The sequence below is a fragment of the Kribbella pratensis genome (assembly GCF_004365355.1).
GTDB lineage: Bacteria > Actinomycetota > Actinomycetes > Propionibacteriales > Kribbellaceae > Kribbella.
The window spans coordinates 1,230,359-1,284,809 of the sequence record NZ_SODP01000002.1 but is presented as its reverse complement, the minus strand read 5'-3'; the positions used below and the strand labels follow the sequence as shown (position 1 = coordinate 1,284,809).

Annotated in this window: 61 protein-coding genes and 2 pseudogenes (1 of these 63 only partly in view); 30 read left to right on the top strand and 33 right to left on the bottom strand. The window is 65.5% G+C overall.

What is annotated here, in order from left to right:
• Positions 1-375 precede the first annotated feature (375 nt).
• On the top strand, positions 376-1,215 hold the full coding sequence (locus EV653_RS22890; protein WP_134105753.1) for a hypothetical protein: 840 nt from the start codon (positions 376-378) through the stop codon (positions 1,213-1,215).
• A 710-nt stretch (positions 1,216-1,925) separates the two neighbouring features.
• Positions 1,926-3,737: an SIR2 family protein gene (locus EV653_RS22885; RefSeq protein ID WP_134105752.1), complete on the top strand. Its 1,812-nt coding sequence runs from the start codon at positions 1,926-1,928 to the stop codon at positions 3,735-3,737.
• On the opposite strand, the pseudogene EV653_RS22880 reads toward EV653_RS22885, so the two are convergent.
• Positions 3,734-4,328: pseudogene (locus EV653_RS22880) on the bottom strand (integrase core domain-containing protein). The gene EV653_RS22885 and the pseudogene EV653_RS22880 sit on opposite strands and share 4 nt — an antisense overlap.
• Positions 4,329-5,332: 1,004 nt before the next feature.
• Positions 5,333-5,587: a hypothetical protein gene (locus tag EV653_RS22875; protein ID WP_134105751.1), complete on the bottom strand. Its 255-nt coding sequence runs from the start codon at positions 5,585-5,587 to the stop codon at positions 5,333-5,335.
• A 604-nt stretch (positions 5,588-6,191) separates the two neighbouring features.
• Between EV653_RS22875 and EV653_RS22870 the strand changes: the two genes are divergently transcribed.
• From EV653_RS22870 to EV653_RS22855, 4 genes are read left to right on the top strand one after another with little or no spacing between them, the layout of a single operon-like run.
• Positions 6,192-8,630 carry a type I restriction-modification system subunit M gene (locus tag EV653_RS22870; protein WP_134105750.1) on the top strand — a complete coding sequence of 813 codons (2,439 nt, stop codon included), beginning with the start codon at positions 6,192-6,194 and terminating at the stop codon, positions 8,628-8,630.
• A 41-nt stretch (positions 8,631-8,671) separates the two neighbouring features.
• On the top strand, positions 8,672-9,805 hold the full coding sequence (locus EV653_RS22865; protein WP_166679516.1) for a restriction endonuclease subunit S: 1,134 nt from the start codon (positions 8,672-8,674) through the stop codon (positions 9,803-9,805).
• A complete protein-coding gene (locus EV653_RS22860; protein ID WP_134105748.1) occupies positions 9,802-12,888 on the top strand; it encodes a type I restriction endonuclease subunit R in 3,087 nt (1,028 codons plus the stop codon). The genes EV653_RS22865 and EV653_RS22860 overlap by 4 nt, the downstream gene beginning before the upstream one ends.
• The gene (locus tag EV653_RS22855; RefSeq protein ID WP_134105747.1) at positions 12,875-13,600 is read left to right on the top strand and encodes a M48 family metallopeptidase; all 726 of its coding nucleotides are present in this window, start codon (positions 12,875-12,877) and stop codon (positions 13,598-13,600) included. Before EV653_RS22860 ends, EV653_RS22855 begins: the two co-directional genes overlap by 14 nt.
• Positions 13,601-14,503: 903 nt before the next feature.
• Here EV653_RS22855 and EV653_RS22845 read toward each other — a convergent pair.
• Complete coding sequence (locus tag EV653_RS22845; RefSeq protein WP_134105745.1) at positions 14,504-15,712, bottom strand: IS481 family transposase; 1,209 nt, start codon at positions 15,710-15,712, stop codon at positions 14,504-14,506.
• 134 nt (positions 15,713-15,846) lie between these two features.
• Positions 15,847-16,059, bottom strand: a complete 213-nt coding sequence (locus tag EV653_RS41755; RefSeq protein ID WP_202871870.1) for a hypothetical protein — start codon at positions 16,057-16,059, stop codon at positions 15,847-15,849.
• Positions 16,060-16,063: 4 nt separating this feature from the next.
• Between EV653_RS41755 and EV653_RS41750 the strand changes: the two genes are divergently transcribed.
• Positions 16,064-16,276: a hypothetical protein gene (locus EV653_RS41750; protein ID WP_202871869.1), complete on the top strand. Its 213-nt coding sequence runs from the start codon at positions 16,064-16,066 to the stop codon at positions 16,274-16,276.
• Here the strand turns inward: EV653_RS41750 and EV653_RS42740 are convergent.
• The 3 genes and pseudogenes from EV653_RS42740 to EV653_RS22835 form a co-directional block, all read right to left on the bottom strand.
• Positions 16,229-16,432: pseudogene (locus tag EV653_RS42740) on the bottom strand (IS481 family transposase); the annotation flags it as partial. The gene EV653_RS41750 and the pseudogene EV653_RS42740 sit on opposite strands and share 48 nt — an antisense overlap.
• Entirely contained in the window at positions 16,360-17,055 is a 696-nt protein-coding gene (locus EV653_RS41745; RefSeq protein ID WP_202871789.1) for a helix-turn-helix domain-containing protein, read from the bottom strand. The pseudogene EV653_RS42740 and the gene EV653_RS41745, both read right to left, overlap by 73 nt.
• 237 nt (positions 17,056-17,292) lie before the next feature.
• A complete protein-coding gene (locus EV653_RS22835; protein ID WP_134105744.1) occupies positions 17,293-17,844 on the bottom strand; it encodes a CGNR zinc finger domain-containing protein in 552 nt (183 codons plus the stop codon).
• A 65-nt stretch (positions 17,845-17,909) separates the two neighbouring features.
• Here EV653_RS22835 and EV653_RS22830 point away from each other — a divergent pair, with 65 nt between their 5' ends.
• From EV653_RS22830 to EV653_RS22820, 3 genes are all read left to right on the top strand, one after another.
• A complete protein-coding gene (locus EV653_RS22830) occupies positions 17,910-19,328 on the top strand; it encodes an MFS transporter (RefSeq protein WP_134105743.1) in 1,419 nt (472 codons plus the stop codon).
• Between the two features lie 304 nt (positions 19,329-19,632).
• Entirely contained in the window at positions 19,633-19,938 is a 306-nt protein-coding gene (locus EV653_RS22825) for a hypothetical protein (protein ID WP_134105742.1), read from the top strand.
• Positions 19,935-20,213: a hypothetical protein gene (locus tag EV653_RS22820; RefSeq protein WP_134105741.1), complete on the top strand. Its 279-nt coding sequence runs from the start codon at positions 19,935-19,937 to the stop codon at positions 20,211-20,213. Before EV653_RS22825 ends, EV653_RS22820 begins: the two co-directional genes overlap by 4 nt.
• A gap of 86 nt (positions 20,214-20,299) precedes the next feature.
• On the opposite strand, the gene gvpJ is transcribed toward EV653_RS22820, so the two are convergent.
• Positions 20,300-20,575 (bottom strand): gas vesicle protein GvpJ, encoded by a 276-nt coding sequence (gene gvpJ / locus EV653_RS42865; RefSeq protein WP_238159972.1) that lies wholly within the window; start codon positions 20,573-20,575, stop codon positions 20,300-20,302.
• A gap of 312 nt (positions 20,576-20,887) precedes the next feature.
• On the opposite strand from gvpJ, the gene EV653_RS22810 reads away from it, so the two are divergent.
• On the top strand, positions 20,888-21,748 hold the full coding sequence (locus EV653_RS22810) for a mechanosensitive ion channel family protein (protein WP_134105739.1): 861 nt from the start codon (positions 20,888-20,890) through the stop codon (positions 21,746-21,748).
• On the opposite strand, the gene EV653_RS22805 is transcribed toward EV653_RS22810, so the two are convergent.
• Positions 21,742-22,074, bottom strand: coding sequence for a DUF6401 family natural product biosynthesis protein (locus EV653_RS22805; protein WP_134105738.1), 333 nt, complete (start codon positions 22,072-22,074; stop codon positions 21,742-21,744). The two genes, EV653_RS22810 and EV653_RS22805, sit on opposite strands and share 7 nt — an antisense overlap.
• 196 nt (positions 22,075-22,270) lie before the next feature.
• On the opposite strand from EV653_RS22805, the gene EV653_RS22800 reads away from it, so the two are divergent.
• Together EV653_RS22800 and EV653_RS22795 are read left to right on the top strand one after the other, a co-directional pair.
• Positions 22,271-22,849, top strand: a complete 579-nt coding sequence (locus EV653_RS22800) for an RNA polymerase sigma factor (RefSeq protein ID WP_238159971.1) — start codon at positions 22,271-22,273, stop codon at positions 22,847-22,849.
• On the top strand, positions 22,846-23,676 hold the full coding sequence (locus tag EV653_RS22795; protein WP_134105737.1) for a hypothetical protein: 831 nt from the start codon (positions 22,846-22,848) through the stop codon (positions 23,674-23,676). Before EV653_RS22800 ends, EV653_RS22795 begins: the two co-directional genes overlap by 4 nt.
• Here EV653_RS22795 and EV653_RS22790 read toward each other — a convergent pair.
• Together EV653_RS22790 and EV653_RS22785 are read right to left on the bottom strand one after the other, a co-directional pair.
• Positions 23,665-24,639 carry an aldo/keto reductase gene (locus tag EV653_RS22790; RefSeq protein WP_255510933.1) on the bottom strand — a complete coding sequence of 325 codons (975 nt, stop codon included), beginning with the start codon at positions 24,637-24,639 and terminating at the stop codon, positions 23,665-23,667. The two genes, EV653_RS22795 and EV653_RS22790, sit on opposite strands and share 12 nt — an antisense overlap.
• Positions 24,640-24,671: 32 nt before the next feature.
• On the bottom strand, positions 24,672-25,115 hold the full coding sequence (locus EV653_RS22785; protein WP_134105735.1) for a VOC family protein: 444 nt from the start codon (positions 25,113-25,115) through the stop codon (positions 24,672-24,674).
• A gap of 67 nt (positions 25,116-25,182) precedes the next feature.
• On the opposite strand from EV653_RS22785, the gene EV653_RS22780 reads away from it, so the two are divergent.
• Positions 25,183-25,842, top strand: coding sequence for a TetR/AcrR family transcriptional regulator (locus tag EV653_RS22780; protein ID WP_134105734.1), 660 nt, complete (start codon positions 25,183-25,185; stop codon positions 25,840-25,842).
• 276 nt (positions 25,843-26,118) lie between these two features.
• Entirely contained in the window at positions 26,119-26,478 is a 360-nt protein-coding gene (locus EV653_RS22775; RefSeq protein WP_134105733.1) for a hypothetical protein, read from the top strand.
• Here EV653_RS22775 and EV653_RS22770 read toward each other — a convergent pair.
• Together EV653_RS22770 and EV653_RS22765 are read right to left on the bottom strand one after the other, a co-directional pair.
• Positions 26,438-26,773: a DUF427 domain-containing protein gene (locus EV653_RS22770; RefSeq protein WP_202871788.1), complete on the bottom strand. Its 336-nt coding sequence runs from the start codon at positions 26,771-26,773 to the stop codon at positions 26,438-26,440. The genes EV653_RS22775 and EV653_RS22770 overlap by 41 nt on opposite strands.
• Positions 26,774-26,775: 2 nt before the next feature.
• Entirely contained in the window at positions 26,776-27,693 is a 918-nt protein-coding gene (locus EV653_RS22765; protein WP_134105732.1) for an NADP-dependent oxidoreductase, read from the bottom strand.
• Positions 27,694-27,906: 213 nt separating this feature from the next.
• Between EV653_RS22765 and EV653_RS22760 the strand changes: the two genes are divergently transcribed.
• Entirely contained in the window at positions 27,907-28,542 is a 636-nt protein-coding gene (locus tag EV653_RS22760) for a TetR/AcrR family transcriptional regulator (protein ID WP_202871787.1), read from the top strand.
• A gap of 4 nt (positions 28,543-28,546) precedes the next feature.
• Here EV653_RS22760 and EV653_RS22755 read toward each other — a convergent pair whose 3' ends face one another.
• Positions 28,547-28,978: an LmrA/YxaF family transcription factor gene (locus tag EV653_RS22755; RefSeq protein ID WP_134106677.1), complete on the bottom strand. Its 432-nt coding sequence runs from the start codon at positions 28,976-28,978 to the stop codon at positions 28,547-28,549.
• A gap of 8 nt (positions 28,979-28,986) precedes the next feature.
• Positions 28,987-29,715, bottom strand: a complete 729-nt coding sequence (locus tag EV653_RS22750; protein WP_166679515.1) for a GNAT family N-acetyltransferase — start codon at positions 29,713-29,715, stop codon at positions 28,987-28,989.
• Between the two features lie 213 nt (positions 29,716-29,928).
• Between EV653_RS22750 and EV653_RS22745 the strand changes: the two genes are divergently transcribed.
• Positions 29,929-30,276: a hypothetical protein gene (locus tag EV653_RS22745; protein WP_134105730.1), complete on the top strand. Its 348-nt coding sequence runs from the start codon at positions 29,929-29,931 to the stop codon at positions 30,274-30,276.
• 75 nt (positions 30,277-30,351) lie between these two features.
• The gene (locus EV653_RS22740; protein WP_134106675.1) at positions 30,352-30,792 is read left to right on the top strand and encodes a VOC family protein; all 441 of its coding nucleotides are present in this window, start codon (positions 30,352-30,354) and stop codon (positions 30,790-30,792) included.
• Between the two features lie 4 nt (positions 30,793-30,796).
• On the opposite strand, the gene EV653_RS22735 is transcribed toward EV653_RS22740, so the two are convergent.
• Complete coding sequence (locus EV653_RS22735) at positions 30,797-31,390, bottom strand: TIGR03086 family metal-binding protein (protein WP_134105729.1); 594 nt, start codon at positions 31,388-31,390, stop codon at positions 30,797-30,799.
• A gap of 52 nt (positions 31,391-31,442) precedes the next feature.
• Between EV653_RS22735 and EV653_RS22730 the strand changes: the two genes are divergently transcribed.
• The 4 genes from EV653_RS22730 (at position 31,443) to EV653_RS22715 (ending at position 34,076) form a co-directional block, all read left to right on the top strand.
• Complete coding sequence (locus EV653_RS22730; RefSeq protein WP_134105728.1) at positions 31,443-31,862, top strand: MarR family winged helix-turn-helix transcriptional regulator; 420 nt, start codon at positions 31,443-31,445, stop codon at positions 31,860-31,862.
• 63 nt (positions 31,863-31,925) lie between these two features.
• Complete coding sequence (locus EV653_RS22725; RefSeq protein WP_134105727.1) at positions 31,926-32,774, top strand: hypothetical protein; 849 nt, start codon at positions 31,926-31,928, stop codon at positions 32,772-32,774.
• A 133-nt stretch (positions 32,775-32,907) separates the two neighbouring features.
• Positions 32,908-33,417 (top strand): sigma-70 family RNA polymerase sigma factor, encoded by a 510-nt coding sequence (locus tag EV653_RS22720; protein WP_134105726.1) that lies wholly within the window; start codon positions 32,908-32,910, stop codon positions 33,415-33,417.
• Positions 33,414-34,076, top strand: coding sequence for an anti-sigma factor family protein (locus EV653_RS22715; protein WP_134105725.1), 663 nt, complete (start codon positions 33,414-33,416; stop codon positions 34,074-34,076). Before EV653_RS22720 ends, EV653_RS22715 begins: the two co-directional genes overlap by 4 nt.
• A 389-nt stretch (positions 34,077-34,465) precedes the next feature.
• Here the strand turns inward: EV653_RS22715 and EV653_RS22710 are convergent, their stop codons facing one another.
• Positions 34,466-34,702, bottom strand: coding sequence for a hypothetical protein (locus EV653_RS22710; RefSeq protein WP_134105724.1), 237 nt, complete (start codon positions 34,700-34,702; stop codon positions 34,466-34,468).
• Positions 34,703-34,765: 63 nt separating this feature from the next.
• Positions 34,766-35,443 (bottom strand): ArsR/SmtB family transcription factor, encoded by a 678-nt coding sequence (locus EV653_RS22705; protein WP_134105723.1) that lies wholly within the window; start codon positions 35,441-35,443, stop codon positions 34,766-34,768.
• 67 nt (positions 35,444-35,510) lie between these two features.
• Here EV653_RS22705 and EV653_RS22700 point away from each other — a divergent pair, with 67 nt between their 5' ends.
• Entirely contained in the window at positions 35,511-36,122 is a 612-nt protein-coding gene (locus tag EV653_RS22700; protein ID WP_134105722.1) for a flavin reductase family protein, read from the top strand.
• A gap of 13 nt (positions 36,123-36,135) precedes the next feature.
• Here the strand turns inward: EV653_RS22700 and EV653_RS22695 are convergent, their stop codons facing one another.
• The 5 genes from EV653_RS22695 to EV653_RS22675 are packed head-to-tail and all read right to left on the bottom strand — an operon-like array spanning position 36,136 to position 39,548.
• Positions 36,136-36,921, bottom strand: a complete 786-nt coding sequence (locus tag EV653_RS22695; protein ID WP_134105721.1) for an arylamine N-acetyltransferase family protein — start codon at positions 36,919-36,921, stop codon at positions 36,136-36,138.
• An 18-nt stretch (positions 36,922-36,939) separates the two neighbouring features.
• Positions 36,940-37,341 (bottom strand): VOC family protein, encoded by a 402-nt coding sequence (locus EV653_RS22690; protein WP_134105720.1) that lies wholly within the window; start codon positions 37,339-37,341, stop codon positions 36,940-36,942.
• 11 nt (positions 37,342-37,352) lie between these two features.
• Positions 37,353-37,703 (bottom strand): SgcJ/EcaC family oxidoreductase, encoded by a 351-nt coding sequence (locus EV653_RS22685; protein ID WP_134105719.1) that lies wholly within the window; start codon positions 37,701-37,703, stop codon positions 37,353-37,355.
• Positions 37,700-38,863: a YbfB/YjiJ family MFS transporter gene (locus EV653_RS22680; RefSeq protein WP_134105718.1), complete on the bottom strand. Its 1,164-nt coding sequence runs from the start codon at positions 38,861-38,863 to the stop codon at positions 37,700-37,702. Before EV653_RS22680 ends, EV653_RS22685 begins: the two co-directional genes overlap by 4 nt.
• On the bottom strand, positions 38,838-39,548 hold the full coding sequence (locus tag EV653_RS22675; RefSeq protein ID WP_134105717.1) for an SDR family NAD(P)-dependent oxidoreductase: 711 nt from the start codon (positions 39,546-39,548) through the stop codon (positions 38,838-38,840). Before EV653_RS22675 ends, EV653_RS22680 begins: the two co-directional genes overlap by 26 nt.
• A 106-nt stretch (positions 39,549-39,654) precedes the next feature.
• Between EV653_RS22675 and EV653_RS22670 the strand changes: the two genes are divergently transcribed.
• Complete coding sequence (locus EV653_RS22670; RefSeq protein ID WP_134105716.1) at positions 39,655-40,566, top strand: LysR family transcriptional regulator; 912 nt, start codon at positions 39,655-39,657, stop codon at positions 40,564-40,566.
• On the opposite strand, the gene EV653_RS22665 is transcribed toward EV653_RS22670, so the two are convergent.
• A complete protein-coding gene (locus tag EV653_RS22665) occupies positions 40,554-41,333 on the bottom strand; it encodes a GntR family transcriptional regulator (protein WP_134105715.1) in 780 nt (259 codons plus the stop codon). The two genes, EV653_RS22670 and EV653_RS22665, sit on opposite strands and share 13 nt — an antisense overlap.
• A gap of 151 nt (positions 41,334-41,484) precedes the next feature.
• On the opposite strand from EV653_RS22665, the gene EV653_RS22660 reads away from it, so the two are divergent.
• Positions 41,485-42,501 carry a YeiH family protein gene (locus EV653_RS22660; protein WP_238159968.1) on the top strand — a complete coding sequence of 339 codons (1,017 nt, stop codon included), beginning with the start codon at positions 41,485-41,487 and terminating at the stop codon, positions 42,499-42,501.
• Here EV653_RS22660 and EV653_RS22655 read toward each other — a convergent pair.
• The 3 genes from EV653_RS22655 to EV653_RS22645 form a co-directional block, all read right to left on the bottom strand.
• Positions 42,486-44,294: a glycoside hydrolase family 2 protein gene (locus EV653_RS22655; RefSeq protein WP_134105714.1), complete on the bottom strand. Its 1,809-nt coding sequence runs from the start codon at positions 44,292-44,294 to the stop codon at positions 42,486-42,488. The genes EV653_RS22660 and EV653_RS22655 overlap by 16 nt on opposite strands.
• Positions 44,295-44,574: 280 nt before the next feature.
• Positions 44,575-45,279 (bottom strand): class I SAM-dependent methyltransferase, encoded by a 705-nt coding sequence (locus EV653_RS22650; RefSeq protein WP_134105713.1) that lies wholly within the window; start codon positions 45,277-45,279, stop codon positions 44,575-44,577.
• A gap of 2 nt (positions 45,280-45,281) precedes the next feature.
• Positions 45,282-45,743, bottom strand: a complete 462-nt coding sequence (locus EV653_RS22645; protein WP_134105712.1) for a GNAT family N-acetyltransferase — start codon at positions 45,741-45,743, stop codon at positions 45,282-45,284.
• A gap of 175 nt (positions 45,744-45,918) precedes the next feature.
• Here EV653_RS22645 and EV653_RS22640 point away from each other — a divergent pair, with 175 nt between their 5' ends.
• The 3 genes from EV653_RS22640 to EV653_RS22630 are packed head-to-tail and all read left to right on the top strand — an operon-like array spanning position 45,919 to position 47,751.
• Positions 45,919-46,674 carry a TRM11 family SAM-dependent methyltransferase gene (locus EV653_RS22640; RefSeq protein ID WP_134105711.1) on the top strand — a complete coding sequence of 252 codons (756 nt, stop codon included), beginning with the start codon at positions 45,919-45,921 and terminating at the stop codon, positions 46,672-46,674.
• A 59-nt stretch (positions 46,675-46,733) separates the two neighbouring features.
• The gene (locus EV653_RS22635) at positions 46,734-47,084 is read left to right on the top strand and encodes an ArsR/SmtB family transcription factor (protein WP_202871783.1); all 351 of its coding nucleotides are present in this window, start codon (positions 46,734-46,736) and stop codon (positions 47,082-47,084) included.
• Positions 47,077-47,751 carry a cation diffusion facilitator family transporter gene (locus EV653_RS22630; protein WP_134105710.1) on the top strand — a complete coding sequence of 225 codons (675 nt, stop codon included), beginning with the start codon at positions 47,077-47,079 and terminating at the stop codon, positions 47,749-47,751. The genes EV653_RS22635 and EV653_RS22630 overlap by 8 nt, the downstream gene beginning before the upstream one ends.
• Here the strand turns inward: EV653_RS22630 and EV653_RS22625 are convergent.
• The 4 genes from EV653_RS22625 to EV653_RS22610 are packed head-to-tail and all read right to left on the bottom strand — an operon-like array spanning position 47,719 to position 51,678.
• A complete protein-coding gene (locus tag EV653_RS22625) occupies positions 47,719-48,603 on the bottom strand; it encodes an amidohydrolase family protein (RefSeq protein ID WP_238159967.1) in 885 nt (294 codons plus the stop codon). The genes EV653_RS22630 and EV653_RS22625 overlap by 33 nt on opposite strands.
• A 5-nt stretch (positions 48,604-48,608) precedes the next feature.
• A complete protein-coding gene (locus EV653_RS22620) occupies positions 48,609-49,844 on the bottom strand; it encodes an ATP-grasp domain-containing protein (protein ID WP_134105709.1) in 1,236 nt (411 codons plus the stop codon).
• A 51-nt stretch (positions 49,845-49,895) separates the two neighbouring features.
• Positions 49,896-50,642: an esterase family protein gene (locus EV653_RS22615; RefSeq protein WP_134105708.1), complete on the bottom strand. Its 747-nt coding sequence runs from the start codon at positions 50,640-50,642 to the stop codon at positions 49,896-49,898.
• Positions 50,602-51,678: an alpha/beta hydrolase gene (locus tag EV653_RS22610; protein WP_134105707.1), complete on the bottom strand. Its 1,077-nt coding sequence runs from the start codon at positions 51,676-51,678 to the stop codon at positions 50,602-50,604. The genes EV653_RS22615 and EV653_RS22610 overlap by 41 nt, the downstream gene beginning before the upstream one ends.
• A gap of 43 nt (positions 51,679-51,721) precedes the next feature.
• On the opposite strand from EV653_RS22610, the gene EV653_RS22605 reads away from it, so the two are divergent.
• Positions 51,722-52,087, top strand: a complete 366-nt coding sequence (locus EV653_RS22605; RefSeq protein WP_134105706.1) for an MmcQ/YjbR family DNA-binding protein — start codon at positions 51,722-51,724, stop codon at positions 52,085-52,087.
• Here the strand turns inward: EV653_RS22605 and EV653_RS22600 are convergent.
• Both EV653_RS22600 and EV653_RS22595 read right to left on the bottom strand, forming a co-directional pair.
• A complete protein-coding gene (locus EV653_RS22600) occupies positions 52,084-53,178 on the bottom strand; it encodes a winged helix DNA-binding domain-containing protein (protein WP_134105705.1) in 1,095 nt (364 codons plus the stop codon). The two genes, EV653_RS22605 and EV653_RS22600, sit on opposite strands and share 4 nt — an antisense overlap.
• Positions 53,175-54,341 carry an epoxide hydrolase family protein gene (locus EV653_RS22595; protein ID WP_166679513.1) on the bottom strand — a complete coding sequence of 389 codons (1,167 nt, stop codon included), beginning with the start codon at positions 54,339-54,341 and terminating at the stop codon, positions 53,175-53,177. Before EV653_RS22595 ends, EV653_RS22600 begins: the two co-directional genes overlap by 4 nt.
• A 61-nt stretch (positions 54,342-54,402) precedes the next feature.
• Between EV653_RS22595 and EV653_RS22590 the strand changes: the two genes are divergently transcribed.
• Positions 54,403-54,451: the 5' end (the start) of a helix-turn-helix transcriptional regulator gene (locus tag EV653_RS22590; RefSeq protein ID WP_134105703.1), read on the top strand. The gene runs 932 nt beyond the window's last position; 49 of the gene's 981 nt are visible here — the first part of the coding sequence; the start codon lies at positions 54,403-54,405; its stop codon lies off the right edge, out of view.

The following is a 54,451-nucleotide window of genomic DNA, read 5'->3' as shown; positions in this document are numbered from 1 at the left end:
ATCTGCCGTCGCGGGCTATTCGCCGCCGCATATGCGGCGCATCCACGGCGCCGAGGCACGGCGGCGGGCGATCCCGCCGCACATCCAACAGCGTGTTGTTAAGGCTTGAGCACGGTCTTTGGCAACACTTGAAGGATGGCAGCGTCGGTCGGTCGGTCAGCGCGCCGATCGCCACGCGTTGTTGTAGTCGAGGCGCCAAAGGCGATGCCCGCCGCGCCCATCCCTGCATCGAACTTTTCTGCTGTCGCTGGCCGGATCCTAAATCAACTCAGCGTGACAGCCTGGTTGCCGGCCGCCTTTCTGGTGGGAGATCTGGCGCTCGCCATCGGCTACACCTAGACCAGCGGTTTGCCAAGCGAACGATGGCGGGCAATCATGAGCACGCTTGACACGAAACCGATCGGCGTCATCCTGGCGGTCGTCTTCACATTGGTGCTGGCGACCATCCTCACTCAGCCATTCGAATTCGTCGCGATCCGTCTGTTAGAGGGCTATTGGGGTACATCGTGGCTTGGAGCTGGACTCGCAGCGGTGGGGATTCAAAGACATCAGATGCGTAAGGGGAGACTGATCCGGTTGGGAGGGAAGCTCGACGCTCGGGCCCTGGAGAAGTGCTTGCCGCACATTCACCAGACCTTCATCAACGAGCCTCTTCTGGCAACCGCCATCGAGCGAAAGATCCGCGCGATAGACGACGCAGCGATCGATGCGGACACCCGGCGGCGCGCTGCGGACTACATCAAGGCACAGGCATGGATGGAGGTCGCTCCCGCGAGACTCTTTCATCGGATAACGGCCGTCGACGACGCCGTTCAGAGGTTTCCGGACGACGACCGCATGATGCCGACTCGACTTGGTCTCGTCCTCCGGTCGATGGAAGATCGACTCGGCGCAGGTCAGGCAGGCGCTGACCTCCGAGGCTTCGTAATTCGAAACCTGAGCTCGATCGACTCAGCTACGCTCGCTGAGCATGACCAGTACCGAAGTCGCCTTGACATGTATGCCAGTCTTTGTTTGATCACGTCGGCGCTGTCAGCGGTCAATCTCGCGATCCTCAGATCGGAGGTTGAGGTGAGTAGCCTCGTGCTGATCACCGCAGCGATGCTCGTGTTGTCATGGGCGTGCTACCGCGGCGCCGTGATGACCGCGGAGGGGTACGCAACAGTTCTGACAGGGATAGACAAGCAGATCAACGATCCGGTCGCCCATCCTTGACCTCGGACATATGGCGGCCGTGACACATCTCCGGCCTCCGCAGCTCGTCTGTTCTACCGCACACCTTGCAGCGATAGGTACGGAGGCCGCTTTTCGGCGTCCCTGGTACCTCCCTGCCTGTCATGCACGTTAGTGTCCTCCCGGCCGCCTTGGTCGGGCAATGGTTTGGACAGTCGAGCAGCTCGCCAGCCTGCCTGAAGACCGCAATCGGGGACTCAACTCCGGCGCGGGTGGCGATCACCGGATGGCAGGCTGAGATGGCCAATCGCTAGGACCCTGCCACGGGTGGAGGGGCGTTGACTCGAACTGTCGACCTTCTCATTACGAGAAGGAACGACACCGCCACATCCGGCCTCTACCAGCAACTTTGCCATCATTAAATTCGCACCCCGGCAATACATCCCGCATGAGTTGCCAGCACTTCGCACCACAAGCCGCACCACGAGCTCCGACCCAGGCCGGCTCAGCGCTGTACCCTGCCGGATACCGTCGGCATCTGCAGGCTAGCGCCGCGCCAGTACCCAAAGCAGCTGCAATCAGTCAACCGATTGCTCGGGACGCGTGCTGCACTCGGACAATGCGATCAGGTCGTACTCCGTCGAACCGCCGAGGCCGCAATGGTCATTCGGGCGCGCAACTCTGGCTGGGCCGGAACAACACGACTACTCTGCTAGTCAAATCTTCTCGAAACGCGGTGAGGTCGACAGCGGATGCGTAGACGGACGAGGACCACCGCGCCGGAAGCGCCGGTACCGGGATTGGTCTCCGCTGACGAACTGGCTTCGGGACACGCGCTGTCCACCGAGAATCAGCCCTATCTGAAGCGATTGCTGCGGATCGTTCGTGACGAGACCAAACAGATAACGCTGGTGCTCGGTGCCGGTGTTTCCATCGATTCGGGCCTGCCGAACTGGACCGGCCTGCTCAAGTTCATGCTCGAGCAGATACGCGACGACGAGATGCGACGTCTCGCGACCGCGGACACGTCGACCGATCCTGCCCGGAAGGCGGAGTACATCCAACGTCTGGCTACCTGGAAGTCGAATCGGTCGACGCTCGAGATCGTTCGCGACGGCTTGTACCCCGATGCGGTCGATCCTCAACCGGGTGCGCTTGCGAACGCGCTGGCTCGTTTCGTCGGGACAAAACCTGAGCGCTTCACAGTGCTGACGACGAACTTTGACCGGATTTTCGAAGCGGCACTGGAAGCGAACGCGCGGGTCCGGCATGGCGACCAATCGAAGACGGCCGTTCGGGCGGTCAGCCTCGGATTGAACGACGCGACGTCCGGCGAGGTGAGTCTCGGCTGCGACGAACTCACGTTCAGGGTCACTCACCTGCACGGCATGGTGCAACGAAACAACGATAGGCATCTGGAGCCAGTGATCCTGACCGAGTCGGAGTTTCTGCGCGAGGGTCCGAGGGTGCGGAGCATCATCTCGGAGCGGCTGCGGGTATCGACCGTGATTTTCGTTGGATTGAGCTTGACCGATCCCAATCTAGTTGGACCGCTGTGGGACCTGGCCCACGAAGGGTCGAGTTCGGTAGCCCGCGAACATTTCGTGCTGACGGTGGTCCCCGACATACACCTGGATGACGAGGACGGCCAGTCTCAGGACGCAACTGCCGTCGCCCGGCAGTTCCACGACGTATGCAGGTACGAACTGGAGAAGGCTTCATACCTCGACACGAATCTTCGGTTGCGACCCGTCTTTCTGAAGTCGTTCTCGCAGTTGATCCAATTGGCCAACGACATGGGTCTGGCGTCGGCCGAGCCCAGCCTCTACAGCCGGAGACCGCCGAAGGGAACGAAGCCGATCCGATACGGAACCAGGCTGCACAAGGCCCTCGCGGATGTCTACAAACAGGTCGGGTGCGGACCCCGCGATGAAGTTCCACTCGGTGAGGCTGCCGACGTCCTGAGCCGCCGACTGCGCGACGCGCTGTCGGCGCCCGATGGTCCGATGCCGGCGCTCAAGGAGTTGCGGGCCAGACTCGCGAGACAGGGTAAGGCAATCCCTGGTCTCGACGAGGAACATCTTGGGCTGGGCTTGTGGCTCCGCGTCCGGGGCAAGCAAGGTCAACCTGCGCCATACACGATTCGATTGATGGGCACATCAGTAGGTACGCCCCACGATGCTTGGTCCTTCGATCATCAGGTCGAGGTGAACGGCCGCAGTGATCTCATCGCTGCCAAGTGCCTCTACCGCGGACGCACCGAGGTCGGCGGTGTGAAGCCGACCGACAAATCGTCGCTGTGGAAAGGCATACTTGCGACCCCGCTCACGATCTACGGTGCCGGCGTCGGCGTCTCGGTCAGCGGAAGCGTCAGCGACATGCTCGATCGGGTCACAGTCGGTGTCGCCACCCTCAACACCACCGCGAACGTCGACGAGCACAAGTTGCCTCGGTCACTCATTTCGTGGGCGGACGAGGTTGGCGAGCTGGCGGCGATCGCCGAAGCCGTCAGCGATGTCGTGACAGCGATCATTACCTCGCCATTCAAGCCGAGCGGCGCCTAGTTGTGATGTCCAGGGACGTTGGTTAGTCGGGTGATGGGTGGTTGGCCGCCGATGGCGCTGTGGGGTCGGTGGTGATTGTAGAAGTGGAGCCAGCCGGGCGGGGCTGTTCGGCGTTGGGTTTCTGAGGTGTAGAAGCGGGCGTAGGCCCAGCCGTCGGCCAGAGTGCGGTGGAATCTCTCGATCTTGCCGTTGGTTTGCGGCCGGTAGGGCCGGGTCTTTTGGGTGTGATGCCGAGTTGGGTGCAGGCGTCGTGCCAGGCCCGGCAGCGGACGAGTACGGCGTGCACGGTCGAGGCCGGTAGACCGATCCGGCCGGCGATCTGCACGGGGCCGAGCCAAAACCGCCACCGCAAACGCACGATCCGTCGTACCAGCGCAGGCGACGTTTTGCCGGGCTCCGGCGCGGCCTTGAGCTGCGATCGGCCATCCCGGGCGGGCCTTCGAGCCGGTACCGCTCAGCCCACTTGCGCGCCGTGCGGGGCGCAACCATGAACATCTTCGCCGCGGCAGCACACGTCCAGCCCTCCTCGACGACCAGACGCGCCAGCCGCAACCGGGTCCGTGGAGTCAGGGTCGCGTTAACGTGGGACACGAAGGCCTCCTGGTGAGTGAAGCGGTTCCTAGACAGCTCCACTTCACAACCGGAGGCCTTCACCTGTCAGACCGACTCACCGTCCATGTCCAGGAACAACCTGCCTGGACATCACACCTAGTCCCGCTTCTGTCCGCCCCGCCGGGCGCCGATCGGGTAGGGTTCTTGAACAGCTCGGACCTTCGAGCGTGGCTCGGGGATCGGAACCGACGTGACCGGGCGGCCTTCCTCAATTCGGGTGCCCAGCTTCTCGAAAGCGGTCCGGGTGTTCTTCCTTGGCATGGCGATCCCCCACGATCGACGACTGACCTCTGATCAGAATTACATGCCTGCAACTCTGAGATCCTCCGCAGGTGCGGTGTGTCGACCGAAGAGTAGGCCATCTGGCCACCTCCTCGACATACCGGAACCTCCTGAGGACGGACTATCAATCTTAGCGGCGATTGCGAGCAGCGGTATGAGCTCGGCGTGCCGGGGTGCGCACCGTTCGTATTCGAGCACGAAATCCCCGGGATACCTGCAGCACCGACTCCGGCTGGAGTTTCTTTGCTGGCCAGAGGCTTTGGTCGCGGCGGCGAGGGCGGAGCTGATAGGGCTGCGTGGACCAGGCCAGGAGGGCTAGGAGGTCGGCGCTCAGGGAGGTGCCGTGGCCGCCGTGTCTAACGTGGCGGATCGCTCGCTGACGAAACGTCGAGCCACGGATCAAAGTCTGAGGTTCGCCAAAGGCTGGGGTGCCTGAGCGTGGCCAGAGTGCCAATCCGCTGTCTAGGTTGTCTTCGATGCCTGGACCGGCCACCGTTTCATTGACAGCTCCATTCACACCAGCGGGGACGCCGCCCCTGGACTGCTCTGCGGTAGTAATCGTCAGCGCGCTGCCCGCGAAGCAACCGCACCCGCTCGGCCTTCGGCCTGGGCCGAGCGCATCCGACTGAAGTGGCGCAGCCCCGCCTGCAGGCCTCACCTGCAACCGGAGGCCTTCGGTCCGTAGTTTCTTGTGCTGGCAGCTACGCCTGCTCGACCTCCTCTCTGAGGCCTACCGGCGCGCCCGAGCCGACCGCGTCCAGCGCGTCGGCGTACCGGTTCGCGGCCCGACGGAACGTCTCAACCATCTCCTTATAGTCCGCCGGCACCTTGAGCTCGCTGATCCGGTCTGCCAGCTCGGCGCCACCGCCATGCACTGCATTAAGTGCATCGCTTGCAGCGACGTACTCGTTGAGCGCCTCCGACAGTTCGATCTGCTGCTCGTCGCTCTGCGCCACCCTGTCTCCTCCCGTTGCATGTCACGCCGCTGTGGCGCACAACCGCAGTGTTTCGACAGGCCCAACGGGATTCAAGCGTTTACCAACTACCGATTTCCGCGCGGGACGCACGAAGACTCTGCTCGGTGGGGCTGGGGACCTCAGGCTTGACGCGCGGCCGACGCGCCGGCGGCATCTCGCCTGTGTGTTGGTGGCCCTACCGCCCCCGATTCCGCGTCGATACTCGTCGCTGCGATTGATGCCAGCGGCGCAAAGATCGGAGGGCATGGCTTGGAGCACGACGGAGGACTTCAAGCTTGCCATCCTCACCCCATCTGATATCTCGGCGTGTCCGCAGACGTCGGCGGCGACCGCAGCGTCGTTCACTGTCTCCACTTGGACTGCCGCGAAGGACCGCGCGAGGTTCTAAAGATCGCGACTGACGCCGAATGTCGAACGTGGCGTACGACGGATCACGGAACTATGCTCAGTAGAACCTGAGTCGGTCGAAGTGTAGGCGCAAATGGCTAAACGCGGGCGCGCATATTAGGCCCTTCGGCATAGCTAATGGTAAAATCGCTATGGCTTACATATGAATAGGAAAAATACGACAGGAAGGTAGGCGGTGGCGCTCAAGAAATCGGACCTCTACAGTTCGCTGTGGAAAAGTTGCGACGAGCTGCGCGGCGGAATGGATGCTAGCCAGTACAAGGATTACATCCTGACGCTGCTGTTCGTAAAGTACGTCTCCGATAAAGCTAAGGCCGATTCCGACAGCCTGATCGATGTTCCTAATGGTGGCTCGTTTGAGGACATGCTCGCTGCTAAGGGCGACAAGGAAATCGGAGATCGCCTCAACAAAATCATCGCAAAGCTCGCCGAGGCGAACGGACTCCGCAACGTCATCGACCTGGCCGACTTCAACGATGAGGAGAAGCTCGGCAAGGGTAAGGAGATGCAGGATCGGCTCTCGAAGCTCGTCACGATCTTCAACGACCTCGACTTCCGCGGTTCTCGCGCCGAGGGTGACGACTTGCTTGGCGATGCCTACGAGTACCTGATGCGGCACTTTGCCACCGAGTCGGGCAAGAGCAAGGGCCAGTTCTACACCCCAGCCGAGGTGTCCCGGATCCTCGCCAAGGTTGTCGGTATCAACAAGACCACTCGTCAGGACCAGACGGTCTACGACCCGACGTGTGGATCGGGTTCGCTGCTACTCAAAGTCGCCGCCGAAGCCCCTCGAGGCATCACGATCTACGGCCAGGAGAAGGACAACGCCACCTGGGCCTTGTCGAAGATGAACATGATCCTGCACGGCAGCGAGGATGCTGAGATCGAGAAGGGCGACACGATCACCAGCCCCCAGTTCACCAAGGGCAGCGAACTACGCACATTCGACTTCGCCGTCGCCAATCCTCCCTTCTCGGTCAAGTCATGGAGCAACGGTCTAGAAAACGAGTTCGGACGCTTCGAGTACGGCCGGCCTCCCGAGAAGAACGGCGACTACGCCTTCCTGCTGCACATCCTCAAGTCACTCAAGAGTACAGGTAAAGCAGCCGTCATCCTTCCCCATGGCGTACTGTTCAGGGGGAATGCCGAGGCCACCATCCGGCAGCGCCTGCTCAAGCAAGGCTTCATCAAAGGCATCATCGGACTGCCTGCCAACCTCTTCTACGGCACCGGTATACCGGCCTGCATCGTCGTGCTCGACAAAGAGAACGCCCAGGCTCGGACCGGCGTCTTCATGATCGACGCCTCCAAGGGCCTCATGAAGGATGGCAACAAGAACCGCCTCCGCAGCCAAGACATCCACAAGATCGTTGACGTCTTCAACAAGCAGACCGAGATCGATCGCTACTCACGCATGGTGCCCCTGGCGGAGGTCGCGGACCCGAAGAACGACTACAACCTGAACATTCCCCGCTACATCGACTCCTCCGAACCCGAGGACATCCAGGACCTGCACGCCCACTTGCACGGCGGTATCCCCGACCGCGATCTGGACGCGCTCAGTGGCTACTGGGAGGCCTTCCCTCAGCTGCGGGGCCAATTGTTCAAGGTGAATCGGCCGGACTACAGCGACTTGACGCTGGACGTTAGCGAGGTACAGCAGTCCATCCTCGACTCGCCCGAGTTTCAGAAGTTCGCCGCCGAGGTTCGCGGCCTGACCACCGAGTGGTTCGACGCCCACCGCGATCAGCTCGCGAGCATCGACGCGGATACGCAGCCGAACGAACTCATCGCCAGCATCAGCGATGACCTGCTGGCCAGGTTCAAGCCGGTGCCACTGCTCGACGAGTACGACGTTTATGAGCAGCTTATGACCTACTGGCACGCAATCATGCACGACGACGTCTTTCTTATCATGAACGAAGGCTGGCTAGGCGCGGCCAAACCTCGGCTTACGATCGAAGACAAGGATCGCAAGCTCTCTGAGACACCGGACTTGGTTGTCGGGACCGGCAGAAATTCTCAAAAATACAAGATGGACCTTATCCCACCTGATCTGATCGTGAAGCGCTATTTTGCCGCCGAGCAGAACAAACTTGACCAACTTAGCACGGCCGCCATAGACGCAAGCGGCGCCGTTGAAGAGTATGTCGAGGAGCACGCTGTTGAGGACGGTCTACTCGTCGGGGCGATGGATGAGGAAAAGATCAGCAAGGCACTCGTCACATCTCGACTTCGAGTCGCTAAGCGAGAGGGCTCTGACCCGGATGAAGTGGAAGCCCTCGAACACCTAGTTAAGCTCTACGAGGTTGAGCAGTCGGCGAAGAAGGCCGTTAAGCAAGCTCAGGCTGCGATTGACTTGGCGGCATTAAAGAAGTACGGCGATCTGATGGAGTCGGACGTTAGGACTCTGGTCCTCGACGACAAATGGCATGCCACATTTGCCGGCCGGGTTGGCGCCGAGGTCAACGGCCTTACTCTCGCACTTGTTGCACGTATTCAAGAGCTTGGTAGTCGATACTCCGCAACTGTCGAGGAGTTGGAGGCGACGTTGCGAGAAACAGGAGTTCGCGTGGATAGCCTGCTTGACAAGCTAGGGGTGCGCACTCGATGACCGCGCCAGCTAATATTGATCAAATTCCTCCGGGGTGGCGCATGAGCACGCTTGGAGAGCTCTGCGACGTAATCACTGATGGAACACACCATACACCCACCTACGTCACACAGGGCGTCCCATTCTATAGCGTCGAGAGTGTTACCAATGACGACTTTGTGAATGTAAAACGCATCAGCCGAGATGAGCACGAGCGACTAATCCGCCGCTGCCGTCCCCAGTGCGGAGACATCCTGATGACGCGTATTGGCTCACTCGCCGACACGAAATATCTTGACTGGGATGTCGATGCAAGCATCTACGTGAGTCTCGCGCTCTTGCGTCCTGGCAAAAAGGTCGATGGCAGGTACCTTTACGCCTATACGAAGTCGCGGCAATTCATTAAGGCGGTCGAGGATCGATCCCTGCTTTGGGCTATCCCTAAGAAGATCAACATGGGCGATATAGCGCATGTCCCTATTGCGCTCCCAATCGACATTACGGAGCAGAGGGCTGTCGCCGAGGCAATTCTTCGTGTGGAGAAGGAGATCACCGATCTAGGCGCTTTGGCTGTTAAGAAAAGGTTCGTCAGATCTGCCCTGTCACAACAACTTCTATCGGGCAGCGCCAGACTTCATGGGTTCGATGGGGCCTGGTATAGCCACAGTCTTGGGGACCTTGCGCGCATAAAGACCGGCTCGAAGAACAACCAAGACAAGATCACTAGTGGCAGGTACCCATTCTTTGTGCGATCGGCGACGGTCGAACGGATTGACTCGTACTCCTACGACTGCGAGGCGATCCTGATCCCAGGGGAAGGAGGCATCGGCTCGATCTTCCACTACGTTAATGGGAAGTTTGAGGTGCATCAGCGGGTCTATAAGATTAGCGACTTCCGGACGGGAGTGCACGGTCGATTCATCTACCATTACATGAGGCAATTCTTCGGAGCTCATGCAATGGAGAACAGTGTCAAAGCGACGGTTGACTCGTTGCGTCTGCCTACATTCAAGAACTTCCACATCAATCTGCCACCTATTGAGGAGCAGGTCGCAATCGCTGCCGCACTCGACGACGCCGAGGCAGTGCTTATTGCTCTAGAGGCCTGTTCGGTGAAAACCCATGAACTTGCTAGTGGTGTCATGCAGGAACTTTTAACAGGTCGGTCACGTCTGCCAGTGGAGGTCGCATCATGACCGACGTCGGCCAAATCGAGCGCAAGGCACAGGACCGGGTGGTCCGGCTGTTTAGTGAACGACTCGGCTACGAGTACTTGGGTAACTGGGGGCACCGCGACGGCAGCTCCAACGTCGAAATCGATCTGCTGACGCAGAACCTGCGTGCGCGTGGCTACAACGATAGCCTGCTCAACAAAGCGATCGAGCAGCTAAAGAAGGCGGCCGCGTTGGGTGGCGGACACGATCTGTACGAGGCCAACCGTGAGGTCTACGATCTGTTGCGCTATGGGGTCAAAGTCAAGCCGGGTGCGGGTGAGCACTACGAGACGGTCTGGCTGATCGACTGGAGCACGCCAGAGGCGAACCACTTCGTCGCGGTCGAAGAAGTCACACTGTTGGGACAGCACACCAAGCGGCCCGACGTCGTGCTCTACGTCAACGGCATCGCCCTTGTCACCATCGAGCTGAAACGCTCGCTCGTCGCCGTGTCTGAGGGCATCCGACAGACCATCGGCAACCAGAGGCCAGAGTTCATTCGACCGTTCTTCAGCACCGTCCAGTTGACTATGACCGGCAACGATGTCGAGGGCTTGCGCTACGCCGTGATCGACACGCCAGAGAAATATTGGCTGGAGTGGAGAGAGCCGTCGGATATTGAGGATCCGCTCGACCGAGGACTGATACAGCTGTGCAGCAAGGATCGCTTGCTGGAGCTAGTCCACGACTTCATGGTCTTCGACTCGGGCACCAAGAAGACGGCTCGTCACAACCAGTACTTTGGCGTGAAGGCGGCGCAGGCGCGGATCGCCAGGCGCGAGGGCGGCATCGTCTGGCATACCCAGGGCTCAGGCAAGTCACTGACGATGGTCTGGCTAGCCAAGTGGATCAGGGAGCATCAGGACGATGCGAGGGTCCTGCTGATCACCGACCGCACCGAGCTCGATGACCAGATCGAGAAGGTTTTCAACGGCGTCAACGAGCAGATCTACCGGACGTCCAGCGGTGCTGACCTTCTGGACACTCTGAACAAGTCGGCTGAATGGCTCATCTGTTCCCTGGTTCACAAGTTCCGTGGCTCAGACGATGAGGCTGCCCGCGACGAGGCGGACGGCAACTTCATCAAGGATCTCAGCGCCAAGATCCCCAAGAACTTCATGGCCAAAGGCAACCTGTTCATCTTCGTGGACGAGGCCCACCGAACCCAGTCCGGCAAGATGCACGCCGCGATGAAGGAGCTCCTACCCGGAGCCATGTTCATTGGCTTCACAGGCACTCCACTGCTGAAGGCCGACAAGGCCACCAGCATCGAGACGTTCGGATCTTTCATCCACACCTACAAGTTTGACGAAGCCGTCGAGGACGGCGTCGTGCTGGACTTGCGCTACGAGGCACGCAACATTGATCAGAACCTGACGTCCCCTCAGCAGGTCGACAAGTGGTTCGACGTCAAGACCAGGGGCATGACCGATCTGTCAAAGGCCGAGCTGAAGAAGCGGTGGGGGACGATGCAGAAGGTCGTCTCTTCGGAGCCGCGCGCCAAGCAGATCGTCAACGACATCCTGCTCGACATGGAGACCAAGCCTCGCCTGATGGATGGACGCGGCAACGCCATGCTTGTCGGTGCGAGCATCTACCAGGCCTGCAAGTTCTACGAGCTGTTCGTTGCCGCCGGCTTCAAGGGCAAGTGCGCCATCGTCACCAGCTACGAACCCAACGTCGGTGACATCTCGAAAGAGGACTCTGGCGAGGGTAAGACCGAGAAGATTCGCCAGTACGACACGTACCGCAAGATGCTGGCCGACCACTTCGGCGAGTCTGAGGATGCGGCTATGACGAAGGTCGAGCAGTTCGAGAAGGAGGTCAAAGAGCGGTTCGTCACGAACCCCGGCCAGATGCGACTGCTCATCGTGGTCGACAAGCTCCTCACCGGCTTCGACGCACCGAGCGCGACCTACCTCTACATCGACAAGAAGATGCGTGACCACGGTCTGTTCCAGGCGATCTGCCGAGTCAACCGGCTCGACGGTGACGACAAGGACTACGGCTACATCGTCGACTACCAGGATCTGTTCAACTCTCTCGAGGTCGCCATCACCGACTACACGTCTGGTGCGCTCGATGGCTACGAAAAGAAGGACATCGAAGGCCTCCTGTCGGACCGCGTGGAGAAGGCTCGCGAAGATCTCGACGAGGCACTCGAACGTGTCCGGGCCATCTGCGAGCCTGTTGCGCCTCCCAAGAACACCCTGCAGTATCAGCAGTACTTCTGCGCCAAAGACCAAGGCAACGCCGAACAGCTCAAGGCCAACGAGCCGAAACGCGTCGAGCTTTACAAGGCTGTCGCAGCGGCTACCCGTGCGTACGCCAACCTTGCCAATGAGATGACCGAGGCCGGCTACTCCGAAGCCGAGGGCACCGCTATCAAGTTGGAGATTGCCCACTACGCCGCGGTGCGCGATGAGGTGAAGCTCGGTGCAGGTGAAGATGTCGACTTCAAGCAGTATGAAGCTGGCATGCGCTTCCTGCTCGATACCTACATCAACGCAAGCGCATCTGAGGTCGTGTCCGAGTTCGAAGACACCGGCCTGATCCAGCTCATCGTGCAGCTAGGTGCTGGCGCGATCGACAAACTGCCCGAGGGGATCAAGAAGGATCACGAGGCCGTCGCCGAAACGATCACCAACAACATGCGCAAGCTGATCGTCGACGAGCGCGCAATGAACCCCAAGTATTACGACAGGATGTCTGAACTGCTAGATTCCCTGATCCAGAAACGTCGTGAGGGGGCCTTGGACTACCAGGCGTACCTTGCACAGCTCCTCGAAGCCGCCAGGAAGCTCGGCATCCAAGAGTCCGATACCGCATACCCCGAGTGGGCCGACGATGGCGCCAAGCGGGCGTTGTTCGATCTCCTATACCCGGATCAACACCTTGCCATCGATGTCGACAGGGTCGTTCGGCACACCAAACCAGACTCCTGGGTCGGCAACCCGATCAAGGAGCGAAAAGTAAGGAACGCTCTCAAGAGCAAACTCCCGGTCGGCTTCGACCGTCTCGATGAGCTGCTTGAACTAGTGAAGGCGCGCCATGAGTACCGCTAGTGCGTACCTGACTATCAGGGGCATCGATGTCGATGTCATCTATAAGAACATTAAAAACCTGCATATCGGTGTCTATCCACCGATGGGTCGCGTCCGAGTCGCAGCTCCTGAGCGTCTCGACGATGATCAAGTACGGCTCGCCGTCATCCAGCGGTTGACCTGGATCAAGCGACAGCGCGAGCAGCTCAGAGCTGCTGAGCGGCAGTCTGAACGTGAGATGGTCACCGGTGAGTCTCATTACGTCTGGGGCATCCGACACAGGCTCAAGGTCGTAGAGCGACCTGGGCGAGCCCACTTTGAAGTCGACGGAGATCGACTGCTCCTCTACACGCCATCCGGTAGTAGTGCCGAGCGCCGACGCGAGCTGATCGACAAGTGGTACCGAGAGCAACTACGACAGGCCATCCCTGTGATCATCGCCAAATGGGAGCCAGCACTCAACCTCTCAGTATCACGGTGGAGCATCCGGCGTATGAAGACCAAGTGGGGCTCCTGTAACCGCGAGACTGGGCACATCTGGTTCAACGTCGAGCTCGCCAAGAAACACCCCGACTGCTTGGAATACATCACCGTCCACGAGATGACTCACTACCTGGAACGCAGCCATGGCGGCCAATTCACCAAACTCATGGACCAATTCCTCCCAGACTGGCGCATCCGACGCGAGCGCCTCAACGAATCTCCCCTAAGGCACGACGAATGGGGCGCGTGAGTGGGAAATCACCGGGTGATGTGCCTATTGGCGCCCCGCCTGCGCAGCTTCAAATGCGATCAGGACGGCTGTCCGACCTCACCTGTTTGAGGTCAACAAGGCCATTGCGGCACAGGTTGCGCCGCAGCTCGAAGGCATTTTGAAGACTGTCGCGGCCAAAATCCTCAAGGTCGATTTCTCGAAGCTTATGATTCCGGGCTTGACCAGTCGTTGCTGGCCGCTGACCTGCGCGTTTGTGTTGTAATGCGGTCCCCGCAAGGTCCAGGTCGACTGCCCGTGCGGGAACATTTGAGCGACGGAACTTGATCGTGAAGGAGGGAGCGGGGTGCGACCTCAGCCGAGCAAGTACGACATCAACCTTCCCCGGCTCGACTCTCGGGTGGTCGGAACCAACAAGTGCAGGATTGTCGCCAGACGGTGCCAGGACGGTGTCGAGTTGGCTGACCTCCATCGAGACCTTCGCATCGGTGATGCCTATCTCATCAACGACGAGCGACCTCCACATGTGTACTACGACGGGACGGTCACGTCTGCCATGCTCGTGAGGCTTCGTAGTCGATAGCCAGCTGACCGCAGCAAGTCGTCGGCCAACGCACGAGGGTCAGCGAGGATGAGCGCCACGTAGAGGCAGCGTCCTGCGATACCGTGCAGCCGGTCGCAACCGCGCCGGCGGTCCCGCTTAGGCTGCCTTTCTCTGCACATCGACAGAAGACTATGACTGTGTACAGTCAGCGATGCGAAGGCTGGCAGTGTGAACCCGCGGGTCACGGGTAGATTTGCTGATTGATGAGAAACGATGAGTGCATTCATGTCAGAGTCCGCGGATTGTGGGTTCGAGTCCCACGGGGCCTACCATGTGATGTCTCAAGTCATAGGCGACAGCTGAACCTACGATTCGTGGGTTCAGCTGTTGGTCTGTTTGGGGTGTTTGCGGGCGGGGCCGGGTGGTTTTCCGGTGGGTTGGTAGTCCTTGGTGGGGTCGAGGGTGCGTTCGCGGAGGAGTTCTCCGGTGGCGGCGTCGACGACGCGGATTTCGAGGTCGTGGATGAGGAGTAGGACGTGGGTTCGGGCGTGGGTTCGCCCGATGCCGATGTGATGGAGCCGGCCGTTCACTCTGAGGGTGACCACGCCGGTGTCGTCGACGCGGTCGGTGCGGACCCGGTGGTGAACCTCATCGGTGCGGTCGGTGTTGGGGGCGGCTTTCGGGCGGGCGTGGTAGGCGGTCGCTGGGGTGGCGCGGTGGGGCAGGGACCGGTGCGGGCGGCGGTGGTTGTACTCGTCGACGAAGACCTCGAGCAGGGTCTGGAGCTCGGCGATCGTGGCCGGCTGGATCGGTTGGGCGCGCAGCCACTTCTTCATCGTTTGCTGGAACCGCTCCACTTTCCCGCAGGTGGTGGGGTGGTTCGGTCGGGAGTTCTTCTGGACCACGTTGAGGCGCCGTAGCTCGGTCTCGAGGCCGTTGCGGCCGCCCTTCCCGCCCGAGAGCCGGGTCGTGTAAACCATGCCGTTGTCAGTGAGCGTCGAGGCCGGGATGCCGTGTTCTGCAACGGTTTCGCGGAACGTAGTGGTCACAATCGGGCCGGTGATCCGCGGGTGGGCGGTGACCGACAGGGCGTAGCGGGAGTGGTCGTCCAGCCAGGTGATGACCTCCACGTCGTGGCCATTGGCGAGGCGGTAGTGCGTGAAGTCGGACTGCCAGCACTCGTTCGGCAACTCCGCGGCGAACCGCAGGTACGACGACCTGGGCCGCTTGGCCGGCTCCGGGACGACAGCGCCGGCCCGAGTCAGGATCCGGTGGATCGTGGCCCGCGACAACCGCACGTCGTGGTGGTGCTGCAGGTGCCACTCGATGGTGTCCGCACCCGCATCCAGCCCGGCCTCGGCCAGCTGTTTGCGCAGCGCCAGCACCAGCCCCACCGTCGCCGGCGGGGTTGACCGCGGCGAGGTCTTTGGCCGCCGGCTGCGTGGCTCGAACGCCGCCTCGCCCTCGGCCCGGTACCTGGCCATCAGCCTGCTCACCCAGCCCGGCGACACCCCGTACCGGCGCGCAACCTCGGCCTGAGAACACCCCTCCACCAACACCGCCGTGATGACCAACCGGGCCGTCGACATGCCCGAGTCTCAAACCCCACGGTGTTTCCTATGTCTTGAGACACCCGTTTCCTATGTCCTGAACCACAACACCACGGGGCCTACCATGTGATGTCTCAAGACATACCGGACAGGTGAACCCACGGTTCGTGGGTTCACCTGTTTCTTTTGGGGACGGGTCCGGGTGGTCTGCCGGTGGGTTGGTAGTCCTTGGTGGGGTCGAGGGTGAGTTCGCGGAGGAGTTCGCCGGTGGCGGCGTCGACGACGCGGATGTGCAGGTCCTGGACCAGGATCAAGACGTGGGTTCGGTCGTGGGTTCGTCCGATGCCGAGGTGGTGCAGTCGGCCGTTGACGCGGAGGGTGACCACGCCGGTGTCGTCGACCTTGTCGGTGCGGACCCGGTGGTGGACCTCGCCGGTTCGGTCGGTGCTCGGGGTCGCTTTCGGCCGGGCTGTAGGCAGCAGCTGGGGTGGATCGGTGTGGCAGCGACCGGTGCGGCCGGCGGTGGTTGTACTGGGCGACGAAGACCTCGAGCAGGGCCTGGAGCTCGGTGAGCGTGGTCGGCTGGATCGGTTGGGTGCGTAGCCACTTCTTCAGGGTCTGCTGGAACCGCTCCACCTTCCCGCAGGTGGTGGGGTGGTTCGGGCGGGAGTTCTTCTGGACGATGTTCAGGCGCCGCAGTTCGGTCTCCAGGCCGTTGCGGCCGCCCTTCCCACCCGACAACCGGGTCGTATAGACCATCCCGTTGTCAGTGAGCGTGGAGGCCGGGATCCCGTACTCCGCAACGGTTTCCCGGAACGACGCGACCACGACGGCCCGGTGATCCTTCGGTGGGCGGTGACATGGAGGGCGTAGCGGGAGTGGTCGTCGAGCCAGGAGATGATCTCCACGTCCGCGCCGGGTGAGCCGTCGGGACGGGTGAGGCGGTAGTGGGTGAAGTCGGACTGCCAGCACTCGTTGGGTTGGTCGGCGGCGAACCGCAGGTACGACGACCTGGGCCGTTTGCCAGGGTCCGAGACGACGGCGCCAGCGCGGGTGAGGATCCGGTGGATCGTGGCCCGCGACACCACGGTGGCGTGGTGGTGTTCCAGGTGCCAGCCGATCGTGTCCGCGCCCGCGTCCAGGCCCTGCTCGGACAACTGTTTGCGCAGCGCCAGCACCAACTCGACCGTCTCGGCCGGTGTGGCTCGCGGCGAGGTCTTCGGACGCCGCGACCTGGGCTCGAACGCCGCCTCACCCTCCAGGCGCCACCGCGCCAAAAGTTCGTACACCCACGACCGGGCCACGCCGTACTCCGCAACTACCTCGCCCACCGACCGCTTCTCCACCACCACAGCCGTGATCACCAACCGGGCCTTCGACATGCCCGAGCATCAGCAACCCGTCCGGCATGACCCGCGACATCAGTCCGGCATGTCGTGAGACACCCGTCCGGTATGTCCTGAACCACAACACCACGGGGCCTACCAAACCCTGCATGAGTCCGGATCGTCCTTGACGGAGACGTACGACCGCGGCTGCGGGTACCTCTGTGCGGAATCGTGAGTCGAGCGCCTGCCGATCCGAGCGTCGTCGGCTTCCGGCCTGGGTTGGCAGGCCTGCTACGGGGTTTTGTGGTGGCGGGAGACTCGGGCTCGGTTGCCGCAGGCGGGGCCGCACCAGGATTGGTTGGGGCGGTGGCGGAAGAAGAGTTGGCCGCAGCCGGGGGCGTCGCAGAAAGCCAGCCGGTCCTGCGATGTCAGTACGTCGCGGACCTCGCGGGCCAGGCGGGACAGTAGGAGGGTGAAGGGGCTGGGGGAGCCGATGGGGCGGAGTTCTGTGGTGCCTGGTTCGGTGCCGAGGGCCTCGATTTCGGGCGCCGAGGCGATGGTTTCGGTCAGTTGCTCGACATCGTGGGTTTCCCAGGATTCTCTGCCGACCGCGGCGCGCAACAGGCGGAGGGATGGGTCCCTGAGGTTCAAGAAGGCGGCCACGTCTGCCTCGTCGACCGTCGGGGGCCGTGGGGCGGGCAGGGCGGCGGCGTTGAGCCATGAGTCGAGGTCGGCGGGGGTGTGGATCAGCTCCAGCTCGGTCCAGCCGCGCCGGATGACGGTGTTGGCCAGGTCCAGCGCTGGATAGCCCTCGAGCCACTCCCAGGTCGGTGTCTCGCTCACGCCTCTGAGCCTATCGCGACACGCTAACGCTTTACGAGAGTAAAACCATTATCTACGGTCGAGGTATGACCTCCGAACGCTTCCGGACCGCGATCATCTGCGCCGTGCAGTTCGTCGACGTGATGGGTGTGACCGTCGTCGTCGCGGCGTTGCCGCGGATGCTGGCCGACGTCGACGCGCCCGCGGCGTACGCCGGGCTCCTGGTGCCGGCGTACGCCGTGGGGTTCGGCGGGCTGCTGCTCCTGACGGCCCGCTTGGGCGACCTCTACGCTTCGCGTCGCGTGCTGCTTGCCGGGCTCGCGGTCTTCGCGGCCGGCTCGCTGCTCTGCGCGGTCGCCGAGTCGCCGGTCTTGCTGGTTGCCGGTCGGCTGTTGCAAGGAGTGGGTGCCGCGGGATCGGTCCCGAATGCGCTCGTGCTTCTCGTCCGCCCCGCGAGCCAACGGGAGCGCGGCCGCGTCCTCAGCGCCTGGAACGCGACCGGGGGACTAGCCGGCGCCTCCGGCCTGCTTGTCGGCGGTCTGGTCACGTCCGCGCTTGGCTGGCGGGTCATCTTCTGGTCGGGGCTGGTGGCTGTCGCCGTACTCGCGGTCGCCATCGTTTACGTCGTCGTACCGGACAAGCCTGCCGTGTCGCGACCGCTCAACCTGCCGTCGATCTCGCTTCAGATCCTGGCCGTCGGCGCGCTCGTTGGAGCCGCCAACGCAGCCACCGGGTCGTGGCGCCTCGCCGTCCTGCTGCTGGTCGTGGCGGCGGTCGCTGTGCCGCCGCTGGTGATCCGCGAGCGGCGTACGGCGGAACCGCTGATTCCCAGGGGCCTCCGGCAACGGTCCGGGGTGGCGGCAGGAGTGGTCGGATCCTTCGGGATCACGGCGACGACGAGCAGCCTCGTCGTACTCACCACGCTGTACTTCCAGGACAGTCGCGGCCTGGACGCGGCGCACGCGGGCCTGCTGATCCTGCCGTTCAGCTTCGCCGTCGTGATCGGCGCGGCCGTCGCGGGCCGCCTGTTGCGGCTCATCACGCCAGGGACGGCGTTGCTGATCGCCCTGACGATGATCGGCGGCAGCGCGGTTCTTGCCGCCGTGCATCCCGGTCTGGGGATCGTGCTCGTCGCGCTGGCCGCGAGCGGTCTGGGCAATGGAATCGGCGCGGTCGCGGCGTACGCACTCGGTACGGCGGTAGCACCGGACGAGCAGGCGCCCGCGGCCGGACTCCTCAACACCGCCGCTCAACTTGGTACCGCGATCATGGTTGCCGTCGGCATCAGCATCGCCGGCGCGACCGGCGATCCGCTGAACTACCGCGCCGGCTGGATTACAGTCGCCGCGACCGCCGTACTCATCGCTGCCGGCGTGCTGTGCGGCGGTCGCGGCGGCCATGGCCGGCGGCCGGTTCAGTATTGGCGGGTTCGGACAGCACCACAGCGGGGATTGCATGACACGCTCGGGACGCGAACTGAACCCAACCGGTGTCCCAGCAATTGAACTGATCGCGGCAGACTCTGAGATTCGCACCATCGCCAGCGGATTCGGCCACGGCGGAGGAGGTACAAAAATCCTGCGCCTCTACACAGCGTTCGTATCCGGGTCAGACCAACGGATCGCCAAGGCGTTGTCTTGCAGGCGTTGCAGCCTACGATTCGAACGTCGCCACTCTGAGAGGTGTCATCGGCCTCGGGCGGGTATGAGTCGGGGCGTGCTTGCGCGTGTTGAGAAGGCGGTCCGAGACTGGGCAGGAGGGCCCCTCCGCCCCAGGGCTGAAACCCGGCTGAAGCTACCGAGGTGCCTGATGACCCAACCCCCGCCCACACCCACACCGTGTCCGATCCTGCACCTGGACCTGGGACCTCTCGACCTTAATCTTCTGGGGTTGCATGTCCACCTGAACGAGGTGGTTCTCAACGTCGAAGCCATCCCTGGCGCCGGCAACCTGCTGGGCAACCTGCTCTGTGCCATCGCCGGTTTGCTGGACAACGTCGATCTCAGCGGCGTACTGGGCAACCTGCTACAGAATCTGCTCGATGCCCTGATCCGGCTGCTCCAAGGCCTCGGTGCCGGCGGCGGTGCGGCGCGACCTATCGTTCCCCCCGCGTGAACGGCGTGGCCCGCGAGCCGGTAGACGAATCCGCGCAACGGGTCGAGCGGGCGACCGCCGACCTGGGCGACCTGCATCGGCAATTGATCCGGGCGGGCGAAGGGGAGATCGATACGGCCGAACTGCGCGCGTCGGCCGAGGCGTACTGGCGGGTTCACCGGCCCGTTCTGGTCGCGTTGGCCACTGCGCTGGGCGAGCAACTGCGGGCGCAGGCCTTGCAGGCGCTCTACCAGTGGCAAAGAGAGCTGCCGCCGCGGCATGATCCGCCTCGGTGACTCTGCGACGACCTCCCCGAACCGGATCTCGGGCGTCGCTGTGCTCGCCTGCTGTCTTTACCTCCACGCGTCCAGCGCCGAGCCATCTAGTCTCGTCCGAAGAGACCCTCTATCACCCTGCGGGTCTTCCAGCGCGCCGCGGCCTCCAGGCCGCTCTCGGCTGTTTCAGCCATGATTTCCGGAAGGTCCGTGCCGTCCTGTTCGTCCAGGTCGAGGCGGTTCGTAGCTTCGGCGAAGCGCAGATAGGTGTCGACACTGGCGACCACGATGCGCGCGTCGATGGTGAGCAGCTCGATCCCGACCAGAGACACCCGGACATAGGCATCGATGACGAGTCCCTTGTCGAGGATGCTGTCGATCACATCCGCGAGACTTCTCGTCCCCGGACGCTCGAGATAGCCGCCGGAGCGACGGGGACCCGAGGCTGAGACAGTCATCGGTCTACCTTCCAGTCAAGGTGTACTCGAGCTGGGCGGCCGCGCCTCCGCGATCAACGGGCAGTCCCCAATCCACCCAGATCTTGTGAGTCGCGTCTGGCACCCGGTACCCGGCCGGCTGCAAGCGATTCGGAGCTCCGAATCTTTCCGGTTCGCGGGGGTACCGGAGTGCGCACAGATTGAGAGTGCCCGAGATCGGCTGGGGAGATCCGCCGGGCTGGTCGAAAGGACAAACCCATGGATCTCACCAAGTCGTGGAATGACGCGGTCGGCGCGATCATCACGTTCCTGCCCAAGTTCGCGATCTTCCTGGTCATCCTCCTGGTCGGATGGCTGATCGCCAAAGCGCTGCGCAAACTCGTCGACGTCGTACTGAGCCGCGTCGGCTTCGACCGGGCTGTCGAACGCGGCGGGGTCGGCCGCGCTCTTGAGCGGTCGAAGTACGACGCGAGCGGGCTGATCGCGGCATTGGTGTACTACGCGGTGCTGCTGATCGCACTGCAGTTCGCTTTTGGCGTGTTCGGGCCAAACCCGGTCAGCGATCTGCTCGCGACCGTCGTCCGCTGGCTGCCGAGGGCGGTCGTCGCGATCGTGATCGTCGTCGTCGCAGCAGCGATCGCGAACGCACTACGTGACCTGGTCGGCAGTGCGCTCAGTGGGCTGAGCTGGGGCCAACTCGTGGCACGGATCGTCCAGGTCTTCGTCATCGCGTTGGGCATCATCGCTGCCCTTAACCAGATGGGTATCGCCACGGCGGTCACCACTCCGGTTCTGATCGCGGTCCTCGCGACCGTCGGTGGCGTGATCGTGGTCGGCATGGGCGGTGGGCTGGTTCGGCCGATGCAGCAGCGCTGGGAGCGCTGGCTGGATCGCGCCGAGCGGGATCTGCCCCAGGCGCGGTCGCGCGAAGAGGCCTACCAGCGCGGGCGCGAAGACGCTGAACGGGACGCGTGGACGACACCGGCGAGCGGTCCCGAGTCGACTGCGCCGTACGGAGGGTACGGCGCGGAGGGCACGGCTGATCCCCTGCGTCACGGTCACACGCCCGAGACGCCCGGCTCCTCGCCTGGATCTGCCCGGGACGACGGAACTTACTGAATCGTCGCCGTCACATCTCCTGCACTCGCGGTGGCGAGGCCACACGCCGCCGCGAGTCGCAGGCCGACCCAGTCGGTGCTGAGATCGGCGCCGGGCCGCCAACCCCGACGAAAGGCGCCGTCCTCAACGCCTTGGGCATACCCGGCCAGCTCAACCGGTCCGACCCGGCCAGGGCTCAGGGTGAGAATGTCGCGGACCGCCGCAGCGTGCTGGTCGATCGCGGCCTGAACTGCCGGCGTGACGACCATCCTGCTGAGGACGAGCCTGGACAACACACCCAGTTCGCGCCGCGCGGAAACTTCCAACCATCTGCCCAGCCACCTCATGGCGAACAAGAGTAGGACCGGTCCTCTGCACCGTGATCCCATGGGTGGGATGAACCACCCGGCAGGAGGCCGCTGGTCTGCACTGCCTCCCGGCTCAAGGCCGCCCACCCCGTGGAGAAATCGCTGTTGGATCGGGAACCCGCCTGCTCGGCCCGACACCTAACGACTGCAATGGCAATCGTGAGGGGAGTGCGGCGTGGGCGGCGTACGGGCTGTGCCTGCTGTGTCGGATCGGGATCTTTGGGGTCGAGCCGCGGAAGGCGACTCCGAGGCGTTCGCGCAGCTGTACGACCGGCATGCTCGGGCGATCTACAACTTCCTGCACCGCCGGACCGGGTCCTGGAGTGATGCGGAGGACCTGACGTCCGCGGTCTTTCTGCAGGCGTGGCGGCGGCGAGGTGACGTCGTACTCGATCGTGACTCTGCCCTGCCCTGGCTGCTTCGGACGGCGGACTACACCGTCCGCAACGAGTGGCGGAGCAAGCTCCGCTATCGCCGCGCGCTGGCCGCCGCGCATCTCCTGCACAGGGAGGTCGAGGATCCTGCGGATGATGTGGCGCAGCGCCTCGACGACGACCGCCGGATCCGGGCGGTCCTGGCATTGATGAAACGCCTGCCCAGACACGAACACGAGATCGTCGAGCTCTGCGTCTGGGCCGGACTCGATCTGGCCGCGGCGGCGGTAGCGCTCGACGTACCGATCGGCACGGTCAAGTCGCGGCTGTCCCGCGCTCGGAAGCACCTGCGCGAACTCGATCTGGAGACCCAGGCATGAACATTCTGCTGCCCGACAGCGATCTGCGCTCGTCGACCCGAGACCGTCAGCGCGACGAACTGATCGCGATCCTCGAGAGCGAATCCGGTACGCCGTCACGCCGCCGATTGCTCGTTCCGCTGGCCGCGGCCGCGGCAGTCGTCCTGGTCGCGGCTCTTGGTCTCGTTCTGAGGGACGACAAGCCGCGCGTTGAGCAGGTGGCGCCGGCGGTCGAGCCCTTGAGCGCGGCGGAGAAGGCCCATCTCGGTCAGCGCTGCCTGGTCAGGTACAACCTCGCGACGTCCACGGGCCACGCGGTTCTCGACGGCTTCCGGTTCGTGAACCCGCCCAGCGACGCGTACGTCCGTACGTGGGTCGTCGGGTACGGCGCCGGCCTGTGGGTTAACTGCGGGTTCGACCAGGCCGGAGTCATGGTCTCGGGTACGGCGGCCGCGCCGAGGTTGGGGTTGTTCAACGAGGTGCAGGCCGGCGGGCCAGGCAGCGGCGCCTACGTGAAGCCGGTCACGCGTATCACCGTCACACCGCTCGGCGGCGAGCCCGTCGAGGCCGTGCTCCGCAACGGCTTCTACTACGCCCCGGTGAGGTCTGTGCCGGTCAGCAAGGCGCCGACCGACAGCACCCCTCGTCCGTACGTCGTTCGCGGGTACGACGCCACCGGCAACCTCGTCTACACCAGCGCGAAGACCGAGGCCGACCGCAAGGCCGATCAGGTCGCCTGCCGCGCCGACCCGACAGGCCGCACGTACGCCTTGGCCGGCTCGGAAAGACCCCTCCCTGCCCCCAAGGACTGCCGCCCCAACCTCCCCTGGAGCTGGCTACCCAACTGAGTTGACGAGAGCGGCGCCGAACACCCACGAGGATGTCTGAGCGATGAAGTCGTACGGGAATCCCAGGGCGACAGCGGTGGCCTCGTCAAGACGGGCGATGGTCTCGGGCGGGAGGACCAGGTCGACGACGGCGAGATTGTCGCGGAGCTGGTCGGCGGTGCGCGCTCCGACGATCGGATGAATCAGCGGCGAGCGGCTCATCGTCCAGGCGATCGCTACCTGTGAAGGCGTTGCGCCGAGTTCATCGGCGACGTCTTGCACGACTCGGGCAACGGCGTGATCCCTGGCCGACAGGGATTCTGGCGCCAGCCGGCCCCCCGAGGGCGGCGTCGGTAGCGTGTATTTGCCGGACAGCGCTCCGCCGGCCAGCGGGCTCCACGATGTGATGCCGAGACCGAGCGACTCGGCCATCGGCAGCAGTTCGCGTTCGATGTCGCGCTGGAGCAGGCTGTAGGGAACCTGCAGGCCGATGAACGAGCTCCAGCCGCGCCACTGGGCCAATGTGTTGGCGCGGGCCACGACCCAGGCCGGTGCGTCGGAGATGCCCACGTACAAGACTTTGCCGGCCTGTACTGCGTCGTCCAGCGCTCGCATGGTCTCCTCGAGCGGCGTGTCCCGGTCCCACATGTGCACCCAGTACACGTCCAGGTAATCGGTGCGCAGGCGGCGAAGGCTGGTCTCCAGCGATGCGCGGAGATTCTTGCGGTGGTTCCCGGCGGCATTGGGATCGGCGCGCTCGCGGGAGACGGTGTACTTCGTTCCGAGCACGAATGACTCACGACGGCCGGTCAGCAGCTCGCCAAGGAACTCTTCGCTGGCTCCGTCGCGGTAGTTGATGGCGGTGTCGATCGCGTTGCCGCCCGCCTCGGCGTACAGGTCCAGCATCTGTCGGCACTCCGCGATCGGTGCGCCGACGCCGCCCTGTTCTCCGAACGTCATCGCGCCCAGAATCAGCTCGGACATTCGAAGGCCGCTGGTTCCGAAGGTGCGATATCTCATGGGGTCGCCGATCCGAACAGTTCGGCGGCCCGGGCGGCGACCTCCGCTGATGGCACATCCTCGATGTGTTGATCCAATGCCCAGCGGTGTCCGGACGGATCCAGGAACTGGCCGGTCCGGTCTCCCCAGAAGGCATCGTGGACTGGCTCGACGACCGTGGCTCCCGCCTGCAGCGCCCGTGCCCAGGCGGAGTCGATGTCGGAGACCTCGACGTGCAGTGCGGCCGACGTACCGCCGAGCGCAGCCGGTGTGCGCTGGCCTCGGCCGGGCATCTCTCCCGCTATCGCCAGCGTCGTGTCGCCGAGGAGGAGCTCTACGGTCAGCGTCCGGCCATCGGGAAGGGTGACGCGGCTCGACTCGTGCGCGCCCAGTGCCTCGGCGTACCAGGAGGCGGCCTGATCCGGGTCGTCGACGACCAAATGAATCGCTATCTGAGTCACGTTGTGACCATACAGTATGTCTGGTCAGAGAGTCCATACATAGTGTCCGGACACTATGCTGAGCTGCATGCCTTCCAGACGCACCGTGCGCTCTGCGCGTCGATCCGCACCATCCCCGGCCGCCGCGGATCTGCGGGAGCGAATCTTGTCCGCGACGCGCGAGCTGCTGCGGGAATCCCGCTTCGACAGCCTCAGCGTGGCCGACATCCTCGACGCCGCCGGTGTATCCCGGGCCAGCTTCTACTTCTACTTCCCGAGCAAGCAGGCAGTGCTCGGTGACCTGGTACGTGAGGCGGTCGCGCAGGGACAGCAGGCGGCTCGCCCCTGGACTGAGCAGGAGCTAGATCCGATCACCGCGCTTCGGGCCGGCGTGACCGATGGGGCCCGGCTGTGGCGCGAGAACGCCGGCGTTCTGATGGCCATTGTCGAGAGCTGGGGATCGGACGAAGGGCTTCGAGAGCTATGGCTCGAGCAGATGTACCTGTTCACCGAGGCCGCCACCGCACGCATCGAATCCGACCCCCACGCCGGCCCGCGACTCGGCTCCACGCGGGCGCGCGCCGTCGCCGCATCGCTGACCTGGATGGGGGAACGCCTCTACTACCTTGCCGCAGCCTCGGTCCCGCCGTTCGATGACGAAGAAGTCCTCATCGACACGCTCACCACCGCCTGGACCTCGATCCTGTACGGCGACTCGATGCCGGAGCTCCCGCCCCGCGAACGCTGAACCGATTCTCCGGCCGGCCTGTCAGAGCAGCCTGTCCTCGACTGGGCTACGTGGTTTCTTGGCTGGTGTGAGGCCTGCTCAGGGGTGACAGTCGAGTGTGGGGGACCGAGACTGCTTGTGCTGGCGTGGTTCGGGAGGGGGTGCGCGATGGCTGCGGCGTGGGTGTTGGTGGCGGCCTCGTTCTTTGCGGGGCTGGCCGCGGGTTTCTTGGGTGGGTTGTGTCTGATTTTGCGGCCGGTGCAAGGGGAGATGGGCGGGCGCGAGTTTCACGGGTTCATGGAGACGTTTCTCCGGTACGCCGACAGCGGGTGGGGCAAGGTGTACAACTACGCCTGGTCGCTCGGGATGGGAATCGGGCCGATCGTCGCGCTCGTGCTACTTCGGCACGATCCCGGGTCCGCGTCGTTCGTGCTGACCGCGATCGGTCTCGTGATCGTGCTCGTCGGTGTGTACGTCGTGTCGAACGTCTGGAAAACCCCGCAGTACAAGGTGATCCTGGCCTGGGACCCCGACGCGCTACCCGCAAGCTGGGAGGCGGACCGCCAGCGGTACTTCACCATCAACTGGATTCAGCTGGCCACGACTTGGTCGGCCTTCATCCTGTTCCTGCTTGCTCTCCTTGCATTGCCACGTTGACCTGCTTCGGGTCGAAGGCTACGTAGCCGGTGAAGTCGTGGCCTACTCGTTCGATGGCGGAGTGCTTCGGGGCGGGGTAGGTCCAGGCCGCGTCGGCGAGGGTGCGGTGTGGGGTTGTGACGTCGAAGTACTCGGCGTGGCCTTTCCATGGGCACACGTAGGGCTGTGTTGACGGGCGGAGTACGCCGATGGTCAGGGCGGCCTGGGGGAAGTAGTGGTTTCCCTCGATGATGACGACCTCGGCGGCGGGGGCCTCTGCCAGCAGCGTTCCGTCTGCGGTTGCTGTGATGTCCACGCTTACGGCCGAACTCGGATGATCGTCTTGCCCCTGGTTCGCTCGGTCGGGTTGAAGGCGGCGACGGCGTCGTCGAGGGAGGCGACGGTGCCGATGTTCGTCCGCAGACGTCCGTCGCGCACTCGCTGGACGATCTCGGTCAGCTGGGCGCGGTCGGCCTCGACGACGAAGTCGATCGCCAGGCCGTCGCCGGGGCGCGCCTCGGGTGGCCCGACGACAGTCACCAGCGTGCCTCCGGGGCGGACCAAGGCCGCGGACTGCTTCTGGATGTCTCCGCCGATGACGTCGATGACCAGGTCGACTCCGCCGATGTCTGCCAACGAGTCGTTGCCGAGGTCAACGAACTCCTGTACGCCGAAGTCCAGCGCGGCTTCACGATCGGCCGTGCGACCGGTGCCGATCACGTACGCACCGAACTCACGCGCGAGCTGCGCCACGATCGACCCGACTGCGCCGGCCGCGCCGTGTACGAGAACGCTCTGCCCCGCCTGGAGACGGCCGTGCTGGAACAGTCCTTGCCAAGCAGTCAGCCCCGAAATCGGCAGGCTCGCCCCGACCGTGAAGTCGACGTCGCCAGGGAGCGGTGCGAGGTTGCGTGACTCGATTGCGACGTACTCCGCCATCGTGCCGTCGCGATGCCAGTCCGCGAGGCCGAACACGCGCTGACCGACGGACAGCCCCGTCGTACCGTAGCCGAGCGAGGTGACCACGCCGGCGAGTTCGTGCCCGACGATCGACGGTCGACGGTCCCGGTTGGCGCGATCGGTCCAGGTCGAGGGCCACGTCACCTCGGTCGGTACGTATCCCGACGCATGGACCGCGACGATGACGTCGTTGATCGCCGCCGCCGGCTCAGGACGCTCGACCAGCGTCATCCCGGCCGTTCCCGCGGCCTCATCCGTCACAACGATCGCCTTCATCACGCACCTCCGCGTTACTACTGGACCAATTCGTCCAGAGTAGTCCTGGATGGCGGTGTCGGCAAACAGTGCGCTGGATCGGTCCTTGCCAAGCGTCCTATGGCAACGATGTCGGTGACCGTGGGTTTGCTAAATTGGACTATAAGGTCCACGCAGAGCTGATGTTGCGTCATTCGGAGAGACCGGTGCGGCCCGAAAAGGTACCGTGGGAGCGTGACTCGACCCGGAAGCGCGACGGTAGCTCCGCCTCGCCAGTTGACGGCGCGCGGTCTGGCGACCCGGGCGCGGATCGTCGACGCGGCGGCGGACCTGATGTACGTGAAAGGCGTGAATGCCACGACGCTCGACGATGTTCGGGCGGCGAGCAGCACCAGCAAGTCGCAGCTCTACCAGCACTTCGCCGACAAGGACGAGCTGGTCCGGGCCGTTGTCGCGCGGCGCGCCGGCCAGATCCTCGAGCGCGAGCAGGGGTACCTGCAGCGGCTGCGCTCGTTTCGCGGACTCGAACGCTGGCGGGACGCTTTGGTCCAACGCAACGCCCTTCAGAACGGGGCGTACGGGTGCGCGCTCGGCTCGATGGCCAGCGAGTTGTCCGATCAGGACGACGAAGCCCGCCAAACGCTGGCGGAGGCTTTCGCGGAGTGGACCGGGTTGATCGCGGCCGGCCTACGACGCATGCAGGATGCCGGCTCACTGAGTGATACGGCCGACCCCGACAAGCTCGCTGTGGGACTGATGGCGGCGCTGCAAGGCGGATATCTTCTCGCCGAGACCCAGCACGACATCACGCCGATGGAGACCGCGCTCGACATGGCTCTTGACCACATTCGGTCGTTCCTCACGAAGTGAGCGTTCAGCGGTTGGCGAAGGTGTCGATGCGGTCCAGAGCCATGTCCAACGCGTCAGCCATGGGCTGAGGGTCGTGGGCGTTCTGAGCGAGGATGTATCCGCCTTGCAGAGCGGCGAGTAGCCCCGTTCCGAGCTTGTCCGGGTCGGCGTCTCTCGTGAGTACGCCGAGATCGCGCAGGCGTGTCAGTGTCTCGATGAGCAGCTGATGCCATCTGTCGAACGCCGCCGCCAGCGCCGCGCGGGATCGTTCGTCGTCGTCGGATAGCTGGGCGCACAGTGTGCCGAGAGCGCATCCGTAGGAGCCGTCCGGCCGTGTGTTCGCCTGGACGAGCGCGTCGCGCCAGCGCCGCAACCCGGCAAGAGTTCTCACACCTGCCAGCAGGCCTTCCTCCCTGGTGAGCACCAGCTGCGACTGCGCCTCGACCACATCGTGCATCACGGCCGTCAGACCCGCCGCGGCCCGCTGAGAAGATCGCCGTACGCCGGATGCTGGTCGACGAATCGGCTGACGACCGGGCAGTAGTTCATCACGGTCGCGTACTTCGTGCGGATGTCGTCAAGTGCTCCGCCGATGAGCGCCGAGGAAAGCCCTCGTCCGCGGTACGTCGGCTCGATCACGGTGTGCGTGATCGACAGGTTCGAACCGATCACGTGGTAAACGAGCAGCCCCGCCTGCTGGCCGTCGACGAGGAGCTCGTAGTACTCGTCGTCCGGGTGGTGGACCACGGTGACCGTCGGTGACTGCGGTGCCGGGTCGTCGGCTGTCTGGTCGATGGTCAGCAGATCGGCCAAGGGGGCCTCCCACCCTGCCTCGAAAGCTTCAGTGGGAAGGTCGGCCCGCCACGTGAGGCTCGCTCCGGCCTGATTGCGGAAGTGCAACACCAATCGCCAGTCGTTGTCGGCGGCGTCTGTGCGCAATTCCACTCGCACACTGCTCGGCAGCGAGTTGAGCATCAGCGGCCGCGTCTCCAGCGGCAGGACGCTGTGCCCGTCTTCCGGCCGTACGCCGCCCAGATCCGCGCTACTCCGGCTCGCCAGCGTCACATCGAAACCGCCGAGCAGGCGCGCGGTAACGCTGACGTCGACACTCCCGCCCTCCACGCCGGCCGCCAATAGCTCGCCACCGCAGAGATAGAAGCCTGTTCCATCGGGCTTAACAACCTGATCAGTCATCACTACGTCCTCGTGCAGCACGCGTCCACCATGGACCATATAGTCCATTTCCCACCCAATGTATCGCGCCGCCCGCGAGGACACCAAGGCTGGTAGGTGCAGGCGGCAGATGTCACATTGCGTTGCCCTGCCCGGTCGTTGTGGGTGACGTCGGGTGAGCCGGCGTACGTCCGCTCAGGAGATCTGGAACGGTCCCGGAAGGAGGCCTTCGTCATGGCAGATGATGAGGTGGGCCGCAACCTCAAGCAAATGGAGGGGCTCGACTTCCACGGCTGGAACCGGGCTGACTGGCACGGCGTGTTCGCGCGCTGCCACACCGACGACGTGGTCGTGGAACTCAAAGGCCAACCGACCACTCGTGGTCTTCAGGAGCACATCGAGGCGATGGAAGCGCTGGTCGAGTCTGCCGGGGGTACGCCGATGCAGCTCGCCTCGCACCCGATCATGTTCGGCTCCGGTGACTGGACCTGTGTGGTCGGCGAGTTCGAGGCCGGCGGTCGGATGGTAACCATCGCAAAGTGGCGCGACGGCGCCATCGCCGAGGAGTACATCTGGCTCTGAGGCTCAATCGAGGCGGGTTGTCGGTGGGGGCGGGCACGCTGGTGGGGACGGGTTGCCGGTGTGAGGGAGAAGTTGATGGGTGCGGCGTTTCAGTTGGTGGTGGATTGTGGTGAGGCTGAGGTGATGGCGCGGTTCTGGGCTGGGGCGTTGGGGTATGAGTTTGCGCTGGCGCCGGAGGGGTTTGCGACCTGGAAGGACTTCTATCGGCGGTTGGGGGTGCCGGAGGAGGAGCTGGGTGACGGGGTGGATCGGATCAGGGATCCGGAGGGGCGGGGGCCGGATATCTGGTTCCATGTGGTGCCGGAGGGCAAGGTCGTGAAGAACCGGTGGCACCTCGACATTCACGCGAGCGGTGATTGGTCGGACCCGATCGAGGCGCGGATTCAGCGTGTTGATGCCGAGGCGGCCAGGTTGGCGGAGTTGGGTGCGACCATCACCGGCGCGTTCGAGGAAGGGCTCGACCACTACGCGGTCGGCATGAAGGATCCGGAAGGCAACGAGTTCGATATCAACTGACGGCTCAGTTCGGCCAGTTGGGGTTGCGGCCGAGGTAGGCGACGATGCGGTCGAGGGGGTTGTCGCCGGACCAGGGGATGTCGGCGGCGAAGGGCGTGCCGGGGGCGCGGCGGACGTCGCCGGTGGGGACGATCTGCGCGACTGCGGTGGCGGCTTCCAGAGTGGCGGGCTCGAAGGTGACCGTCTTGCCGATCGACTTCGCGACGTCCCAGCTGTGGACGATGTAGTCGATGAAGTGGAAGCTGACAGCCTGCGCGCCGGGGAAGGCTGCGCCGGGTCCGAACTCGGCCAGCGGGAACGTGCGCTCGGCGACGCCGGGCTGGGCGAAGGCGTCGAGGACGTGCTCGGCGGACTCGACGTACGCCTTCACCGGATCGTCGCCGAGGTTGCGGAGCTTCCAGATCGTCGGGTCGGACTCACCACGAGAGGCGGCGGCGAAACCGTAGTGCTGGGTGGCCATGTGGGCGAGCAGACCGTACAGAGTCCAGGCGCGGCACGGGGTCGGCTTGGAGAGATTGGCGTCGGTAACGGTGGAGACCAGCTCAATGCTGGTCCGGACGGCTTCGGCATCTAGTACGACGTAGTCAACGATAGGCATGTGCATATCATAAGCCCGTGCATATGATTGCGCTAGTGCTACCTTTTCACCCATGGCAACCGAGCGCCCCGATCTGGCTGCGATGCTGTACCCGCTGGTGCGGGAACTGATCGCGCTCGAGCTGCCGGTGCTCGCCGCACACGAGGTCTCGATGTGGGGCTACTCGGTCCTCACCGCGCTCGACGACACCCCGGTCCGGACCCAGGCCGCGCTCGCGGAGGCGATCGGCGCGGACAAGTCGCGCATCATCGGCACGCTCGACGAGCTGCAGAAGGCCGGCCTGATCGAGCGCACACCGGACCCGGACGACCGCCGAGTCCGACTGCTGTCCATCACCGCGGAGGGTCGCCGTGTCCGCCGCGCCGTCCGCCGGGGTATCCAGATCAAGGAGATGCAGGTCCTCGAGAGCCTCCCGGTTCCGGACCGCAAGACCTTCATCCGTCTCCTGCAGCAGCTCCACGCTTCACGCTGACGGTGGAGCCCGCTCCCTCGCGCGGGTGATCCGGTTGCGGCCGAGGCTCAACAGACTGGCTGCATGAGGCGTGCGGTTGTCGGGTGGGCGTTGGCGTACGGCGGTCTGCGGATCTGGTTCGCGACCGGCCATGCACCGCCCTGGAAGCTGCCCGGCAACGATCTGCTCATTCCGCACTGGGTCGCAGTCGCCGGCTGCGCCATCACAGCCCTGGCCGCAATCGCCAGCCGCCCGGAACGGCTCAAAGGCTGGAGTGCACGCTTGTTCTGGGTCCTGGCTGCCGCCTGGGTTGCCGCGGCTGCCTTCATCTTGCTCGACGTCGTCGCAGCCGTCCTGCCGGGCCTCGGCATCCCGTTCGATCCGCTCGGCATGCTCTGCCGGCTCGGCGCGATCCTCGGCGCGGTCCTGCTAGGCATGACCGCGAAAGCCCACCAATCCGAAGCGAAGCCCTGGCCGCCCTGGATCGCCACCCTCGGTGCATACCTTGCGGTGACCGGCTGCCTCACGCGCCTCGCGGCACAAGCAGCCGTCGGCTTCGGCACAACGCCGTACGGCGGGAATCTGTCGCTGGTCCTCTTCGAAGGAGGCTTCCTACTCGTCGGCACGCTCCTGCCGTTCCTGCTGGTACATCCGATCGGGCGGCGCTTCCCCCGCTGGATGCTGCTCGTCCCCGGTTTCACGCTCGGCGTCGCCATGACGGCGTACTTCGGTGTCGGTCTGATCCAGATGGTCGTCGCCGTGGTGCAAGGCAAACCGGTGTACGGCGATGTGGGTCTGCCGGACGCGTTCTTCTGGGTGGCGGTGCCGGCGTACGTCGTGTGGGGCGTCGGCCTCACGCTCGCCGCCCGCGGCTATCAATTCGCGACCCGCAGGGCAACCGATCCGGAATGTGATCTTCAAATCACGCGGTGATCGGCATCCACCGGACAGGTGCTTTGCTTCCTGTGCAGAATGGTGGCGGGAAGGCGCCACAGCAAGCAACCGCAGGCCACAGCAAGCAACCGCAGCAGCCGAGTGAGCGATGTCCGACAGAGCAGGAGCGCCGATGGCCGACGACCGGGCGGCGCTGCTCCGTGAGCTGCACGACGTGCATGCCCCGGCGCTGTGGCGGTTCGTCGTCCGGCTGACCGGCGACGATCGGCTGGCCGAGGACGTCGTACAGGAGACCCTGCTCCGGGCGTGGCGGCGGCCGCACATCCTGTCCGAGGACGAGGCGGGAGCCCGGGCCTGGCTGTTCACGGTGGCGCGCAACCTCGTCATCGACGACCGCCGCAGCGCGCGCGTCAGCCGGGAGGTTGCCAGCGACGACCTTCCGGAGAAGCCGAGCGCCGACCACGCGAACGCAGTACTCGACGCCTGGTTGGTGGCTGAATCCCTGGCACAGTTGTCCGAAGAGCATCGGCAGGTCATCGTTCGGGCGTACTACGGCCGCCGGACGGTCACCGATATCGCCGAGGAGCTGGACATCCCGTCGGGCACCGTGAAGTCGCGGCTGCACTACGGGTTGCGCGCGTTGAAGCTCGCGCTGCAGGAGAAGGGGGTGACAAGTCAGTGAGCGACCCGTACCGGGAGTGGGATTCGGCGTACCTGCTCGGGGCGTTGTCGGCGAAGGACCGGCACGCGTACGAGGAGCACCTGCGTGACTGCGCCGAATGCTCGGCAGCGGTGGCATCGCTGGCCGGCGTCCCCGGCGTACTCGCCGCCCTTCCGGCCGAGCGGGCGCTGGCGACCATCGAGGCTGAGCCGCCGAACTTGCTGCCTGGTCTGGTCCGCAATGTCCAGCGCGATCGGCGCAAGCAGCGCATCCGGATCGGCGCCTTGATCGCCGGAGTCGCGGTCGTGGCCGCCGCGATCGGCGCGGTCGTCGCAGTCCCGCTGACCAATGACGAGCCGCAGGGGGACTACGTCGTACTCGCGCAAACCGTGAGCAGCAAGCTGTCGGCGGACGCCCGGTTGGTGCCGGAGCGCTGGGGTACGACGATCGAGATCAGCTGCCGGTACGACGAACTCGCGACGCCGAGTGAGCGCGCCCGCGGATACGAGCTGTATGTCACCGACACTTCCGGCAAAGCGTCGCTGATCGCGAGCTGGACCTCGTCGCCCGGTACGACGGTCAAACCGGCGGCCACGACGAAGCTGCAGCGCAGTGAGATCAAGGCGCTGGACATCCGCAGTTCGGAGACCGGCCGGATCCTGCTCGCCGTGCACTTCTGAGTCGATTTCGGACACGATTGATCACGCGCTGTCGGGGCACTTGGTGGTCACGAACGGTTGTCGCTCGAGAGGCCGCCGATCCAGGCCCCGGTGTTCAGGGACGTGCACCGGGGTCGCGGCATGGCCGCGCCGGTGTGACCTGGCCGCGCCGGTGACATGGCCGCGGCGGCGTGACCTGGTCGGAAGAAATTCCGGGGATCCTGTAACACTCACCCCGTTATCGGCGATACACCCTGTGTAACGCCACTGAGGATCCCGTCCCAGGTCAACCGCCCGAAGGGCCTGGGCCGGGGTTCCTCTCGTTCGTCTGAGGCGCCACGGCGGCGTTATACCGACGATGGCCCCCGGTGATGCTCACCCGGGGGCCATTGTCTGTGCGTTCCCTCTCCCTAGGACGCTCTCTCCGTGCCTTCCGACTCCGGCAAGGCGATCCGGTCCGCCGGCAGGCGTTCCGTCCGCTCCGTACCGTCGTCGCCCTCGTACTGCACCATGGCGGTCCATCCCGATTCCTCGTGGTCGCGGCCGATCAGCCAGCCGTGACGCCACTGACCGTCAACGCGGACGACCACATGGCTCGGCAGAGGGAGACGGGACACCAGCTCGGTGCCGGGCTCGAACTCAGTCATGGCCGAAGGTTAAGTGCTATCGGCGCTGAGCGCTCCCTGAAAGCGTGTTCCCTCATACACTTCTCAGACTCCGGACGAGAGTCCAAACGCTTGTACTGCGCCGTTTACCTTCAGGGCACGCCCGCCCGGTATGTGACTTACCCAACCCTGTTGCAACGCATGTGAACACAACGCCGCGCCGACCGCACCGGCCAGATGCGGGCGTCGTTCGGTCACGTCCAGGCAGGATCTCACGGCGGGGCGACCCCGTCGTACCTCGACCTTGACGCCGAGATTCTCCAACCAGGCTTGGCCTTCCGGCGTCAACGCGATCCCGTCCGACCAATCGATCAGGCCACGCTCTGTCATCGCGTCGGCCAGGGCGACGCCGAGTTTGCCGGCCAGGTGGTCATAGCACGTCCTAGCTCTAGCGAACGCGTCCCGCTTGCTCACTGCTGACAGGCTGTTCGCGACTTCGGTACGTCGGGGTGCCAGCGCGGCGAGCCCTTCGATCAACTCGGCCGTATCCGGTCCGGCCAGCTTCACGTAGCGGTGGCGCCCTTGCCGTACCTCGGTCAGCAGACCGCCGCCCACCAGCAGGTTGAGGTGCTCACTGATCGTCGGCCGCGACACCTTCGCCAACTTCGCCAGCTCGGTCGCCGTCCACGCCCGCCCGTCGAGCAACGCCAGGCAAACCGTCGCCCGGGTCCCGTCGGCAAGCATCCGCGCCCAGCCGGCCAGCTCCTCACCTTCGGCACTCATACCGCCCATCATGCCTTGGCGTCAGTTAGGCGACCGCCGAATCGTCCGGTGCCTACTGTCGATTCACATGACCCATCTGACCATCGAACCTTCCATCCTGTACGTCGGGACTCCGGTAGCGCTCCTCAGCACGGTCAACGAGGACGGGACTGTGAACCTCGCGCCGATGTCGTCCGCGTGGGCGTTGGGCGATGTTGTGGTCCTGGGTGTCGGCATGACCGGTCAGACCGCGATCAACCTGCGCTCTCGTCCGGACGTGGTGATCAACTTCCCGTCGCCGTCTCAGTGGGAAGCCGTCGAGCGGATCGCCGGGCTGACCGGCCGCAATCCCGTGCCGGAGCACAAACAAGCCCGCTTCCGCTTCGAACGCGAGAAGTTCACCGCCGCCGGCCTGACGCCGGTCCCGTCAGAACTGGTCGCGCCACCCCGCGTCGCGGAATGCCCCATCCAGTTCGAAGCGACCGTCACCCAGGCCGACTTGGATGCCAAGGGCAACTTCCTCATCGCGCAAGCCGAGGTCCTACGAGTCCACGCCGAGGAAGCAATCGTCGTCCCGGGAACGTCCCACGTAGACCCCGCGGCCTGGTCGCCCCTCATCTACAACTTCCGCCACTACTTCGGCCTGGCCGAGGAACTAGGCGAGTCCTTCCGAACAGAAACCCCAAGAAAACGGACCTAGAAGGCCGGTCGGCTTACAGCAGTCGGAGGCGGTCGAGTTCTTCGTCGGTCAGGTGTACGTCGAGGGACTTGAGCGCGTCGGGGAGGTCGTGCGTTGGCACGGTTTGCTCGGTTGTGCGGCCGTTGGCGTATTCCGTCGTGAGGGTGTTGCCGATCAAGCGTCGTACGACGCCGTCGGACACGCGCATGACCACCGGGCGGCCGGTGAACGGGGAGTTTGGGTGGGTGGAGACGTAGTGGTGGTAGACCTCGTAGTCGATGGGTCGCACCGGCTCGTCGTTGGAGGCGTGTTGTGGCTCCCAGCCGTCCGCGGTCTTCTTCGACAGCGTCCACACGTCGCCGTCGAGCGTGAGTCGATGGTCCCATCCTGCCTGGTCGACCACGGCCCCGTCCTTCAGCGGAGTCGGATAGAGCTGACCGGCCCCGAAGCCGACGTCGGCCAGGAACCACGACCCACCAACCCCCACCTTCAGCAGGGCGTGCGTACGCGGTCCCGCCTTGTGCGGTTGCACCCGGCCAACCCGTCGTACGACGTCGAATCCGAGCTGCTCGAGCGCCGCGCCGAACAACAGTGCGTGCTCGTAGCAGTACCCGCCGCGCTGCCGGCCGACCAGTTTCGCCTGGATCGCATCGAGCCCGATCCCGGGATGCGTCCCGAGGATCACGTCGATGTTCTCGAACGGGATCGCCAGCACATGCGCCCGATGCAGACTCCGCAACGCATCCGCCGACGGCGCCACCCGGGCGTGCCCGATCCGGGCGAGGTAGGCGTCCAGGTCAAGGTTCTCGATGTTCCACATGATCCCTAGCCCAACACTTCAAGCCTGCTTCAGGTCAAGTTCGGTGAAGAGCGTGAGTTGAATGCCACCAGGCGTTTCGAGCCGCGCGTTGAGCGAGTTCCACGGCGTACGGGTCGGCTCCGCGATCACCGTCGCGCCGGCGTCGGCGAGCTTCTGCGTCGTCGCCGCGGAGTCCTCCACCTCGAACGCGACCCGGTACTTGCCCGCAACCCGCCGACCGACCTCGACCGCGTCGATGAAGTCCGCCTGTCCGGGATCCGCGATCTCGAGGGTTGCCCGTTCGACCTCGAGGATCGTCACCCGCCCGTCCTCCGAGGAGTACGACGCACGCTCCGGCAGCCCGAGTGCGTCGCGGTAGAAGGCGACCGCCTCCTCGTAGTCGTCCGCCGTGACCACCAACCGCAGTTCCTTGACCGTCATGCGATCAGTATCTACAACCGCGAGACCTGATAGTGCGAGATGAGCCAGCCGTCATCAGTCCGCCGAAGAATGACAAGCAGATTCACCGGGATCGTCGGACGGTCGGTGAAGCTGAAGTCGACGGCCAAGTAGGCGAGCAGCGTGTCCTCACCGAGGCCCCGGGTCTCAAGCAGCTTGTACTGCGGGGACAAGCCGACGGGCTGTGATTCGTAGTACTCCGCAACGGCGTCACGGCCGACGCCGTACGGATGCAGGCCTTGGAAGATCGCGTCCTTGGTGAAGAGCGCGGCGGCGCGTTGCGGATCGTGGTCGTCGATGGCTGACTTCCACTGGGCGAGGACGTCGTACAGGATGTCGTTCATGTGAGTTCCTTCGGTTGACGGCGCACCAGGAGCGCGGCCGCCGCGGCGAGAGCCACGACGCCGGCGCTGACCAGGAGCGCCTGGTGATATCCGTTGTGGAGCAAAGGTCCGACGGCCAGCGGGCCGATGATCTGGCCCAGGCTGTAGCCGGTGGTGAGGATGGCGACCGCGTGCGGCACGTTCAGTTCGGCGCCGATCGCGATCGCGAGATTGGCGACGCCGAGGAACGTCGCACCGAAGAGCGCCGCGGAGATCAGCGCGGCCGCGATCCCGTGGATGAAGGTCGGTAGCGCGATGCCGACTGCCTGCAGGAGCAGCGCGACCAGGAGCAGCGTCGACCGCGACCACGAGCGACTCAACCAGGCCCAGAGCGCGGTCGACGGCAGGGCGGCCAGGCCGACGATGATCCAGGCTCCGTTGCCGACAGCACCGGACGCCGTTTCGTTGATCGCTGCAACGAGGAACGTGCCGGCGATGATGTAACCGATGCCCTCCAAGGTGTAGCTGGCCAGGAGCGCGTTGAAGTGTCGCGATCTGGTGCCCCGCGCAACAGTTGCTGGCCTGGCCGACCCAGTGAGGTGCCAGGCCGGGATCGTGCAGGCGATGGTGAGCAGCGCCGTGATCCACCACGCCGTACGCCAGTTGCCGCCGGCAAGCACTGCGCCCGAGAGCGCGATGCCGGCGCCGACTCCGCCGAATGTCCAGCCCACGTGGTGACTGTGCAGCCGGGGGAGTACGGCGCTGACCGCGATCACGAACACCAGCGCGCTCGCGATCCCCGCGATCAATCGCAGCCCGAGCCAGAGCGATCCGCTCCGGCCCAGCGGCATCAGGGCGAGCGTCGCGGCGAGGATGAGCATCGACAGCCGGAGGACCCAGCGTGAGTGGATCAACCGCGGTACGGCGATGGCGGCCAACGCCCCGGCGAGGTAGCCGGTGTAATTGGCCGTCGCGAGCCCCGCGCCGAGACGCGGGGACAAGCCGACCTGTGCATGCATCATCGGCAGGATCGGCGTATACGCGAACCGGCCGATCCCCATCCCGCCGGCCAGCGCCGCAGCCCCCTGCCCGGCCAACCGCCAGGCGGCTCGACCAGCTGCGAACCTCTCGGTGAGCGTGGCAGTCGCCGACATCTCAGTGGCCTGCCTGTTGGCCGCCATCTACGTGCAGCACCTCGCCGGTGACGAACTTCGCGCTCTCCAGGTACGTGACCGCGTCGACGATCTCCTCGATCTCGCCGAGCCGGCCGACCGGGTGCAGCGCCGCGAGGAACTCGTGCGTCTCTTGTGGGTGCATCGGTGTACGAATGACGCCCGGCGACACCGCGTTGAACCTGATCCCCCGCGCGGCGTACTCGGTCGCGAGCGACTTGGTGACCGAGTTCAGCCCGCCCTTCGTCAGCGACGCGAGCGCGGACGGAACCGTGCTGAAGGCGTGTTCCGCGAAGCTGGTGGTGATGTTGACGACATGCCCGCCGTCCTCGTTCTCGAGCATCGCGGTGATCGCGCGCCGCGTGGTGTCGAAGAAGCCGCGCAGGTTGAGGCCGGTGATCTGGTCGTACTCCTCGTCGGTGTACTCCGTGAACGGCTTGGCGACGAAGATGCCCGCGTTGTTGACGAGCGTGTCGATCCGGCCGAAGGTGTCGAGGCCCTGCTCGATGACCTGCGCGCCGACGCCCGGCTCGGCGAGGTCGCCCGGGACGGCCAGCACCAGCGGGTCGTCGGAGCGGGTGATGGTCCGCGAGTTCGCGACGACGGCATAGCCGAGCTTGCGGTACGCCGTGACCAGGCCCGCCCCGATGCCCTGGGACGCTCCGGTGATCACGGCGACTTTCTGGTGGTTCATGGTTCTCCTTCTCGAGGTTGTTGATTCGATGGTGGTCGAACCATGCGAGCTTTTCCACGACCGCTTTGCTCCCAGCTGGGAGGCTCCGCCTACTACGCTGTGGCAGGTGGAGCTGCGGCAGTTGCGGTACTTCGTGGCGGTCGCCGAGGAGCTGAACTTCGGGCGGGCCGCGGCCCGGTTGCACATCGCCGGGCCCTCGTTGTCGCAGCAGATCAAGTCCCTCGAGCGGGACCTCGGCGTGCGGTTGTTCGAGCGCGACCGCCGTACCGTGACGTTGACCGCCAATGGCGAGACCCTGCTGCCGCAGACGCGGGCGTTGCTCGAGCAGGCGGATGCGTTGCGGCGGACGGCGCGGGGATTCGCGGCGAGCGAGCCGGTGCGGTTGGGGTACGTCAGTTGGCGACCTCCGGATCTGGCCGAGCGGGTGTCCGGGGTAGCGCAGTTGCTGGTCGACGCCTGGGTGATGCCGTCGCATACGCAGGCCGCGCGGGTCGCGGACGGGAGTATCGACCTCGCGATCTGTTGGGTTCGTGCGACCGACCTGGCCGAGCAGGAACTGTCCGGCCGGCTGCTGGGAGCGGATCGATTGTTTGCGGTATCGGCCGGCGACGAGCTGCCGGTCCGGGCGCGGGACACGGTCGTGCTGGTCGATGCGGACACCGAGGCGTGGGCTTCGTGGAACATCTACGCGGTCGAGTTCGCCCGGGCGACCGGCGCCACGGTCGAGCGGATCGAGGACCACGGGATCACCGGTCCGGGGTTCTTCGATCACGTACGCCGGTTGGGCCGGCCGATCGTCAGTTCGCCGAAACGGGATGCGACACCGTTGCCGCGAGGCTTCGTTCGCCGCCCCGTCGTCGAGCCGGTTCCGGTCTGGACGTGGGCGCTGGTAGCTCGGCAGGACGAATCGCGTCCCGCCGTACTCGCGGCTGTTGACGCGTTGACCCGGGACGTGAAGGTCGACTTCGACCCGGCGACGTCCTGGTTACCTGCGGACGACCCGTTTCACCAGGCCTGAGACAGGGCCGTGGTGCTCGGCGTCAGACGGTAGCCTGCGTTCGCGGAGAACTCCGCAGACAGGGCGAATCGGTCACCGCGCACGAGGGTGTGGCGCCACTCGACCGCGCGGTTCTGTGCGGTGCCTTGCCGGACGATCGAGAAGACCGCGGCGTCGGCGGGGCAGTGCAGGAGCGCTCGCTCCGACGGACTCGGGTTCACTGCGCGGATGTCCTCGCGGCCGTGGTCCAGATTGATGCCGGTGCGGGTGGAGAGCTCGTTGTAGAGGCTCGTATGGGTGAAGTCGGCGTCGAGGAGCGGTTCCGCGAGGGTCGCGGGGAGCCACACGCGGTCGAGTGCCAGCGGCTCATCACCGGCGTACCGGAGGCGCTCGAGGTAGAGCAGCGGAGTGGATCCGTCCAGGTTGAGCCGGGCGGCGATCACGCCGTCCGCACGGATATCGAGCGCGCGTACGGCGCTGCGCTGCGGGAGGCCGGATTCCTCGACTGAGGAGAACAGACTGTAGAGCGCGCCCATCGGCTGCCGGATCTCCGGCACCGTCGCGACCCGCGGCTGCCGTCCGCGCTCGGCGATGATCAGCCCGTCGGCCCGCAGCTGAACGAGCGCCTGGCGAACGGTGTGCCGGCTGACCTCGTACTCGTCGACCAGCGCGAGCTCTCCGGGGAAGGCGTCGTCGAACTCCCCGGACCGCAGTCGCCGGACGAGATCCTCCTGCAACTGCTTCCACAGCGGCCCGCCGCCGGCACGGTCCAGCCTGCCCACGCTCATCCGTTCCTTCCGGGTTGCTAAATGTCCGGTCATCTCCTACCGTAAATGTGCGTACATTTCCGCAGGAAGGACCGGCTCAGTGGTGCACCTTGAGGTTAGGCCACGGCACACCTCGGCTGCCGCTGCGAAGCCGGCGTCCCGGATCCCAGGCTTGGCAGCTGTCCTGGTGATCACCGCGGTGGCGGTCCCGCTCGGGCGGCTGGTGCCCGTTGTGGGCGGGCCTGTCTTCGGGATCGTGCTCGGAGTGATCGCCGGCCTGTTCATCCAGCCGCTCCGCAGCGAGGCCTGCCGCCCGGGGTACGACTTCGCCTCGAAGACATTGCTCCAGCTGTCGATCGTCGTACTGGGAACTGGTCTGTCGCTTCAGCAGGTCGCCCGCGTCGGTGTCTCGTCGCTGCCGGTCATGCTCGGCACGCTCGCGCTGGCCCTTGGCGGAGCATGGTTCTTCGGGCGGCTGCTCGGCGTACGCGGAGATACTCAGACGCTGATCGGCGTCGGTACGGCGATCTGTGGCGGCTCCGCGATCGCCGCCGCGACTGCCGCGATCGGGGCCCGGCGTTCGTCGGTTGCCTATGCGATGGCGACGATCTTCACGTTCAACATCGTCGCTGTGCTGACGTTCCCGCCGCTCGGCCATCTGCTCGGGATGAGCTCGGAATCCTTCGGCCTCTGGGCCGGTACTGCGGTCAACGACACGTCGTCCGTCGTCGCGGCCGGGTACGCGTACAGCCAGGCCGCCGGCGATCAGGCGATCGTGGTGAAGCTGACCCGCTCGCTGACGCTCATCCCGATCGTGCTGACGCTGGTCGCGCTGAAGATCCGGCGTGAGAACCGCGCGGCTCGTGCGCTCGACGCCGCGGGAGAGGGTTCGTACGACGGCGCCACGACGTCGATCCGCAAGCCGCTGCCGTGGCGCAAGCTCGTCCCGCTGTTCCTGATCGGGTTCATCGCCGCCGCGGGCCTGCGCTCCGCGGGCGTCGTCCCCGACTCCTGGCTGCCGACTCTGACGATCATCGGCAGCACACTGATCACATCCGCACTAGTTGCCATCGGACTATCACTGCGGCCGCGTGAGCTGCGCGACGCAGGACCCAGGCCGCTCCTGCTCGGAGCGATTCTCTGGGTCCTGGTCGCGGTCGGCAGCCTCGGACTTCAGTCCTTCTCGTAAGCCGCCTGGCGGTCCTGGACCGCCTTGATCCGCGGCACGTCGAGCTTGTTGGAGCGGTCGAAGTTGTAGATGCCGTTCTCTTCCTGGAAGACGTCGGTCAGCTGCGTGTAGCAGTAGCCGAACATCAGCTCGTTGTCGAGGAGCGCGTCGACCAGGCCGGCGAAGCGGGTGTAGAACTCCTCCTCGTCCGCGACGCGCTGACCGTAGCCCCATGAGTCGGCGGAGTTCCCGGTCTTCCCGGCGGCGGCCTTCTCGGCGTTCCACCAGATGCCGCCGAACTCGCTGCAGAAGTACGGCTGGCCGTCGTACGGGAGCGAGATCGGCTTGCCCTCGGGACCACCGGTGTTGCCGTACGGCTTGTTGTTGACCAGGTCCGCCATCTGCTCGGCGAACTTGGCCGGGTCCTGCTCGTAGTTGTGCGAGTCCCAGACGTCGGTCTCGGGCACGCGGTGGCTGTAGCCGGACGCGTCCAGCACAGGACGGCTGGTGTCGGCTGCCTTGGTGGCAAGGAACATCGCGCGGGTGACATCGTCGAGCTGGGTGATGCGGTCGTGCAGCAGCTGGTGGGTCTCGTTCAGCGGGCACCAGCCGACGATGCTCGGGTGGCTGTAGTCGCGCTCGACCGCCTCGAGCCACTGGGCGACGTACGACGCCGTCGGCTGCTGGTTGTCGTTGTCGGTGTTGCCGACGCCGGAGCCCCAGTCGCCGAACTCGCCCCAGACCAGGTAGCCGAGCCGGTCCGCTTGGTACAGGAACCGCTCCTCGAACACCTTCTGGTGCAGGCGCGCGCCGTTGAACCCGGCCGCCAGGCTGAGCTCGATGTCGCGGATCAGCGCCTCCTCGGACGGCGCGGTCATCAGGCTCTCCGGCCAGTACCCCTGGTCCAGCACGAGCCGCTGGTACACGTGCTTGCCGTTGATCAGGATCGCCTTACCGTTGATGCTCACCGAGCGCAGACCGGCGTACGAGTCGGCCTGGTCAATAACGTTGCCATCGGCATCGATCAGCTCGAGGCGTACGTCGTACAGGTGCGGGTCGGTGGTGTCCCAGAGGCGGACGCGTTCGGCCGGGAGCTGGAGGGTCAGGCGCGGGGCGAGGTCCAGGTCGGCGCGTACGTCGGCCGTGGTGACCTCCCCGTCGGCGTCCTTGAGGGTGGCGCGGATCGTGTGGCCGGGCTTGTTCGCGGAGACCGGGACTTCGAGGTGGAAGCTCGAGCCGGCGACGTCCGGGGTGATGCGCGGGCGCTTCAGGTGCACCGGGGGCACTGCTTCGAGCCAGACGGTCTGCCAGATGCCGGTGGTGCGGGTGTACAGGCAGCTGTGGTTGAAGTACAGCTGGCTCTGCTTGCCGCGCGCCTGCGGACCGCGGTGGCTGTCGCGCGCGCGGACGACGATCGTTGCTTCTTCGCCCGGGGCGGCAACGTGGCGGAGGTTGGCGCTGAACGGCGTGAACCCGCCGCGGTGCCGGACGACCTCGACGCCGTTCACCCAGACGGTCGCGTCGTGGTCGACTGCCTGGAAGTGCAGCACGGCCTCCTTGCCGGCCCAGTCGGCGGGGATCGTGACGGTGGTGCGATACCAGACCGCTTCCAGGAAGTCGACGTCCTCGATCCCGGACAACTCGGTCTCGGGCGCGAACGGTACGACGATGCGCTGCGTCAGCTCCCGCTCCCGCAGCCCTCGCTCCAGCCCGGAGTCCGACAGGTCGATCTCGAACTGCCAGTCACCGTTCAGATTCACCCACTCCGAACGAACGAACTGCGGACGCGGATACTCCGCACGAGGCTGCGACATGAACTCTCCCGTGAAGCTGATCGGTGGCGGGACACCCGCACTTTACAACGTTGAAATCAGTGCATCAATGGGTGCGGAGCAAATGGGGTCACCACTCGCGCCGGCTCCCGAGTCCCGGCGGCATGGCGGAGCGGACCGCCGACACTGACCAACCCGCCACACCCCCACCCGAACGACGGCACCGCACGCGTGGCCACGCCTCACCGCAGCCGGCCGGCCTCAGTTGATCAGTGCCCCACGTCCGCAGACGCCGACTGACGACGCGCCGGTAGCCGAGTCGCTACAGGTTGGTGAAGAGCGCGGTGTTCAGGAAGTCGGGGGCGAAGGTGTTGGGGCGGGCGGGGTTTACGGGGCGGAGCTCGACCGGGGTGAGGGTGGCGAAGATCGTGCGGAGGTCGTCGAGGGAGAACGTCATGCCGCCGTAGGTGTCGCCGGTGGTGACGATGTCGAGGTCGCTCGGGGTCTCCATCCGCTCCGCCGCGAAGGTGACGACTGCGAACCGGCCGCGGACCAGGGGAAGGATGCGGTCGAGGTAGGTGATGCGCCGGTGTGGCGCGATGTGGTGGAAGCAGCCCGAGTCGTACACCAGGTCGAACGGGCCGGCCGGCAGCGGATCCCGCAGCACGTCGAGTGCGGTCAAGGTGACTGATGCAGGCATGGTCGGACGGATCGCGTCGAGCAGTTCGCCGGCGAGATCGACCGCCTCGACCGTGGCTCCCTGTTCGGCGAACCACCGGGTGTTGCGTCCGGCGCCGCACCCGACGTCGAGCACCCGCGCGCCCGCGAGATCACCGAGCAAGCCGCGCTCATGCCAATCAACCAACGGCTCGTCCGGCAACCGGCTGGTCAGTGGATGTCCAGGCGTCGTCAACAACCCGGTCCAGTACTCCGCCGCGGAGGCATGTGATCGATCGCCGCGGCCGCTCGAGGCCACCATCTGATCGAGTACGTCCAGCAGTTGATCGACCGTGTGGATCCGCGACATTGTCAGAGTCTAGTGAGGGTCTTCCCGTAGCAGCGGGTCAGTGGTTCGTTGACGTATTTGCCCCATGGAGCCGTCTGCACAAATCCGCTCGACTCGTACAGCGCGATCGCCTCCGGTTGGCGCTCGCCGGTGGTCAGGCGGAGAACCGGATGTCCCTTCGCCCGAGCCGCCCGCTCGAGCCCGGCCAGTAGCGCCCGCGCATATCCCTTGCCACGAGCTGTCGGTGTCACGTACATCCGCTTGACCTCGGCGTCGCCCGGATGAGCACTGCCCGGCTCGAACACCTGGACGGCGCCGCACCCGACGGCCCGGCCATCGTCGTCGAGCGCCACGAAGTACCGCGCTCCGTCCTTGACCTGCGTCCGTCCCTCGGCCCCGTTCCGCGAGACGAGCTCGTCGAACGCGGCCTTCAACAGGACGGCCAGCTCCGCGTCGTCGGCCGGCCGTTCCTCCACGTCTGCCATCCGCCAACAAAATCAGATGAGGATCGGTGGCGCGACCGAATACCCTGCCACCGATGTCGTGTTTCTGAAGGCGTAGGTACGGCCGCGGCCGGCTCCGGACGGAGTCGGCCGGCTGTGTCGTGCGTACGCCGCGCTTCGACTGTTCCGTCGATCGCGAGCCTTCAGGAGCATTGCCGTGCCACACCTTGTCCTGCGCACCATCGATGGCGCCGCCGATCTCCTCCTGGAGGAGTTGCGTGCGATGCCGTCCGTCCGCTCGATCTGTCAGCTGTCCGCCGAGACCGTCGAGTGTGCGGTCGACGGTCCGTGGGACGAACTCGTTGCCTGCACGCTCTATTTCACGATCGCCGTCGGTGATCCGGGCAGACCGGCGGTCGAGGTCTCGTCGTTGTCCTGGATGCGCCGCTTCGGCCGGCTGGAGCGGTTGCCGTGGTCAACGAATCCGGTGGTCGCCGAGGTGCTCGTCCGGCTGGCGAAGGTCCGGCCGGGGCATCGCGTGGTCGATCCGTTCTGCGGTACGGGAACAATTCTTCGAGCGGTACGCCGTCGTGCGCCGGGCGCCCACGTCATCGGGACGGATCACGACCCCCGCGCACTCGAGATCGCGTCCAGGAACCAGGCCCACGACCTCGTGGAGGCGAAGGCCGACGCGTTGCCGCTGAAAAACCGAAGCGTGGATCGCGTCGTCACGAATCTGCCGTTCGGCAAGCAGGTCGGCAGTCACGAGCTCAACCGCACGCTGTACCCGGCAGTCCTGCGCGAGGTCGACCGCGTCCTCGCCGCCGACGGTCGCGCCGTCCTGCTGACCGAGGACAAACGCCTTCTACAGAACGCGATCCAGCGACACCGTGCTCTCAAGGTCGTCCGCCAACGCCTCCTCAAGTACAACGGAGCCACCCCCACGGCGTACGTCCTCACCCGCGTCCGGTGACCGACGGGGCCTGGGGACGGCGGGGTGCGGAGTTCGCTCAGGTGCGATAACATCGTCGAATGGCGATGGATGTGGTGGATGAGGCCTCGGCGCTGGCGGTCGCGAGCTGCTTGTTCCACGGTTTCAGTGATGCGTCGCGGTTGGCGATCGTGCGGCACCTTGCGTTGGGGGAGCACCGGGTCGTGGATCTGACCGAGCACCTGGGGCTGGCGCAGTCGACCGTGTCCAAGCATCTTGCGTGTCTGCGGGACTGCGGGCTGGTCGAGTCGCGACCGCAAGGGCGGGCTTCGTTTTTCAGCCTGTCGCACCCCGAGGCGACGATGGACCTGCTCGCTGCGGCCGAGCGCCTCCTCGGCCTCACCGGCGACGCCGTCGCCCTCTGCCCGAACTACGGGCTGAATCATGGCTGAACCGCTGCAGCTCGGCTCCGCGGGCTCGGCCTGGGTCGTCGACCCTGCCGAGCGTCGCCGCCTCGGTCGCCGCGCCCAACTGCTGGCCGGGGCCTCCGTCACCTACAACGTGATCGAGGCCGTCGTCGCAGTCTCGTCCGGGATCGTCGCCGGCTCGGTGGCCCTAGTCGGATTCGGGCTGGACTCGGTCGTCGAGGTTTCGAGCGGCCTGATCATCCTCTGGCAGTTCCGCCACCCGCTCCCGGAGTCCCGCGAACGCCGAGCCCTTCGTCTGCTCGCCTTCTCCTTCTTCGTCCTCGCCGCGTACGTCGGTTTCGAGTCGGCGCGCAGCCTGATCACCGGAGCCGATCCGGACACGTCTCCGGTCGGCATCGGTCTGGCGATCGCGTCCTTGATCGTGATGCCGTTCCTGTCCTGGGCTCAACGACGCACAGGCAAAGCGCTGGGCTCGAACGCGGTTGTTGCGGACTCGGCGCAGACGCTGCTCTGCACCTATCTGTCCGCGGTGCTCCTGGTCGGCCTGGTGCTGAACGCAACCCTCGGCTGGTCCTGGGCAGATCCGATCGCCGGCCTGATCATCGCCGCTGTGGCAGTCCGCGAGGGCGTCGAGGCCTGGCGAGGTGAGGGCTGCTGCTCACCCCTCGGCGGCTCCTGCAAGGCCGAGTAGGCGGGCGCCGTTGTGCCGACACACCGAGCGCAGCCAGTCGTCGCCTAGTTCGAGCGCGTCGAGTGAGGCCAGCTGGACGGCGTACTCGTAGGGGATGTTGGGGAAGTCGGTACCGAGCACGATTCGGTCCTGCAGGTCGGCCAGCCGTGGGACCAGCTCGCGGGGGAACGGCATCATCGCCTCGGTGAATGGGGTCAGCGCCATAGTCGTGTCCAGATGCACATTCGGGTACGACGTGAGCGCGAGATGCTCGGCGTACTCCGGCATGCCGAGGTGGGCGATGATCGCGGTGAGCCGAGGGTGTCTGCGCAACACCTCGCCCATCGGCCCCGGACCCGTGTGCCGGCCGGGGATCGGGCCGGAGCCGCAGTGCACGACCACTGGAGTGCCGGCCTCGGCGAGCTGTCCCCACACATCGTCGAGCTCACCCGACCGCGGATCGTAGTCGCCGACCTGCACGTGGACCTTGAAGATGCGCGTGCCGAGCTCCAGCGCCTCGTGGACATAGCCGGCCGCTGAGGGCTCGTCGAAGAACGTCCCGCTCGGCACGCACCCGGGAGTGCGCGATGCGAAGTCCCGGGCCCAGGAGTTGAGCGACTCCGCCATCCCGGGCTTGTGCGGATAGACCAGCGCGGGGAACGCCTGCACGCCCAGCTCGGAGAGGGTCTTCAACCGTTCCTCGACCGAGGTCCGGTACGTGATCGGCCACTCGGTCCCGTAGTGCTCACCGGCCTGGTCGAAGTACGCCCAGACCGCATTCATCACCCGGTCCGGCAGGAAATGCACATGCACATCCACCAGCCCATCCAACCCGAGCCGCCGCCACCAGTCCGGTACCTCCGCGTCACGCACGCCCTCTAGCCTGCCTGATCCGCCAGCCAGAGGTCGGTCAGGCCCTTGAAGTGGGCGTGGAACTTCTCCTGCTCGTGCTCCGGGTACGTCGCGACGACCGTCTCGCGCAGCAGACGGTCGAAGTCGGGGCCGGCGACCCAGTCGCGGACGCGGAGGTCGAAGTCGCCCAGATGAGCCGCACACCATTCGTGGTACTTCGGGGTTTCGAAGTACTCGTCCGCGAGGGCCAGATAGGCGTCCACCTTCGCGTCGTAGTCCAGCGACGGGTCATCGGCGATCTCGAAGTACCGCTCGGTGTGGAGGTCGACCTTGCTGCGACGGCCGGTGGCGAGCGAGAAGACCGACCACTTGACCAGCGCGCTGATCGCCCACGGGAAGTAGTAGTGCAGCGAGGTGACCGCGACGTCCGGGCAGGCGTTGGCGTAGTCGATCGGGTGGACCGAGTCGCCCTTGACCAGCATCTCGCAGGAGTTGAACTCCCAGCCGAAGAACGCGTTCACGATCCGGCTGATCGCGACCGCCTGGTGTCCGGCCGACGGCGACAGGAAGTCGTGCGAGACGGCGTACCGGTTGTGCATCGGCTCGTCCGGGCGGAAGTCCATCACCATCGTCTCCGCGCCGATCGACAGCGCGCGGGCGAACTTGTCGTACTCGACCGTGGCCTGCAGGTGCATCAGCATCTCGTCCGACGCGTCGTACGCGCGGTGCAGATCGTCACGGTTGTTGATCCGCGACACCCCGCGCCATCCACCGCCGTCGAACGGCTTCATGTACAGCGGGTAGCCGAGGTCGTCGGCGATCGCGTCCAGGTCGAACGGCCGGTTGTACTTCGCCGACGTGTACGCCCAGCGCACGTTGTCGACCGGGTTCTTGTACGGCACCAGCACGGTCCGCGGGATCTTCAGCCCGAGCCGGAGCATCGCGCAGTACGCCGAGTGTTTCTCCATCGACTGGAACGTGAACGGGGAGTTCAGCAGGTACGTGCCGTTCATCAGCGCGGCCTTCTTCAGCCACTCGCGCGGGTGGTAGTACCAGTACGCGAGCCGGTCGATCACCAGCCCGACCCGGACCGGATCGTTGAGGTCGAACGGCTCGATGGTCAGCCGCCGGGACCCGAACTCGTGCTCGTGCCCGTCGAGCGTGACCGGCCCGACCCGCTGCAGCAACGCCTCGAACGCCTGCGGCCAGTCCTCCTCCGCCCCCAGCAACAATCCGATCAGATGACGCGAACGGTCAGACACAAGATCTCCTACAGATCGGGGAAAGGGAAGGAAAGAAGGAGGGGGTCATCCTCAGCAGAATCGGGGCAGATGATGGGCGAGCTGCTGACGCCACCACGGCCAGTCGTGTGCTACGTCGTACCCCCACAGATCGAGCTCATGCGGGATGCCCTTCTCGGTCAACAGCGCGTCGGTCGCACGAGCCGACGGCAACGAGCCTGTCGGGTTCGTCTCCCAGTCACCCTGACCTACCGTGAGCAGGATGAACAGCCGGCGGCGCAACCAGTCGAGATGTTCACCCGACAGGTTGGGCAGGTAGTCGACCGGATTGTTGAAGTACGTCGCGTCGCCGCGCTGGCCCCACGCGTGCCAACTGCTCGCGTCGTAGTTCCCGCTCTGACAGATTGCGACCGGGAACAGGTCGGCCCGCTTGAACGCGAAGTTCAACGCGTGAAAAGCACCCAGGCTGCAGCCGGTCGTGATGATGTCGCTGACCCCGGGCGAGTCGGCCGCGATCGCCGGGACGACCTGGTTCACGATCCAGGACTCGTACAGCTCGTGCCGGCGGGCCCGGTCCTCGAGCTGGATACTCCGGTCGGACCAGCTGACGTGGTCGTAGGAGTCGACGCAGTACAGCTTCACCCGCCCGGCCTCGATCAGGTCCGAGACGGCGTCGACCATGCCGTTGTTCTCGTAGTCCCAGGCCCGGCCCTGCTCGCTCGGGAAGACCAGCACCGGGCGGCCGAAATGCCCGTAGCGGATCACTGTTCCGGGGCGGTCAAGCCCCGGTGCCTCCAACTCGGCCTGCTCCCGTTCCATCCGCCCCACCCCAGGTCTGCGCCAGAAGATCCGTCAGATCAGGATGAAGCACATCCCGCCAGGCTGTGAAGTTGTGCATGTCGGGTGTTTCGTCGAGCGTGACCTCGAGGCCGAGCTCGGCGAGCCGCGCAGCCATCACCCGGTTGTTGTGCACATTCTCCTCGGTCGTCCCGGCAGTCATCCCGACCGGCGGCGTACTCGGCGCCGTGGTTGCCGTGAGCACCTGCTCGACGAACCCGGTCACCTCGGCATAGAACTCGAACCGGGACTCCTGCGGATCCGTGCCCGGCGTGAAGAACGACCCCGACTGCAGGAACAGCCCGGCGAAGGTGCCCGGATGCTGCCATTCCGCGTGCAGCGCCGCGAGCGCGCCCAGGCTGGCCCCCATGATCACCGGACGCCGGCTGCGGTACGACGTCTCGACCGCGGGCAGCACGTACTGGGTCAGCGCGTCGGCGTACTGCGGATTCGCCGCGTACCAGAGGTTGCGGGCAGTCGGTTCGATCAGCGCGAGCCGGAACGGCGGCAGCGTGGACTGGGCGACCATGGCGCCGGCGTACTGCGCGAGACCGGCGTACGCGGCGAACTCCGGACCGTCGTGGGCGAGCAACAGCGGTAGCTCGAACGTCGGGGCGATGCCCTCCGGCGCCCAGACCTGCGCGGTCACCGGCCCGACCGGGGACTCCGCGGTGAAGGGGGTCAGCGTCGACGGGATCGGCGGCACGGTCAGCCAGGCAGGTTCGACGTACCCCGGCAGCGGTAGCCAGGAATGGTGCCCGAACGCGCCGTCGACGGTCCGTGGATTCGTCGGATCTGTGCGCATCCCGAGGTCGGCGATGTCGAACAGGTACTCCATCCGGTGCACCGACGGGCGCGGCAGCCGCAGCTCCCAGCCGTAATCGACCGGCTTGAACTCGAGCAGCTCGGCGGGGAGCCCGAGCTCCTGCCACAACCGGACGCCCGTGAACGCATGCGGGGCATCACCGAGGCGGAACACCACCTCGGCTCCTTCGACCGCGCTCACGACACCAGGCATCCCACCAAGGTACCCAGGGAAACACTGACATGAGCTGTCAGCGATGCCTGTCTATCGTGGGGACGTGGTCGATCTCACCGACATCCGCGAAATCACCGCGGACCTGCCCCGCAGCTACGAGGTACTGGTCCGGGACCGGATCAAGTTCCGCGTCGGCCAGATCGTGTACCTCGCGGTCGCGCCCGACGAGCAGACCATCGGCCTGGGGTTCCCGCGCGAGGAACGCGCCGCCGCCCTGGCCGCCGAACCGGACAAGTTCCTTCCGCCGCGCCCGTCCGACGAACGCTTCCAGTGGATCGAGCTCAACCTGGCGGCCGTCGACTACGACGAACTCCGCGAGCTGATCCTCGACGCCTGGTCGCTGTGCGTCCCGAAGAAGGTCCGCCGCGAGTACTTCGGTGAGGCCTAGCGATCCGTCACGACGACCGGCGTGTCCTTGCTGCCGATCAAGGTGAGGAGCTCGGTGGCTTCGGCTTCGACAGCATCCCGGACGTCGGCGGTGATCGGGCCGTGGGTGATGACCTTCAGGCTCGGGTCGGCGCCGCGGTGATGGCGCCAATCGGCCGCGTAGTCCCCGTCGATCAGGACAGTGCCCATCGCGGCGCCGTTGCCCGGCGGCAGCGGGACCGGCCGTCCGGCCGGGTTGACCCGCCGTCGATCCGCGTGCGAGAGCAGCACATTGTCGTACTCCGGCAGGAACCGTACCGGCGCAGGCGTCTCACCATCAGGCAACGGTCCCTCCGGTACGTCGAACAGCTCCCGCCCGTCCTCGTCGGCGTACACGCGCAACCCGGGCCGGAGCCGATCCACGACCTCTCGCAGCTTCGTCAACCCCGACCATTGCTGTACGTCGGCCACGCTCGCCGGACCGAAGGCCGCCAGATAGCGCAGTACGAGCGCGTCGATCGACGGGTCCGCCACCGGTGACCGACCGAGCCAGCTCTCGATCGTCTGCAGCGCGGCGGGACCGGTCTCGCCCCAGACCCCGCGCGGCGTGACCTGGACGGTCCCGATCAGATAGCTGACGGCGTACGCCATCGCTGTCGCGTCCCAGTCCGGCCAGCGTTCGCCGAGCACGTCCCGGAGCCGGCTGCGGCTGTACGGCTCCCGGCTCAGCAAGTCGGTGCCATAGGCAACGACAGCGTCGAGGTCGGCCCCGGCCAGCCGTTTGCCGAACGCGCCTCGCAGTCCACGGTCCGCGACCGGATGCACGAGCCGCCACAACAGCAGGCAGTCGTCCGCGGTGACCAGATGGATCGTGGCCCGCATCAGTGAGGCGCGAACGGCCCGGCGTTCGGTCATCAGCTCGGACAACTCGGCCGGCTCGAAGTCCTCGAGCCTCGACCACAGCGCGACGTACGCCGCCAGCGGCGCCTGCGCCTGGAGTCCCACCAGGCGCTCGACCAGCTCGGCGACCGAACCGGTCTCCCGGCGCAACAACTGCTGCCGCTGGAGGAGAGCCCGGTTGAGCTCGCGACGGCTGAGGACGGGGCTGTTCACCGGGCCAGCGTACGGAAGAAGGCGCGCACGTCCTCGACGAGCAGCTCGCCGCACTCCATCGCCGGGAAGTGACCACCCTCGGCGAAGTCCGACCAGTGTGCGATCCGGTGCTCCGGATCGGTGATCCGGCGGACGACCGGGCTGCTGTTGAAGACGGCCCAGCCGGCCGGCACCGGCGACTGCGCGCCCCAGCCGAGTCCGGAGTGCGCCGCCTCGTACAGGAAGCGGGCCGCGCTCGCGCCGGCCCTGCGGAACCAGTAGATGCTCACCAGGGTCAGTAACTGGTCGCGGTCCACGGACTCCTCCGGAGACTTCGACGGATCGGTCCACAGCTGGAACTTCTCGGCGATCCAGGCCAGCTGCGCGACCGGCGAGTCGGTCAGCGCCGGCGCGATCGTTTCCGGCGTGTGGCTCTGCAGGTCCAGGTAGCCGCGTCCCGCCTTCCAGGACCTCTTGGCCTGCTCGATGACGGCCAGGTCATCGGCGTCGAGGTCGTCCGGCAGCGGCAAGAACTCGCCGGCCATCCCGAGGGTCCCTCGGTCGCTGTTCACGTGCGTGCCGATCACCCGGTCGGGCGCAGTCGCGCCGAGGTGGCCGGTGACGCCCGCGCCGATATCGCCGCCCTGCGCCGCGAAACGCTCGTACCCGAGTCGGGTCATCAGTTCGGCGAACGCGGCCGTGGTCCGCCCCAGCTCCCAGCCGCCGCTGGACAGCGGGGTGGAGAACCCGAATCCGGGCAACGACGGCACCACCACGTGGAAGGCGTCCGCGGCCTGCCCGCCGTGTGCGACCGGGTCGGACAGCGGTCCGAGCAGACGGACGAACTCGACCGCCGATCCGGGATAGCCATGGGTGATCAGGAGCGGCATGGCGTCCGGCTCGGGGGAGCGGACGTGGAAAAAGTGGATCGTCTGACCATCGATCTCGGTCGTGTACTGCGGAAAGCTGTTGAGCTCCTGCTCCGCCTTCCGCCAGTCGTACGACGTACGCCAGTACTCGGCGAGGTCACGCAGGTAGCCGCCGGGGATCCCGCGGCTCCAGTCGTCGGTGTCTCCCGGCACGGGACCCGGCCACCGGGTGTGCTCGAGTCGGAGCTTCAGGTCGGCCAGATCGGCGTCGTCGACCTCGATCAGAAACGGACGGATCTCTTGTGTGTCGGTCATGATTCGACCCTAGGAGCCACTGCGGAAGACTTTCTTCCGCAGTAACCGGCATGCTGGACGAATGTTGAACACCTCGGCCCGGCTGCTCCGGCTGCTGTCGTTGCTCCAGG

What these genes read in the sequence shown, in the direction of transcription:
- EV653_RS22890 (WP_134105753.1), top strand. Translation starts at nt 376, where the DNA reads ATGAGCACGCTTGACACGAAACCGATCGGCGTCATCCTGGCGGTCGTC.
- EV653_RS22885 (WP_134105752.1), top strand. Translation starts at nt 1,926, where the DNA reads ATGCGTAGACGGACGAGGACCACCGCGCCGGAAGCGCCGGTACCGGGA.
- EV653_RS22865 (WP_166679516.1), top strand. Translation starts at nt 8,672, where the DNA reads ATGAGCACGCTTGGAGAGCTCTGCGACGTAATCACTGATGGAACACAC.
- EV653_RS22860 (WP_134105748.1), top strand. Translation starts at nt 9,802, where the DNA reads ATGACCGACGTCGGCCAAATCGAGCGCAAGGCACAGGACCGGGTGGTC.
- EV653_RS22855 (WP_134105747.1), top strand. Translation starts at nt 12,875, where the DNA reads ATGAGTACCGCTAGTGCGTACCTGACTATCAGGGGCATCGATGTCGAT.
- EV653_RS22845 (WP_134105745.1), bottom strand. Translation starts at nt 15,712, where the DNA reads ATGTCGACGGCCCGGTTGGTCATCACGGCGGTGTTGGTGGAGGGGTGT.
- EV653_RS41745 (WP_202871789.1), bottom strand. Translation starts at nt 17,055, where the DNA reads ATGTCGAAGGCCCGGTTGGTGATCACGGCTGTGGTGGTGGAGAAGCGG.
- EV653_RS22830 (WP_134105743.1), top strand. Translation starts at nt 17,910, where the DNA reads ATGACCTCCGAACGCTTCCGGACCGCGATCATCTGCGCCGTGCAGTTC.
- EV653_RS22825 (WP_134105742.1), top strand. Translation starts at nt 19,633, where the DNA reads ATGACCCAACCCCCGCCCACACCCACACCGTGTCCGATCCTGCACCTG.
- EV653_RS22810 (WP_134105739.1), top strand. Translation starts at nt 20,888, where the DNA reads ATGGATCTCACCAAGTCGTGGAATGACGCGGTCGGCGCGATCATCACG.
- EV653_RS22805 (WP_134105738.1), bottom strand. Translation starts at nt 22,074, where the DNA reads ATGAGGTGGCTGGGCAGATGGTTGGAAGTTTCCGCGCGGCGCGAACTG.
- EV653_RS22795 (WP_134105737.1), top strand. Translation starts at nt 22,846, where the DNA reads ATGAACATTCTGCTGCCCGACAGCGATCTGCGCTCGTCGACCCGAGAC.
- EV653_RS22790 (WP_255510933.1), bottom strand. Translation starts at nt 24,639, where the DNA reads ATGTCCGAGCTGATTCTGGGCGCGATGACGTTCGGAGAACAGGGCGGC.
- EV653_RS22780 (WP_134105734.1), top strand. Translation starts at nt 25,183, where the DNA reads ATGCCTTCCAGACGCACCGTGCGCTCTGCGCGTCGATCCGCACCATCC.
- EV653_RS22775 (WP_134105733.1), top strand. Translation starts at nt 26,119, where the DNA reads ATGGAGACGTTTCTCCGGTACGCCGACAGCGGGTGGGGCAAGGTGTAC.
- EV653_RS22765 (WP_134105732.1), bottom strand. Translation starts at nt 27,693, where the DNA reads ATGAAGGCGATCGTTGTGACGGATGAGGCCGCGGGAACGGCCGGGATG.
- EV653_RS22755 (WP_134106677.1), bottom strand. Translation starts at nt 28,978, where the DNA reads ATGCACGATGTGGTCGAGGCGCAGTCGCAGCTGGTGCTCACCAGGGAG.
- EV653_RS22750 (WP_166679515.1), bottom strand. Translation starts at nt 29,715, where the DNA reads ATGACTGATCAGGTTGTTAAGCCCGATGGAACAGGCTTCTATCTCTGC.
- EV653_RS22745 (WP_134105730.1), top strand. Translation starts at nt 29,929, where the DNA reads ATGGCAGATGATGAGGTGGGCCGCAACCTCAAGCAAATGGAGGGGCTC.
- EV653_RS22740 (WP_134106675.1), top strand. Translation starts at nt 30,352, where the DNA reads ATGGGTGCGGCGTTTCAGTTGGTGGTGGATTGTGGTGAGGCTGAGGTG.
- EV653_RS22735 (WP_134105729.1), bottom strand. Translation starts at nt 31,390, where the DNA reads ATGCCTATCGTTGACTACGTCGTACTAGATGCCGAAGCCGTCCGGACC.
- EV653_RS22730 (WP_134105728.1), top strand. Translation starts at nt 31,443, where the DNA reads ATGGCAACCGAGCGCCCCGATCTGGCTGCGATGCTGTACCCGCTGGTG.
- EV653_RS22725 (WP_134105727.1), top strand. Translation starts at nt 31,926, where the DNA reads ATGAGGCGTGCGGTTGTCGGGTGGGCGTTGGCGTACGGCGGTCTGCGG.
- EV653_RS22720 (WP_134105726.1), top strand. Translation starts at nt 32,908, where the DNA reads ATGGCCGACGACCGGGCGGCGCTGCTCCGTGAGCTGCACGACGTGCAT.
- EV653_RS22710 (WP_134105724.1), bottom strand. Translation starts at nt 34,702, where the DNA reads ATGACTGAGTTCGAGCCCGGCACCGAGCTGGTGTCCCGTCTCCCTCTG.
- EV653_RS22705 (WP_134105723.1), bottom strand. Translation starts at nt 35,443, where the DNA reads ATGAGTGCCGAAGGTGAGGAGCTGGCCGGCTGGGCGCGGATGCTTGCC.
- EV653_RS22700 (WP_134105722.1), top strand. Translation starts at nt 35,511, where the DNA reads ATGACCCATCTGACCATCGAACCTTCCATCCTGTACGTCGGGACTCCG.
- EV653_RS22695 (WP_134105721.1), bottom strand. Translation starts at nt 36,921, where the DNA reads ATGTGGAACATCGAGAACCTTGACCTGGACGCCTACCTCGCCCGGATC.
- EV653_RS22690 (WP_134105720.1), bottom strand. Translation starts at nt 37,341, where the DNA reads ATGACGGTCAAGGAACTGCGGTTGGTGGTCACGGCGGACGACTACGAG.
- EV653_RS22685 (WP_134105719.1), bottom strand. Translation starts at nt 37,703, where the DNA reads ATGAACGACATCCTGTACGACGTCCTCGCCCAGTGGAAGTCAGCCATC.
- EV653_RS22680 (WP_134105718.1), bottom strand. Translation starts at nt 38,863, where the DNA reads ATGGCGGCCAACAGGCAGGCCACTGAGATGTCGGCGACTGCCACGCTC.
- EV653_RS22675 (WP_134105717.1), bottom strand. Translation starts at nt 39,548, where the DNA reads ATGAACCACCAGAAAGTCGCCGTGATCACCGGAGCGTCCCAGGGCATC.
- EV653_RS22665 (WP_134105715.1), bottom strand. Translation starts at nt 41,333, where the DNA reads ATGAGCGTGGGCAGGCTGGACCGTGCCGGCGGCGGGCCGCTGTGGAAG.
- EV653_RS22655 (WP_134105714.1), bottom strand. Translation starts at nt 44,294, where the DNA reads ATGTCGCAGCCTCGTGCGGAGTATCCGCGTCCGCAGTTCGTTCGTTCG.
- EV653_RS22650 (WP_134105713.1), bottom strand. Translation starts at nt 45,279, where the DNA reads ATGTCGCGGATCCACACGGTCGATCAACTGCTGGACGTACTCGATCAG.
- EV653_RS22645 (WP_134105712.1), bottom strand. Translation starts at nt 45,743, where the DNA reads ATGGCAGACGTGGAGGAACGGCCGGCCGACGACGCGGAGCTGGCCGTC.
- EV653_RS22635 (WP_202871783.1), top strand. Translation starts at nt 46,734, where the DNA reads ATGGCGATGGATGTGGTGGATGAGGCCTCGGCGCTGGCGGTCGCGAGC.
- EV653_RS22630 (WP_134105710.1), top strand. Translation starts at nt 47,077, where the DNA reads ATGGCTGAACCGCTGCAGCTCGGCTCCGCGGGCTCGGCCTGGGTCGTC.
- EV653_RS22615 (WP_134105708.1), bottom strand. Translation starts at nt 50,642, where the DNA reads ATGGAACGGGAGCAGGCCGAGTTGGAGGCACCGGGGCTTGACCGCCCC.
- EV653_RS22610 (WP_134105707.1), bottom strand. Translation starts at nt 51,678, where the DNA reads ATGCCTGGTGTCGTGAGCGCGGTCGAAGGAGCCGAGGTGGTGTTCCGC.
- EV653_RS22605 (WP_134105706.1), top strand. Translation starts at nt 51,722, where the DNA reads ATGCCTGTCTATCGTGGGGACGTGGTCGATCTCACCGACATCCGCGAA.
- EV653_RS22595 (WP_166679513.1), bottom strand. Translation starts at nt 54,341, where the DNA reads ATGACCGACACACAAGAGATCCGTCCGTTTCTGATCGAGGTCGACGAC.